General features: G+C 50.3%; 55 protein-coding genes and 1 pseudogene (2 of these 56 only partly in view). 42 read left to right on the forward strand and 14 right to left on the reverse strand.

The window, feature by feature from the left end; genetic code table 11:
* The 5 genes and pseudogenes from chvE to PGRAT_RS13075 all read left to right on the forward strand — a co-directional run.
* Window positions 1–921, forward strand: partial view of a multiple monosaccharide ABC transporter substrate-binding protein gene (gene chvE, locus PGRAT_RS13050; RefSeq protein ID WP_025706882.1) — the 3' portion only. It extends 174 nt beyond the left edge of the window; only the last 921 of its 1,095 coding nucleotides appear in the window; its start codon lies off the left edge, out of view; the stop codon is at window positions 919–921.
* Between the two features lie 105 nt (window positions 922–1,026).
* Entirely contained in the window at window positions 1,027–2,556 is a 1,530-nt protein-coding gene (gene mmsA, locus PGRAT_RS13055; RefSeq protein ID WP_025706883.1) for a multiple monosaccharide ABC transporter ATP-binding protein, read from the forward strand.
* Window positions 2,557–2,562: 6 nt separating this feature from the next.
* Window positions 2,563–3,726, forward strand: a complete 1,164-nt coding sequence (gene mmsB, locus PGRAT_RS13060) for a multiple monosaccharide ABC transporter permease (RefSeq protein ID WP_025706884.1) — start codon at window positions 2,563–2,565, stop codon at window positions 3,724–3,726.
* A gap of 117 nt (window positions 3,727–3,843) precedes the next feature.
* A pseudogene (locus tag PGRAT_RS31175) lies at window positions 3,844–3,999 on the forward strand (BlaI/MecI/CopY family transcriptional regulator); the annotation flags it as partial.
* A gap of 516 nt (window positions 4,000–4,515) precedes the next feature.
* On the forward strand, window positions 4,516–5,007 hold the full coding sequence (locus PGRAT_RS13075) for a pyridoxamine 5'-phosphate oxidase family protein (protein ID WP_025706886.1): 492 nt from the start codon (window positions 4,516–4,518) through the stop codon (window positions 5,005–5,007).
* A 126-nt stretch (window positions 5,008–5,133) separates the two neighbouring features.
* On the opposite strand, the gene PGRAT_RS13080 is transcribed toward PGRAT_RS13075, so the two are convergent.
* Window positions 5,134–6,360 carry an MFS transporter gene (locus PGRAT_RS13080; protein WP_025706887.1) on the reverse strand — a complete coding sequence of 409 codons (1,227 nt, stop codon included), beginning with the start codon at window positions 6,358–6,360 and terminating at the stop codon, window positions 5,134–5,136.
* Window positions 6,357–7,178, reverse strand: a complete 822-nt coding sequence (locus PGRAT_RS13085) for a TrmB family transcriptional regulator (protein WP_025706888.1) — start codon at window positions 7,176–7,178, stop codon at window positions 6,357–6,359. The genes PGRAT_RS13080 and PGRAT_RS13085 overlap by 4 nt, the downstream gene beginning before the upstream one ends.
* Window positions 7,179–7,583: 405 nt before the next feature.
* Here PGRAT_RS13085 and PGRAT_RS13090 point away from each other — a divergent pair, with 405 nt between their 5' ends.
* Both PGRAT_RS13090 and PGRAT_RS13095 read left to right on the forward strand, forming a co-directional pair.
* Window positions 7,584–8,252: a TraX family protein gene (locus PGRAT_RS13090; RefSeq protein ID WP_025706889.1), complete on the forward strand. Its 669-nt coding sequence runs from the start codon at window positions 7,584–7,586 to the stop codon at window positions 8,250–8,252.
* A 92-nt stretch (window positions 8,253–8,344) separates the two neighbouring features.
* Window positions 8,345–9,862: a copper amine oxidase N-terminal domain-containing protein gene (locus tag PGRAT_RS13095; RefSeq protein ID WP_025706890.1), complete on the forward strand. Its 1,518-nt coding sequence runs from the start codon at window positions 8,345–8,347 to the stop codon at window positions 9,860–9,862.
* Window positions 9,863–9,987: 125 nt separating this feature from the next.
* Here PGRAT_RS13095 and PGRAT_RS13100 read toward each other — a convergent pair whose 3' ends face one another.
* Window positions 9,988–11,421, reverse strand: a complete 1,434-nt coding sequence (locus PGRAT_RS13100; RefSeq protein ID WP_081758888.1) for a metallophosphoesterase — start codon at window positions 11,419–11,421, stop codon at window positions 9,988–9,990.
* 265 nt (window positions 11,422–11,686) lie between these two features.
* Here PGRAT_RS13100 and PGRAT_RS13105 point away from each other — a divergent pair, with 265 nt between their 5' ends.
* Together PGRAT_RS13105 and PGRAT_RS13110 are read left to right on the forward strand one after the other, a co-directional pair.
* A complete protein-coding gene (locus PGRAT_RS13105) occupies window positions 11,687–12,286 on the forward strand; it encodes a nitroreductase family protein (protein WP_025706892.1) in 600 nt (199 codons plus the stop codon).
* A 76-nt stretch (window positions 12,287–12,362) separates the two neighbouring features.
* Window positions 12,363–12,557: a DUF2188 domain-containing protein gene (locus tag PGRAT_RS13110; protein ID WP_020426913.1), complete on the forward strand. Its 195-nt coding sequence runs from the start codon at window positions 12,363–12,365 to the stop codon at window positions 12,555–12,557.
* Between the two features lie 111 nt (window positions 12,558–12,668).
* Here the strand turns inward: PGRAT_RS13110 and PGRAT_RS13115 are convergent, their stop codons facing one another.
* Together PGRAT_RS13115 and PGRAT_RS13120 are read right to left on the reverse strand one after the other, a co-directional pair.
* A complete protein-coding gene (locus tag PGRAT_RS13115; protein WP_025706893.1) occupies window positions 12,669–13,901 on the reverse strand; it encodes a peptidylprolyl isomerase in 1,233 nt (410 codons plus the stop codon).
* A 217-nt stretch (window positions 13,902–14,118) separates the two neighbouring features.
* Window positions 14,119–14,454, reverse strand: a complete 336-nt coding sequence (locus PGRAT_RS13120) for a hypothetical protein (protein WP_025706894.1) — start codon at window positions 14,452–14,454, stop codon at window positions 14,119–14,121.
* Window positions 14,455–14,672: 218 nt separating this feature from the next.
* On the opposite strand from PGRAT_RS13120, the gene PGRAT_RS13125 reads away from it, so the two are divergent.
* Complete coding sequence (locus PGRAT_RS13125) at window positions 14,673–15,782, forward strand: lactonase family protein (RefSeq protein WP_025706895.1); 1,110 nt, start codon at window positions 14,673–14,675, stop codon at window positions 15,780–15,782.
* A gap of 165 nt (window positions 15,783–15,947) precedes the next feature.
* Here the strand turns inward: PGRAT_RS13125 and hfq are convergent, their stop codons facing one another.
* On the reverse strand, window positions 15,948–16,169 hold the full coding sequence (gene hfq, locus PGRAT_RS13130; protein ID WP_025706896.1) for an RNA chaperone Hfq: 222 nt from the start codon (window positions 16,167–16,169) through the stop codon (window positions 15,948–15,950).
* A gap of 21 nt (window positions 16,170–16,190) precedes the next feature.
* Between hfq and PGRAT_RS13135 the strand changes: the two genes are divergently transcribed.
* Window positions 16,191–16,934 carry a phosphatase PAP2 family protein gene (locus PGRAT_RS13135; protein WP_238326847.1) on the forward strand — a complete coding sequence of 248 codons (744 nt, stop codon included), beginning with the start codon at window positions 16,191–16,193 and terminating at the stop codon, window positions 16,932–16,934.
* Between the two features lie 111 nt (window positions 16,935–17,045).
* Here PGRAT_RS13135 and PGRAT_RS31610 read toward each other — a convergent pair whose 3' ends face one another.
* Window positions 17,046–17,531: a hypothetical protein gene (locus tag PGRAT_RS31610; protein WP_025706899.1), complete on the reverse strand. Its 486-nt coding sequence runs from the start codon at window positions 17,529–17,531 to the stop codon at window positions 17,046–17,048.
* Between the two features lie 304 nt (window positions 17,532–17,835).
* On the opposite strand from PGRAT_RS31610, the gene PGRAT_RS13145 reads away from it, so the two are divergent.
* Both PGRAT_RS13145 and helD read left to right on the forward strand, forming a co-directional pair.
* A complete protein-coding gene (locus PGRAT_RS13145) occupies window positions 17,836–18,867 on the forward strand; it encodes an FUSC family protein (protein WP_025706900.1) in 1,032 nt (343 codons plus the stop codon).
* Window positions 18,868–19,143: 276 nt separating this feature from the next.
* On the forward strand, window positions 19,144–21,501 hold the full coding sequence (gene helD / locus PGRAT_RS13150; RefSeq protein ID WP_025706901.1) for an RNA polymerase recycling motor HelD: 2,358 nt from the start codon (window positions 19,144–19,146) through the stop codon (window positions 21,499–21,501).
* Between the two features lie 280 nt (window positions 21,502–21,781).
* Here the strand turns inward: helD and PGRAT_RS13155 are convergent, their stop codons facing one another.
* The 3 genes from PGRAT_RS13155 to fsa all read right to left on the reverse strand — a co-directional run bounded on the left by PGRAT_RS13155 (window position 21,782) and on the right by fsa (window position 24,283).
* A complete protein-coding gene (locus PGRAT_RS13155) occupies window positions 21,782–23,002 on the reverse strand; it encodes an MFS transporter (RefSeq protein ID WP_025706902.1) in 1,221 nt (406 codons plus the stop codon).
* A gap of 11 nt (window positions 23,003–23,013) precedes the next feature.
* Complete coding sequence (locus PGRAT_RS13160; RefSeq protein ID WP_025706903.1) at window positions 23,014–23,457, reverse strand: MarR family winged helix-turn-helix transcriptional regulator; 444 nt, start codon at window positions 23,455–23,457, stop codon at window positions 23,014–23,016.
* A gap of 178 nt (window positions 23,458–23,635) precedes the next feature.
* Window positions 23,636–24,283, reverse strand: a complete 648-nt coding sequence (fsa, locus tag PGRAT_RS13165; RefSeq protein ID WP_020431819.1) for a fructose-6-phosphate aldolase — start codon at window positions 24,281–24,283, stop codon at window positions 23,636–23,638.
* Between the two features lie 232 nt (window positions 24,284–24,515).
* On the opposite strand from fsa, the gene PGRAT_RS13170 reads away from it, so the two are divergent.
* Genes PGRAT_RS13170 through PGRAT_RS13180 form a run of 3 tightly spaced genes read left to right on the forward strand, consistent with a single transcriptional unit; the run spans window position 24,516 to window position 26,063 of the window.
* Complete coding sequence (locus PGRAT_RS13170) at window positions 24,516–24,983, forward strand: hypothetical protein (RefSeq protein ID WP_025706904.1); 468 nt, start codon at window positions 24,516–24,518, stop codon at window positions 24,981–24,983.
* Window positions 24,967–25,530 (forward strand): macro domain-containing protein, encoded by a 564-nt coding sequence (locus PGRAT_RS13175; RefSeq protein ID WP_025706905.1) that lies wholly within the window; start codon window positions 24,967–24,969, stop codon window positions 25,528–25,530. The genes PGRAT_RS13170 and PGRAT_RS13175 overlap by 17 nt, the downstream gene beginning before the upstream one ends.
* A gap of 56 nt (window positions 25,531–25,586) precedes the next feature.
* Window positions 25,587–26,063, forward strand: coding sequence for a GNAT family N-acetyltransferase (locus PGRAT_RS13180; RefSeq protein WP_036705838.1), 477 nt, complete (start codon window positions 25,587–25,589; stop codon window positions 26,061–26,063).
* An 8-nt stretch (window positions 26,064–26,071) separates the two neighbouring features.
* Here PGRAT_RS13180 and PGRAT_RS13185 read toward each other — a convergent pair whose 3' ends face one another.
* Window positions 26,072–26,269, reverse strand: coding sequence for a hypothetical protein (locus tag PGRAT_RS13185; RefSeq protein WP_025706907.1), 198 nt, complete (start codon window positions 26,267–26,269; stop codon window positions 26,072–26,074).
* A gap of 77 nt (window positions 26,270–26,346) precedes the next feature.
* Between PGRAT_RS13185 and rpiA the strand changes: the two genes are divergently transcribed.
* From rpiA to PGRAT_RS13220, 7 genes are all read left to right on the forward strand, one after another.
* Window positions 26,347–27,033 carry a ribose-5-phosphate isomerase RpiA gene (gene rpiA, locus PGRAT_RS13190; protein WP_036705839.1) on the forward strand — a complete coding sequence of 229 codons (687 nt, stop codon included), beginning with the start codon at window positions 26,347–26,349 and terminating at the stop codon, window positions 27,031–27,033.
* Window positions 27,002–27,529 (forward strand): VanZ family protein, encoded by a 528-nt coding sequence (locus PGRAT_RS13195; protein ID WP_162165090.1) that lies wholly within the window; start codon window positions 27,002–27,004, stop codon window positions 27,527–27,529. Before rpiA ends, PGRAT_RS13195 begins: the two co-directional genes overlap by 32 nt.
* Before the next feature lie 60 nt (window positions 27,530–27,589).
* Window positions 27,590–28,030: a GNAT family N-acetyltransferase gene (locus PGRAT_RS13200; RefSeq protein ID WP_025706910.1), complete on the forward strand. Its 441-nt coding sequence runs from the start codon at window positions 27,590–27,592 to the stop codon at window positions 28,028–28,030.
* A 537-nt stretch (window positions 28,031–28,567) separates the two neighbouring features.
* Complete coding sequence (locus tag PGRAT_RS13205) at window positions 28,568–29,029, forward strand: MarR family winged helix-turn-helix transcriptional regulator (RefSeq protein ID WP_238326848.1); 462 nt, start codon at window positions 28,568–28,570, stop codon at window positions 29,027–29,029.
* Window positions 29,026–32,190, forward strand: a complete 3,165-nt coding sequence (locus PGRAT_RS13210) for an MMPL family transporter (protein ID WP_025706912.1) — start codon at window positions 29,026–29,028, stop codon at window positions 32,188–32,190. The genes PGRAT_RS13205 and PGRAT_RS13210 overlap by 4 nt, the downstream gene beginning before the upstream one ends.
* Before the next feature lie 189 nt (window positions 32,191–32,379).
* Window positions 32,380–32,913 (forward strand): sigma-70 family RNA polymerase sigma factor, encoded by a 534-nt coding sequence (locus PGRAT_RS13215; protein WP_025706913.1) that lies wholly within the window; start codon window positions 32,380–32,382, stop codon window positions 32,911–32,913.
* Complete coding sequence (locus PGRAT_RS13220) at window positions 32,910–34,019, forward strand: DUF4179 domain-containing protein (protein ID WP_025706914.1); 1,110 nt, start codon at window positions 32,910–32,912, stop codon at window positions 34,017–34,019. The genes PGRAT_RS13215 and PGRAT_RS13220 overlap by 4 nt, the downstream gene beginning before the upstream one ends.
* Window positions 34,020–34,092: 73 nt before the next feature.
* On the opposite strand, the gene PGRAT_RS13225 is transcribed toward PGRAT_RS13220, so the two are convergent.
* Entirely contained in the window at window positions 34,093–34,764 is a 672-nt protein-coding gene (locus PGRAT_RS13225; protein ID WP_025706915.1) for a tetratricopeptide repeat protein, read from the reverse strand.
* A 434-nt stretch (window positions 34,765–35,198) separates the two neighbouring features.
* Between PGRAT_RS13225 and PGRAT_RS13230 the strand changes: the two genes are divergently transcribed.
* A complete protein-coding gene (locus tag PGRAT_RS13230; RefSeq protein WP_025706916.1) occupies window positions 35,199–36,200 on the forward strand; it encodes an aldo/keto reductase in 1,002 nt (333 codons plus the stop codon).
* A gap of 206 nt (window positions 36,201–36,406) precedes the next feature.
* Window positions 36,407–36,565: a hypothetical protein gene (locus tag PGRAT_RS33720; protein ID WP_167337225.1), complete on the forward strand. Its 159-nt coding sequence runs from the start codon at window positions 36,407–36,409 to the stop codon at window positions 36,563–36,565.
* A 189-nt stretch (window positions 36,566–36,754) separates the two neighbouring features.
* On the opposite strand, the gene PGRAT_RS13235 is transcribed toward PGRAT_RS33720, so the two are convergent.
* Together PGRAT_RS13235 and PGRAT_RS33725 are read right to left on the reverse strand one after the other, a co-directional pair.
* Complete coding sequence (locus PGRAT_RS13235) at window positions 36,755–36,967, reverse strand: hypothetical protein (RefSeq protein ID WP_025706917.1); 213 nt, start codon at window positions 36,965–36,967, stop codon at window positions 36,755–36,757.
* A 425-nt stretch (window positions 36,968–37,392) separates the two neighbouring features.
* Window positions 37,393–37,557, reverse strand: coding sequence for a hypothetical protein (locus PGRAT_RS33725; RefSeq protein WP_167337226.1), 165 nt, complete (start codon window positions 37,555–37,557; stop codon window positions 37,393–37,395).
* A gap of 613 nt (window positions 37,558–38,170) precedes the next feature.
* On the opposite strand from PGRAT_RS33725, the gene PGRAT_RS31615 reads away from it, so the two are divergent.
* From PGRAT_RS31615 to PGRAT_RS13315, 17 genes are all read left to right on the forward strand, one after another.
* Window positions 38,171–38,839 (forward strand): hypothetical protein, encoded by a 669-nt coding sequence (locus PGRAT_RS31615; protein WP_025706918.1) that lies wholly within the window; start codon window positions 38,171–38,173, stop codon window positions 38,837–38,839.
* 156 nt (window positions 38,840–38,995) lie between these two features.
* Window positions 38,996–39,469: an IS200/IS605 family transposase gene (tnpA, locus tag PGRAT_RS13245; protein WP_025706919.1), complete on the forward strand. Its 474-nt coding sequence runs from the start codon at window positions 38,996–38,998 to the stop codon at window positions 39,467–39,469.
* Window positions 39,470–39,776: 307 nt separating this feature from the next.
* Window positions 39,777–40,811, forward strand: coding sequence for a fibronectin type III domain-containing protein (locus PGRAT_RS13250; protein ID WP_025706920.1), 1,035 nt, complete (start codon window positions 39,777–39,779; stop codon window positions 40,809–40,811).
* A 316-nt stretch (window positions 40,812–41,127) separates the two neighbouring features.
* Complete coding sequence (locus PGRAT_RS13255; RefSeq protein ID WP_025706921.1) at window positions 41,128–42,489, forward strand: ABC transporter substrate-binding protein; 1,362 nt, start codon at window positions 41,128–41,130, stop codon at window positions 42,487–42,489.
* 97 nt (window positions 42,490–42,586) lie between these two features.
* Window positions 42,587–43,540: a carbohydrate ABC transporter permease gene (locus PGRAT_RS13260; protein WP_025706922.1), complete on the forward strand. Its 954-nt coding sequence runs from the start codon at window positions 42,587–42,589 to the stop codon at window positions 43,538–43,540.
* Between the two features lie 11 nt (window positions 43,541–43,551).
* A complete protein-coding gene (locus PGRAT_RS13265) occupies window positions 43,552–44,400 on the forward strand; it encodes a carbohydrate ABC transporter permease (protein WP_420329532.1) in 849 nt (282 codons plus the stop codon).
* A 65-nt stretch (window positions 44,401–44,465) separates the two neighbouring features.
* The gene (locus PGRAT_RS13270; protein WP_025706924.1) at window positions 44,466–46,190 is read left to right on the forward strand and encodes a cache domain-containing sensor histidine kinase; all 1,725 of its coding nucleotides are present in this window, start codon (window positions 44,466–44,468) and stop codon (window positions 46,188–46,190) included.
* A 14-nt stretch (window positions 46,191–46,204) separates the two neighbouring features.
* Window positions 46,205–47,572 carry an ABC transporter substrate-binding protein gene (locus tag PGRAT_RS13275; RefSeq protein WP_025706925.1) on the forward strand — a complete coding sequence of 456 codons (1,368 nt, stop codon included), beginning with the start codon at window positions 46,205–46,207 and terminating at the stop codon, window positions 47,570–47,572.
* Window positions 47,573–47,589: 17 nt separating this feature from the next.
* Window positions 47,590–49,188 (forward strand): response regulator, encoded by a 1,599-nt coding sequence (locus tag PGRAT_RS13280; protein ID WP_025706926.1) that lies wholly within the window; start codon window positions 47,590–47,592, stop codon window positions 49,186–49,188.
* 280 nt (window positions 49,189–49,468) lie between these two features.
* The gene (locus tag PGRAT_RS33210) at window positions 49,469–49,714 is read left to right on the forward strand and encodes a hypothetical protein (RefSeq protein WP_025706927.1); all 246 of its coding nucleotides are present in this window, start codon (window positions 49,469–49,471) and stop codon (window positions 49,712–49,714) included.
* A 9-nt stretch (window positions 49,715–49,723) separates the two neighbouring features.
* Complete coding sequence (locus PGRAT_RS33875; RefSeq protein ID WP_042266724.1) at window positions 49,724–50,221, forward strand: hypothetical protein; 498 nt, start codon at window positions 49,724–49,726, stop codon at window positions 50,219–50,221.
* A gap of 715 nt (window positions 50,222–50,936) precedes the next feature.
* Window positions 50,937–52,148 (forward strand): MFS transporter, encoded by a 1,212-nt coding sequence (locus PGRAT_RS13290; protein ID WP_025706929.1) that lies wholly within the window; start codon window positions 50,937–50,939, stop codon window positions 52,146–52,148.
* A 123-nt stretch (window positions 52,149–52,271) separates the two neighbouring features.
* Entirely contained in the window at window positions 52,272–53,336 is a 1,065-nt protein-coding gene (gene desA, locus PGRAT_RS13295; protein ID WP_025706930.1) for a Delta(5) desaturase DesA, read from the forward strand.
* Window positions 53,337–53,475: 139 nt separating this feature from the next.
* A complete protein-coding gene (locus PGRAT_RS13300; RefSeq protein ID WP_025706931.1) occupies window positions 53,476–54,624 on the forward strand; it encodes a sensor histidine kinase in 1,149 nt (382 codons plus the stop codon).
* Window positions 54,621–55,223, forward strand: coding sequence for a response regulator transcription factor (locus tag PGRAT_RS13305; RefSeq protein WP_025706932.1), 603 nt, complete (start codon window positions 54,621–54,623; stop codon window positions 55,221–55,223). Before PGRAT_RS13300 ends, PGRAT_RS13305 begins: the two co-directional genes overlap by 4 nt.
* Before the next feature lie 298 nt (window positions 55,224–55,521).
* Complete coding sequence (locus PGRAT_RS13310; protein WP_025706933.1) at window positions 55,522–56,961, forward strand: SWIM zinc finger family protein; 1,440 nt, start codon at window positions 55,522–55,524, stop codon at window positions 56,959–56,961.
* Between the two features lie 51 nt (window positions 56,962–57,012).
* Window positions 57,013–57,671 carry the 5' end (the start) of a HEAT repeat domain-containing protein gene (locus PGRAT_RS13315; protein WP_025706934.1) on the forward strand. Its footprint extends 1,195 nt past the window's final position, so only the first 659 of its 1,854 coding nucleotides appear in the window; its start codon is at window positions 57,013–57,015; the stop codon falls past the right edge of the window.

The raw sequence follows: 57,671 nt of genomic DNA on the forward strand, positions 1-57,671 counted from the left end.
GTTAAAGAGTTCGAGAAGCTGGGTTACGGTACGGATCTGCAATATGCGGAGGATGTCGTAGAGAACCAGGTGTCGCAAATTGAGAATATGATCACCAAGGGCGTGAATGCCATTGTCATCGCATCGATTGACGGTGAAGCCCTGACAGATGTCCTGCAAAAAGCGCATGATGCGGGTGTGAAAGTGATCGCGTATGACCGCCTGATCAAGAAGAGCGAATATGTCGACTACTACGCCACCTTTGATAATTTCAAAGTCGGAGTTCTGCAGGGCTCTTACATCGAAGAGAAGCTGGGACTCAAAGAGGGCAAAGGGCCGTTCAACATTGAGCTGTTCGGCGGGTCGCCGGATGACAACAACGCCTACTTCTTTTTTGACGGGGCCATGTCGATCCTGAAACCCTACATCGATTCCGGCAAGCTGGTTGTCCGCAGCAAGCAGACGACGATGGACCAGGTAGCTACCCTGCGCTGGGACGGCGCGGCTGCACAATCACGGATGGATAATCTGCTGAGTGCCAATTATGCCAGCGACAACCTGGATGCGGTGCTTTCCCCTTACGACGGCATCAGCATCGGGATTCTTTCTTCTTTGAAGGGTGTAGGTTACGGGTCAGGCGACAAGAAGCTCCCGGTTGTTACCGGACAGGACGCCGAGCTGGCCTCCGTGAAATCGATACTGGCAGGAGAGCAGACACAGACTGTATTCAAGGATACCCGCGAACTGGCCAAAAAAGCGGTGGAAATGACGGAAAGTGTATTGAAAGGCACGGAAGCGGAAGTCAACGATACTACCACCTACGATAATGGGGTCAAAATTGTACCGTCCTATCTGCTTGAGCCGGTCTCTGTAGATGCCGGCAATGTGGATAAGGTACTGGTAGACGGCGGCTATTATACCAAAGAACAGCTCGGCGAATAGCCGGCTGGAACGCTTTTGGCGGTGCTGCGGCGGCAGTTCATTATAGTGGGCTGCCAGCCGCAAAAACCGCAGCTACAGTCACAAAGAAAGCTGGGTGAGAAGCGGATGAGTGAGATTATTTTGGAAATGAAGGGCATTACCAAAACTTTTCCCGGAGTCAAGGCCTTAGCCAATGTGAATCTGCAGGTGAAGGCTGGCGAAATTCACGCGCTCTGCGGTGAAAACGGGGCCGGGAAGTCCACCCTGATGAAGGTGCTGAGCGGTGTCTATCCGCATGGAACGTATGAGGGGGATATTTTATTCCAAGGACAGGTCTGCCAGTTCAAGGACATTAAAGATAGTGAAAGCCTGGGGATTGTCATTATCCATCAGGAGCTGGCATTGATCCCCTATCTGTCGATTTCGGAGAATATTTTTCTCGGCAATGAACAAGCACGGCATGGGGTGATCAACTGGAACGAGACGACAGTGAAAACCAAGGCGCTTCTGCAAACCGTCGGCCTGAGTGAACCGCCGTTCACGCAGGTATCGACGATAGGAGTCGGCAAGCAGCAGCTTGTGGAGATCGCCAAGGCGTTGTCCAAAGAAGTGAAGCTGCTCATCCTAGATGAACCGACAGCTGCGCTGAATGAGGATGACAGTGAGAATCTGCTCACGCTGATTTTAGAGCTGAAGAAGCGCGGGATTGCCTCCATTATCATTTCCCACAAACTGAATGAAATCGGGAAGGTGGCGGACTCTGTGACCATTTTGCGGGATGGCCAGACGATTCGCACCCTGGATATGAAGCAGGATGAAGTTACCGAGGATGTCATTATCAAAGGCATGGTGGGCCGCGATTTGACCAACCGTTATCCGGAGCGGACGCCGGACCTGGGAGAGACCATTTTTGAAATCCGTGATTGGGAGGTATACCACCCCACACAAGTTGACCGCAAAATGCTCGACAAGATCAATCTGCATATCCGGCGCGGGGAAGTGGTTGGCATAGCAGGGCTGATGGGAGCAGGACGGACGGAGCTGGCGATGAGTGTGTTCGGCAAATCATACGGCAAACGGATCAGCGGCCAGTTATACATGCATGGCAAAGAGGTTCATCTGAACGACATCAACAAAGCGATCGACAGCGGGTTGGCCTATGTGACCGAGGACCGCAAGCATTACGGATTGATCTTAATCGATGATATCAAACGGAATATTTCACTCAGCAGCCTGAAGAAGCTGTCCCGCCGGGGAGTGATCAATGAGAACGAGGAAGTGCTGGTTGCCGAGGAATACCGCAAAAAGCTGAATATCAAGACGCCGAGCATTTTACAGAAAACCGTAAATCTGAGCGGCGGCAACCAGCAAAAGGTTGTCCTCAGCAAATGGATCTACGCCCAGCCGGATATCCTCATTCTCGATGAGCCTACGCGGGGAATCGATGTGGGGGCTAAATACGAAATTTATTCGATTATTAATGGGCTGGCGGCGGAAGGCAAAGGGGTGCTGGTCATCTCGTCCGAGCTGCCGGAGATTATCGGGATGTGCGACCGGATTTATACGATGTGTGAAGGCCGCATCAGCGGTGAGGTGGAGCGGCAGGACGCATCGCAGGAGCTGCTCATGAAATATATGACACGAAGCAGGGGGTAACAGAACATGGGAGCGATAAGCGAAATTTTCAAAAAGAATATCCGCCAATATGGCATGATCATTGCTCTGATCTTTATCTCGATTTTCTTTCAAATTCTTACGGACGGCATTCTGCTCAAGCCGCTTAATGTAACCAATCTGATCCTGCAGAACAGCTATATTCTGGTGCTGGCGATCGGGATGGTGCTGGTGATCATCACGGGGCATATCGATCTCTCAGTCGGTTCAGTAGCTGCTTTTATCGGGGCGCTGTCAGCGATTATGATGGTGGATATGCAGATGAATCCGGTGCTGGCAGTCATTCTTTCACTGCTGATGGGTGCGCTGGTTGGAGCCTGGCAGGGCTTCTGGGTGGCCTATATCAAAATTCCCGCCTTCATTGTGACCTTGGCCGGCATGCTGCTGTTCCGCGGGCTGACGATGATCGTGCTGAACGGGCAATCCATCGCGCCTTTCCCCAAATCCTTTCAAAAGATAAGCTCCGGCTTTATCCCGGATCTCTCCGGCGGCAGCTCGCTGAATGTGCTGACATTGATTGTGGGGATTGTGCTGTCCCTACTGGTCGTATACCAGGAATTCCGCAACCGTAAAATTTCCGTGAAATACGGTTTCGAGCCATCCTCCGTCTGGCTGTCCGTTGCCAAGGCTGCGGCGCTGGTGATCGTCATCAACTTGTTCACAATGGTACTTGCCCAATATAACGGGATTCCGAACATCCTGGTCATTCTGCTGGTACTGATCGTCATTTATTCCTTTGTCATGAATCATATGACGATGGGGCGGCATATCTACGCTCTGGGCGGCAATGAAAAAGCAGCCAGCCTCTCCGGCGTCAAAACCAAACGCGTCACCTTCTGGGTGTTCGTCAACATGGGCGTGCTTGCTGCTTTGTCAGGTCTGGTGTTCGCGGCACGTCTGAACTCGGCGACTCCCAAAGCGGGCACCAACTTCGAGCTGGATGCCATTGCCGCCTGCTTCATCGGAGGCGCTTCCGCGTCTGGAGGGATAGGCACGGTAGTTGGCGCCATCATCGGCGGTCTGGTCATGGGCGTCATGAACAACGGCATGTCCCTTGTCGGCCTCGGAGTCGATTGGCAGCAGGGCATCAAGGGTCTCGTGCTGCTGCTGGCAGTAGGCTTTGATATTTACAATAAGTCGAAGACGGCGTAAGCGGTAAGCTGGATTGTGAAGAGCTAAAATAGTTGTTACAGCAGGATACACGAATGAAACATCAAGATGGGAAGAACCGCTCCTGGCACATCAGCAGGGAGGGGTTCTTTTTATTGCATCTCGCCTGAAGAGTATAAGCTGATTGAAACTCAGCATGTCCTGAACGGGTTATATCAGGGTTCCGTTAAGAATCTGATATCCGCTATGTATGACGGTGACAAGCTTTCGGAGCAGGATATAGAAGAGATGAAACAATGGTTCTCAGAAAAGTAGGTGATGATGATGAACACCATTCTTGAAATTCTGTTCTCCCTGACCGTAGCCGGAAGTATAGTTACAGCCAGTACTCATGCAATGGGGCTGCTATCCACCGATCATTTTCCTGCAAAATGGCGATACCGGCTCACGAAGATGGCAGTGGCATTGTATCTGTTTCCTGTAGCTCTAATTATTCCATGGTTATCACAGTTCACCGCATCAAACATGGCAGGAGACATACAGGATTTCCAGCCGTCAAGGTTTGAGAGTTTCGTATCCGAACCGCTCCTGCTGGCTGTGACCATCTCAGCTAACGCTGCTTATGTTCTCCTGGGCATATGGGCAGCAGGTAATAAACTCCGTATTGGAATTTGCCAGAACACCATATTACACATTTGATTTTGATTTGAGGCAATGCCGGCCTGATCCATGCTTGAACCCTTAGAGATAGGTTTTCTCCGATTCGGGTTAATAATAGATACACGTTTGGATATCCTATTCCCATAACCCGGAAGAAACGAGGCGGTAAGCATGTCAACTTTGGACAAAAGTCATCAGGAAGCTGTCGAGACAGTTCGGGAACTCATCAAAGGTATTGATACTGCGATGTTCACAACGATCTCGGAAGAAGGTCTGGTATCCCGTCCCATGAAGACTCAAGAGGTTGAGTTTGACGGAGACCTGTGGTTCATGACGAAGAAGGACACCAGCAAGTTTGGGGAAATTATCCATGATCCGAGGGTTAATGTGGTGTACGCTGACAAATCCTATGTCTCCATCCGCGGAACAGCGAAGATCGTGGAGGATCTGGAGAAGAAGAAAGAATTTTGGAGTGCAGGGTATAACACGTTCCTGAAGACCACCTATGATGACCCGGATGTGATCCTGATTCAGGTTCATGCCGAAGCCGCAGAATATTGGAAGAGCGGGAACCTGGCTGAGATGGCGACTTACATGTTCAAACGAATCACCAATCAGGATACGGAGAAGTCGGATCTTAACAAGACGATTGAATTAGAGTAATAATATTGAGGAAAGATGCCCTCTGCCCTGGAATCCTCCAGCGGCATGAAGCACAAATAACCCAAACAAGCAGATTGAGGCACCTGTCCTTGATCTGCTTGTTTGGGTTTAATACGATATTGACTGTTACCCCTTCTCCGCTGTATACGTCTTCTGGGTCCGGAGGACGGGGAAGAGCCAATACATCCAGATCACAGAGATGACGAGGGTACCGAGTCCGCCAATAACTGTTGCAGGCACGGCACCGACCAGACCGGCCATCGTACCGGATTCAAATTCGCCCAGCTGGTTCGAAGTGCCGATGAACAGTGAGTTAACGGCGTTAACACGGCCTTGCATCTCCTGCGGCGTGTTGACCTGAACGAGCGTCGAACGGATTACGACACTTACGACGTCGGAAGCGCCAATGAGGAACAACGCGAAGAGCGAGAGCCAGAAGCTGCGGGACACACCGAACAGGATTGTCGCCAAGGCGAACACTACGAGAGAGGCGAATAGCGTTCTACCGATTGCCCGCTCCACCGAATACCGGGTTAAGATCAGCGAGACGACGATCGCCCCGACCGCTGGCGCAGAGCGCAGCAGACCAAGTCCGAGTGATCCGGTCTTCAGAATATCCTCGGCGAAGATCGGCAGTAGGGCAGTTGCGCCGCCAAGCAGCACCGCGAACAGGTCGAGCGAAATGGTGCCGAGAATGATTTTGCGGGCAAATACAAACTTCAGGCCGCTGAGGAATGTGTCCATGTTGACGGCATCCAGCTTCTTCACGAAATGGACAGTCTTGATGAAAAAGATTAGAACAGTCGATACCAGAAGCGCGGCCAGCGATGCAATGTAAGCAGCGGCGGTACCCCAGACCACGAGCACACCACCGAGTGACGGACCAACAATCATCGCAGTCTGCATCGCTGAGGCAGACCAGGCTGCCGCCTTCGGCAGCTGTTCGCGGTCCACGATGTCCGGCACAAGTGCTGCCGAGGCAGGGCCTTCGAAGGTGCGGCATGCACCCAGAATGGCGGCTGCGACCAGCAGATGAAGCGAGCCCAGCCAGCCTTGCATACTGCCGAAGACAAGCAGCAGGACCACAACGCTCTCCATAAGCTGACAGAGATAGACGATAGTGCGGCGGTCATAGCGGTCCGCGGTCTGGCCGGCCGGCAGCGTCAGCAGCAGCATGGGCAGGAATTGTGCCAAGCCGACAAGGCCGAGCTGGAAGGCACTGTCAGTCAGCGCGTACATCTGCCAGCCGATGGCGACAGACAGCATTTGAAAAGCGCTGGTCGAGAATATCCGCGCGATCCACAGGCGTAAGAACGAGCGGTTATGCAGTACGGACGAGCCGTTTGGATTCAAAGCAAGTCATCCTTTCTTGATATAAAGGTATTCAAGTTCTCCGAGTGCATCTCGGGATGCTCTCGCCGGATCAGGGCGTAATCCTTCCCGTATCGTTCCTCCAGCTCCCTGGCAAAATCATTTTCGATCCGCATCATCACCACATCGTGGAAGTACGAGGTCTGCAGCACGTTCAGCACCGCCGGGTGGTTACTCTCCAGCGCCGTTGCCGGTGCATGCCGGCTGAGGCTGCCGAGGATCGCTGTCTCCTTGTCCAGCAGCATGGAGAAGTTCCGTGATTTATGCGGACCACCGGGCGGCACACTATGTACAATAACGCGTGTAAGCTCCGTCTGCGCTTCACCGATGACCATCAGATGAACGGCGGTTCCCCGGCGCTGGGCTGCGAGCAGCGATTCCTCCACCCAGTGCAGGTCCTCTGCCCAAAGATCGACCAGAATCTCCTCCCTGGCATTGGCAGCGAGGCGGCGGAGCGCCAGATCCACTTGCTGATCTCCCTTCCAGTTACTGAAGAAGGGCGGGGAATCCGGCAGTGTGGTCAGCTCACTCTCCAGTAAGCGGGCAGTGCGTTCGAACTCGGATTGAAGCAGTTTCACAACTTGTCCGATCGGGATCGCCGCGAATCTAACCGGTTCCCCTTCTTCGGCACGGCAGACCCCTTTCTCCACCAGGCCGCGCAGTGCGGCATACACGTTGGACCGCGAAACGGATACCTGCTTAGAGACCTCATAGCCTGAAGAGGGCTGCTGGCCGTGCAGCGCGAGATAGCAGCGGGCTTCCAGATCGGACAAACCGAGTTTCCGTAGGGCTTCAATCATTTGGGGCCTCCTTCGTTTTTGAACATCATCAGATATTTTAGAAGTATTCCAAAATACTACTCTGCGTTTGGGTAGCTGTCAAGACTGGAATTTCAGAATAGAATGAGTTCGAAGCGTAAACTTGAAATAATCTAATAGGGACTAATGCAGAAAAACTTACATCTCTGCTATAATGTTAGCATCATGCTTATGGAGAAGTAACGGTGAGAGTGGGCACTATATATTGCCTTCCTTGGCTGGATGAAATTTGGGTGGAGGCTATCCGAACGAGGCTGGAAACTTGTTCAGCACTTTTGAATGAATAGGGCTGCATCACAATGATTCCTGTACAGAATCTGTCAAAGATTGATTACTTTATCGACGAGGCATCAGTTGTCCCTTAATTCATCCCAATGGAGGCCAGAGATGCAGATTATTGCAATGCTGACCATGCTGATCGATCATATCGGCTATATATTTTTTCCGGGCGAGCTGGCTTGGAGGATCGTGGGAAGAATTGCTTTTCCAATATACTGCTACGCGCTCGTGCAAGGGCATATACATACATCATCGAGGCCGCGTTATTTGCGGAGGCTGCTCTGGATTGCACTGTTAACTCAAATCCCCTATAATCTGGCGCTTGATCCGGGAGGCTGGAATGTCGTCTTTACCTTGCTTCTGTCGGCGCTGGTTCTGTTTGTTCTGGATAAGTTGCCCAATCCGTGGTACGGTATTCCTGTAGTGATTCCTGCTATTGTCCTGATGGACCAGTTGCCGCTGGATTACAATGCCTACGGTCTGCTGCTGGTGCTGATCTTCCGTTACGTCCGTTCCTACTGGCTTATTCTGGCCCATTTTCTGCTGAATAGCATCTATCTGTTCTATTATAGCTGGGTGGTACAAATGCTGAGTATCGTTCCTACCCTTCTGATTGCTGGAGCCCCGGGATTCTGGCGTCTGCTGGAGCAAAAACGGCTGCCGCGCTGGATCTGGTGGTCCTTCTATCCACTGCATTTGGCCGTGCTGGCTTTGGTGAAGATTCTGCTTTTTCAGGAATGGGTAACAATAGATTGGCGGAGTCTGTTTACAATATAATCCTGCAGCCAGCTGCAGGGCTTGAACCCCCGATCCTCCCTCTTTAGAGTTGATGGATATAGATTGCAAAATATAACAAGAGGAGACATGCTATGAAGAAAATGAAAGCAAGGACCAAGTGGTTGCTCCCGATTCTCGCATTGCTGCTGATTCTGGCAGGCTGCCAGTCGGTTGCAGGACTCGATGTCAACAAGGCGCTTTTGGGGGATCTGGATGTAAAATCTTCTGAATCCAGCACCACCTTGTCTGTGAATGCTGTACCTGCTGCAGGAATTAGCGCAGAAGATCAGAAAATGGTGGATCTGATTAATTCCTTCTCCCTGAACATCAGCCATGTGAAGCTTCAGGATAATGGCAACATTTCGGCATCAGGAGTTGTGGGCTATAAGCAATTATCCATTCCTTTTACATTCTTTATGGATACTACTGCCGTCGTTTTTACAGCAAAAGGTGCGAAACAACCTTTCTATTACCCGCTTGAGGGGTACGAGGAATCCCTTGGCCTTAAAGGGCTTGACCAGAACAAAGCCACGGAGCTCTCCAAGCTGCTTACTCAGTTTGTGGTCAAAAATCTGCCGAATCCCGGCGCGATCAGCGTATCTTCTGTAAATGAATCTGTATATGGCGAGCAGCTGAGTTTGACTAAGCTGCATACGGAGATTACAGGAGAAGAAATGCCGGCACTGGTGAAAAGCTTCCTGAAATCTATTTCCAAGGATACCGAAGGGTTCACGGCATTCATCGGCAGCCTTTATGATTATCTGTATCCGCTTCTGGAAGCCAATGGTATCGGCGCAAATGAGCTCAGCGATCTGGGACTGGGTGATATTCCCCTGGGAGATAAAGAAGGAGTAGTGACGGTAGCGCATGATGCGGCCAAATTGGCTGTAGATGCACTTCTGCTTGTCTACGACAAACAGCTGGATAATCTTTACTCTTCCACGCCTGAACTGAAAACTGTACTCAGCAAAGATACCAAGCTGAATGTGGATCTGTTCGTGGATAACGGGTTCCATATCCGCAAGCAGAATATCGATCTGAATGTCGCATTGCCGGCCAGCGAGGACCTGCCGCTTCAGAGTATTTCTCTCAAGCTGGGAACCCAGACCTGGAATGTGAACGGTCCGGTGACCGCTGATCGAATTTCTACTGACGGCGCGCTGAATATGTCTTCAACCGAGCTTACTCCGGGACAGACACTGAGAAGCTTCGAGCAAGGTTCTGATATTTACAGCCTGCTCAAGAATGATATGGGTATTACCTCCAAATCGTTGGTGATTGCCCCGGATGATGATTACTATTATCCGATTGTCGAAGGAGGCACAACCTATGTGCCGCTGCGGTATCTGGCTGAAGATCTGGATGCAGCAGTGGAATGGGATGGTGCTAACCGTGCTATCAAGGTTACCGATGATGTCTACGGCGACCAGCTGGTGTTCAAAATCGGATCTGACAAGGTTCAGATCAACGGTGCTGCAGTGAAGCTTCCGCAGCCGGTATTCGTAGATGAATACGGGGATGCTTATGTACCGCTTCGTCTGCTGGCAGAGGCGCTTCATGCCAAGGTTAAAACAGATGAGGATGGCTACATCTATATTGACCGTCCTTAAACCTGCAGTTATAAAAAGCCGGAACCTCTCCAACAAGAGGTTCCGGTTTTTTGCTTCCCAAGTGAGTGAGCCTAAATTCGCACTGAAATCAGTCTAGGGGAAACTCCCTGCGGCGATTACGAAGATCAGGGCTTTGTCAGATTCATTTTCAAGAAGACATTGCTGAGCAATTTATCTGCGGCCATGCTCTGGATATAGCCGGACATGAAGCCGCCATCCATACCCATCCATAACTTATAGCCCGGCATAGCCTTAATTTCATCCAAAGCATCCGAAGCAGTCCCGGCAAAATAATTCACGTTGAGCTTAGCCATAACTTCAGCCATGGACTGCTTTTCACGCTCGCTGAATGTGGATTCTTTGAGGCGGGCCATCGCCTTATTATACGATTGGTCTGCGAATACACTCTCTGCATAAGCTGTAAAGTTTAACAGATTGGGATCGGTAATGCCATTTGCCTTGGACCAGCCTTCCACATTTACTGAAGTAGAATGGTAGGTAATTGCCCGTGTAACGGGATCGAAGGTCAAAGCTCCATATTGATGCGGATTGACGGCGAAGGCACTGGTAGCAATATCATAGACCGGAGATTCCCCAGAGCCTGCCGTGCCATCATTTCCGCTTTTCGGATCGCGGGCAATATCCTGCATGTGAATGTGCCCGGACAATACCAGATTCAGATTATTCCTGCGCAGCGTCTTCATCGTTTCCTGACTGTTGTTGAGCTTGAAGCCGGCAACAGACATGGAAGTGTGGCTGAGCAGATTATGGTGCATGACCGTAATGATTGAGGCATGTTTCCCGGCAGCGAGCTTCGCGCAATCATCCATCCAGGAGAGGGTAGAAGGGAGAATGCGCCCGTCTGTCTGGGGGAAGCCATAACTTTCATTGTTCGCATATTGACTGCTGTCGATCATCAGGAGATAGAGTCCCGGGGCTGCGTTGACGAGGTAGCTGAGGCTGTCCTTATCCCGCGAGAGGGCTTCTGTATAACCGAAGTCGGCATACATTTCGGTGAAATCCTCTGGTGTAATATGCTCTGCCACGATCTGTTTATCTGCCTTGAACGACCTTGCCCAGGGATTATTCAAGTCGTGATTGCCTGGAATCACATAGACATCGGTCCCCGCTGCCTCCACGCGCTTTAGCTTCTCTGCCAGCTTCTTATGGCTGCTACTTTCCCCGTTATTGGTCAGATCTCCGCTGAGAATCAGGAATTCCGGCTTTTTTTGCTCAGCATCGTAGACGAGCGCTTCCATAAGTTCATCGCTGTAGGGAAGGATTTTGCCGTCCCCGCCGTTCACATAGGCTTGAAAAGCTGCACCGCCATCCTGAAGGTCCTTGTCAAGGTAGTGGGTATCTGTAGCCACCCAGAACGACACCGGCGCCGTTTCTGTTTCTGCCTGTACAACGGTTGACTCTGCTGTCCTGTCCGGTATTGACAAACCGGTGTCTCGGCAGCTTGCAAGGATAAAACCTGTGGCCAGCAGTACGGTAATCATATGTATGTTTGTTTTTTGCAAAGAAAAATAGCCTTTAACATGAGGCTTCTTCATCATCTCAACCTTCTTTCTGCACTTTTGCTGAATTATTGTAGCCTATTTGGTGCAGAATTGTATATCGAAAAGTGAGTAACTGTTTCTTAATCGCCTGATCGGCTTTAGAAATTAGTGGAAGGTGAATAAATATACTCTGAGACAGCGACAATAGAGTAGGTATGTAAACAAGCAATAGGAAAAAGTTGCGAATGGTTGTTGCGTTTCGAGAAGAAAAGTGTTAAGATTTAAAAAAGTAAGTTACTAAATAAATGGAGGTATTCATATTATGTCTAAAACCTTTCTTGAAGCGGTAAAAGGCAGACGTTCTATCTATGCGATCAGCAAAGAATCCCCGATTTCCGATGCAGAGATTCAAGAGATTGTAGAAGCGGCAGTCCTACATAGCCCAACTTCATTCAACTCCCAAAGCTCCAGAGCAGTAGTGTTATTGGGAGATAAGCACGATAAAGTATGGGATATTACAGCAGACACCCTGCGCAAAATTGTACCCACTGAGCAATTCGAAGGCACTGCACAGAAGCTGTCCTCGTTCAAAGCCGGCTATGGCACAGTATTGTTCTTTGAAGACCAGGCAGTGGTGAAACATCTGCAAGAGAACTTTGCCCTATACGCTGAAAACTTCCCGATTTGGTCGAACCAATCCTCCGGTATCCTGCAGTTTGTCGTATGGACTGCTTTTGCTGAAGCAGGTCTGGGTGCCTCGCTGCAGCACTATAACCCGCTCATTGATGATGAAGTGAAAGCAACCTTTAATATTCCGGCCGACTGGAAGCTGATCGCTCAAATGCCTTTCGGTAAAACGGTCACCGCACCAGGCGAAAAGGAATTTCAGCCGATTGAAGAACGCGTAAAAGTAATTAAATAAGCCAAATTCAGATAGTGTTTAAAACCTCCTTGATCCGGCTAATGATATCTATAGCCCGGTTAAGGAGGTTTTTGCGATGCCATGGAATAAAGATGATTATCCGGATTCTCTGAAGAACTTTATGGCCCCGGTGCGGAATAAGGCGATTGAGATCGCCAATGCCCTCTTGGACGAAGGATATGAAGAGGGCAGGGCAATCTCGATTGCCACGGCACAGGCCAAAGAGTGGGGCGAGAATCATGATAAGCAGATCCGCAAAAAAAACCATTAGCCCCATGGATTGCTTTTGGAGAATAAACAAAAAGAGGACAGGCGGGAATGACCGCTTGTCCTCTTTGTATGGGTTATGGTACTGGTTGAAGCCAGAGTAATGGAAAATGTCCTATTTCGCAGCTGGAGCTTCTGTAGCTGCCGGAGCTTCGCTGGCATCCGGTGCTTTGTTTGCATCTGGTGCTGCGCTGGCATCAGCAGAAGGGGATGCTTCTGGTTTATCCGTCAGCGTGTTGGTAATCTTCGCCCCGGCATTCAGCTCCTGCAGCCAAGTGGAGGACATTTCAGATACTTTTTTTGCTTTCAGTGTTTTGGTGATTTCTTCTTTTTTCTCGGCAAGCGTATAATTGTGGGCTTCTTTGCGGTCGGTTACTTTGATAACGTGGTAGCCATAGTCCGTTTTGACAGGGCCGCTGGTTTCGCCAACCTTGAGTTTGAAGGCAGCATTGGAGAATTCAGCTACCATATCGCCTTTTTTGAAGAAATTAAGATCTCCGCCTTTTTCCTTAGAGCCGGTATCTGCAGATTTCTCTTTCGCCAGTGCGGCAAAATCTGCTCCACCCGCCAATTGTTTTACAATCGCATCAGCTTCTGCTTTGGTTTTTACTAGAATATGGGAAGCGCGGACCTCTTCTTCCTGATTGAAGGAAGCCTTGTTCTCTTCGTAGTACTTGGAAATTTCATCTTCTGTTACTTTTACTTTTGGCTCAACCAATTTACGGATTTTAACCTGCATCGGCATTTGCTTCTTCAGGTCATCCAGCGTCATCGAACTTTGCTGCAACGCATTGTTCAGAGCTTCTTCACCGCCGAATTGGGTCTTCAGATCTTCAAGTTCTGCCTGGATGTCGGCATCGGTCACCGTAATATTGGCTTTTTTGGCTTCCTGGTCTACGAGAGTGGAGGTGATCAGGTTCTGGAGAGTGGCTTCACCGCCGGCTTCAACCAGTTTATCGTAAAGCTGTGCTTTGGTAATGTCGGTTCCGTTCACAGAAGCAACGGCTACTTTGCTGTCATCCTTCTGGAAAGGCTGTACGATGAGTACGACGATAAGCGCTGCAGCCAGGACAATCGAGGCGATCATCCAGCCCCGTCCGCCTTTGGAACCCGGGGAGGAGGGAGGGGTACCGTCGCCAACCTTATTCATTACCGGAACATTGGCAGCGCTGTCAGGTGCATCGTTCTGCTCGAACACTTCTGCAGCTTTCTGGGCAGTATCCGGTTCAAACCCAGGGCCGGATACGGTTTCCTCCGGTGCTCTTTCATTCATATCGGAAGTGCTGTTCTCTTCCGGTGCTCCATTGTTGTCCAGATGTTCATTCTCATTGAAATCTTTTTTGTCCATTATAATTAATGACTCCCTTCAATATAGGTGTTGCCTGTCTTTCTACAACTTTACCAGAAATCAGGATTCCAAACCTTAAGAAAGTATAAAAAAGCCAATTTACTTTTTAAGTTTCTCTTAAGATACAAGAAAAAGCCGGAGCCGCATGAATAGAACATGCGGCTCCGGCTTTGGGAAGGCTCCATATTTTTCTCTGCTGCAAACGGAAAAGATCCGTCTAAGAGCTGAGGCTTCTCAGCAGATGACGTATGCCTTCCTGCTTCCGTCTTGGCACACGGACAGTCTTGGCATACAATCCCATCTCTCCGAAATAGATACAGTCGTCTTCAATGGAGCTGATCTTGTTGAGATTGACGTAGCATCCCCCATACACATGATAATAACTTGGGTTAGATACTAAACGGTTAAGCTGCTCGGCAGTCATTCTCTTTTTAATGTTATAGTTTCTGCCGTGAAAAATGACCAAATCATGGTCCCCGACCTTAAAGAACAGAATGTCCGTTTCCACCTCGAAGTCCTCATACACATTTCTGGCTTCCAGCAGGCTGCTCATTCATGTTCCCCCTTTAAATATAGTGAAAAATCTAATGTTAGCGCTTTCATTATAACATAACGATCTGCCCTTGCAAAGCCTCATTTTTAAAATATTTTGTGAAATTTTACTACGCGATTTGTCATAGACGCTAAAAAAATGTAAATTATATAAATGGCCGGTCCGAATGCGGGCCTTTAGGCAATGAGACTGAAGACCATTCGAGGAGGATTACCGAGATGAAGAATACAAGACTGCTGCTGTTTACCGGTTCCTACGCAAGCGCTGACGAAAGCGGGGTTCAGGTCTTTGAATTCAATGGAGAAGCAGGGGGCACGCTCACCCTTTTAGATAAGGTGCAGGGCATTACTAACCCGACTTTTGTGAACGTAGATGCTGCAGAAGGACGGCTGTATGCCATAGGAGAAAAGGCTAATGGAGCAGGCGGTAAGGAAGGCGAGGTTGTCTCCTTTGCGATAGATCCGCAAGATGGCAGGCTCATGGAATTGAACCGCATTTCCACAATGCCTGCCGCAGACAGCGGCCAAACGACAACCTGCCATATCTCAAGAGATTCCCGCAATGAATTTATTATCGTATGCAGCTATCATGGAGGCCTCGTGGGGCTGGTGTCCTTGGATCAGGAAGGTTTGCCGCTGCGTCTGGAGGATACCGCAGTACATAGGGGACAGAGAAACCTGCCTGGGCAGGATAAGCCCCACCCGCATTCGGCCATCTTTAGCCCGGATGAGAAATATCTGTTCGTCTCCGATTTGGGGCTGGATCTGATCCGGGCCTATAAAATTAACCGTGACACGAAGACACTTGAAGCCCTGGGCGACACCATGCTGCATGAGGGGGCAGGACCGCGCCATTTCGTCTTTCATCCGGACGGAAAATCCGCTTATGTAATCAATGAGCTGGATTCCACGGTTACCTCATTCCTGTATGACAGTGCGGCAGGTACACTTCAGACGGCTGCAACGATTTCTACACTGCCTGAGGACTATCCTGCGGCGGGCAACAGCTGTGCGGAAATCGCTTTGTCTGCAGATGGGCTCTTTTTGTACGGTTCGAACCGCGGCCATGACAGCATTGTGGTTTACGCTGTTAACCCTGCAACTGCCAGACTTACACTGGTGGAGCATGTCTCCACACATGGCGGGCATCCGCGCCACTTTGCCCTTACTCCAGACGGCGCATATCTGATAGCCGCTAACCGGGATGGCAATAATCTGGTGGTGTTCAGCGTTGACCGCTCAAGCGGTCGGCTCAGCTTTACCGGAAATACCGCCGAGGTATCCAAACCGGTGTGTGTAAAACCTGCATATTTTCCATCGGCCGAATAGTCCGGGAAGAACCCTGCTCTGTGGTAAATACAAGGATGATGTTTATTCGTTAGATATGGAGATTCCTTATATTTCAAGCAAAAGGAACACCGGAGCACAAAGCTCCGGTGTTCCTTTTGAAAAGGGGCTGTAATTTTTAATTAACGGAAAGGTTGGACTGAATGCTTATTTGAGCGAGACAGGCTTCAGCGGTACAACTGTGGAGACGGCTGATTTGAACAGCACATTCTGTCTCCCGTCACCTTGTCCTTGCAAAGTAATGGTATAAGCGTCATAAGAGGTTACAAGTCCCTGCATTTTAACCCCATTGGTTGTAAAAATCGTCACGGGAACCTTGGTCGAGATGCATTGGTTCAACACACGCTCCTGTAATTTCAGAGTTTCCACTTTGGCAGCACTCCATCTTTTTTGAATTGTCTTCCAGAACATTATACCACGGGTAAGACCTTCTCTGGAAATGAGGTCATCCGGCTTAAATTAGACAAGGGGGTAGTTACGCTGCAATACCAATACTGGTCAAGAGGTTTTTGGGGGTTTATCGGGTTTTTTCCGGTTTTTGTTGTAATTGCTATGTTTGTGAAGATGGACCGGATCTCCGGGTTTGACAATTTCATTATTCAAGCCGTGCAGTCAGCGGAATCCCCGGCACTCACTTCCCTGGCCAAGGGATTGTCCCTGGTGGGCTCGTCCAGTCTTGCAATCGGCATTTCATTACTGACTTTGGTGCTGCTGTACTTTGTGCTGAAGCATCGTATCGAGCTGATCCTGTTTCTTGCCGTAGGGGCAGGCTCACAGCTGCTGAACACCTGGATGAAGCTGTGGTTTCACCGGGAACGCCCAAATATCCACCGCCTGATCGAACAGGCTGGATACAGCTTTCCGAGCGGGCATTCCATGGCGGCGTTCTCGCTGTACGGCATCATTGCGTACCTGCTGTGGCGGCATATGAGAAGGCGCAGTGAGCGGGTACTGCTAATTCTGTTCACGGTGCTTATGACAGGGGGAATTGGCTGGAGCCGTGTCTATTTGGGGGTACACTACCCAAGTGATGTCATTGGTGGCTATGCGGCCAGCGGTGCCTGGATGATGTTATGTATTGCCTGCTTTGAGGCTTACCGGAACTCCCGGAAGAGCAAGAAGAGCCTGTTATGAAAAAGCGGATTCCCGCTCGCATGGGAATCCGCATATCCGCCATATGAATACACCCGTTCAGCCTCTTTTAACGCTGCAGTGGTGCCTGAATTCAAGGGGTTTGGCAGCTTTTTAACGGCTTGTGGACTTCTGGAAATGATCCATGCGGCTAATGCCCAGCTTCAGAAGTGCCGGCAGGCCGGCTTTTAGCTTATCTGCCTCACTCTGTGTCAGACGGCCGTCTTTGATGCAGGCCTCCAGTTTCATGACTGCTGCGTCGCTCAGCTTTTGGATGTATTGCTCTTCGGTCCAGCCCTTCTTCTCTTTGGCCAGCGCATACAAGGTTGTACCTGATCTCAGGCTGCGGACCAGCTCATGCCGGTCGATCTCCAGGAGCTTGGACGTTTCATTGATAATGAAATGCCCGCCTCCGGCGCGGAAGTCTTTATCCATACCCGGGGGATGGGGATGGCGGTGTTCCTGTTCAGCCCGGACTGCTGAACCGGGAGCAGCCGTAGGTGTACTTCCGGCAGCATTTTCCGCAAAGGCGGCAGCCGGTGCAAGGCAGAGCAGAAGCGCTGCAGCGAAGGCTGTAATTCTTTTGACATTGTTGCTCATGATTCACCTCATACTTGAAATTTGTGGGGACTGCTGTATCCAGTATTCCCCGAAAGCTGAAAGAATCCTGAAAGCCTGCTTAAGCCATACTAAAATTCGCCAGCCTGCTTCCTGGGTAATAATGTCTGTACCTTCTTAGAAATGAACCAAACCGGATCAGGATATACATATTTTTACGCGAGTTTTGAACGAAGTAAAACCGGAGAAGTCATGCTCACAAAACTTAAGCATATGCTTCCGAAGCGAGTTTTGTACGAAGTAAAACTGGAGAAGTCATGCTCACAAAACTTTAGGAGGGATGGATTTGGCTTTTGGCGCCCGCATACTCAAAACCGGATTGGCCGTAACACTTGCACTTTATCTATCCGCTCTGTTGCAATTCTCTTCTCCTGTAGGCGCAGCGATTGCAGCAATATTTGCGATGCAGCCCTCGATCTACAGATCCTGGCGGTATTTTCTGGATCAGATTCAGACGAGTACCATAGGTGCGGTACTGGCGCTGCTGGGCGGAATGCTGCTGTCCAATGAGCCGATTGCCGTCGGGCTGGTATGTATTCTGGTGATTATGATCAGTATGAAAATGAAGCGGGCCGATACGATCGGATTGACCCTCGTCACCGTAATTTCGGTTATGGAAGCCTCAGGACAATGGGAGTTTGCCTTAACCCGCTTCTTGCTGACTTTGACCGGTATTGTCGCTGCTTTTATTATCAATATTGCTGTATTTCCCCCGAAGCCGCGGAAGCAGTATATTGAGCAGATTGAAAATGTATTCGGCAGCCTGTCGCTGCTGCTGCGGACGGCTGTGTCGCATGAGATGAAGGAGAGCGTCTTCCGCGACGAAAAAAATGCGCTGGAGGGCTCTATCCGGTCGCTTGCCGATAAGTACGCCTTGTTCGAGGAAGAGCAGAAACAGCTCCGCCGGGCCAAATACAGCCAGACCCGGCAGATGGTAGTCTATAAAAACCTTCTGGCTTCGCTGCAGAAAGGGTTTGAAGTGCTGGAGGCGGTGGACCGCCATTACTTCCAGGCAGAACGCACCGGAAAGACCGATGAGCTGTTTGACCGGCATCTGGAGCAATTAATCAAATATCATGAGACTATTCTGCTCAAGTTCGAAGATAAGCTGAAGCCGGGAGCAAACGATATGGACCCGCTGGCTGAAGATAACGACCGTTTTCTCCAAGCGGCAATCAACGGCTATGATGCTGAGAAATCCGGCCAGCTGCGTCTCTCCGTAGTGGCGGCTGCGATTTATGACTACGGATATCAGCTGGAGCGGCTGGATAAGGTTGCGGATCAGATTAACCGGCTTTCTGCCGATGAGAAGGAATAATCATGATCCTGCATTTGAACAGTACAACGTTGACTGTCAAGCATGTATTGGCGCATACTTTATAGCATGGAAGGGTAATGTCTGGTCATAGCAAAAGATCCGGCCCCTGAAGGGACCGGATCATTATGTATCAACAGATAGAAAGACTTGAAAAGGAACGGTGCACTTGTTAAGATAAAAGGATATCAGAAAAAATAGTCAAAAAAGCAAAATTACTCAATCTAATTATAACATAGGCAAGGATAAATATCAACCTTCCGAAGGGGATGAATTGCAATGGAGAAACATGATAGCGAGTGGGAAGAAGAGCAGAAACGGGTAAACGGAATTACGAAGCTGCTGTCGGCCCATATCAGGCGGCTATCCGAGGAGCTCGGTCTTCATCGCAGTGATGTCGTGGATATGCGTAAAGATTTCTGGGAAGAGGTGACGGTAAACTTCAGCAGCCCGGATGACCTGGGGGAAACTTCGACAAGTCTGCGGCAGCAGGCGCAAATTCTGAATGAACGCGAACGCCATCATCTGCAGTCAAGCAAAGCGCTCAAAAAATATAGAAAGCTTGTTGTGTCGCCTTATTTTGGACGGATTGATTTTAAGGAGACACCGGATGCAGAGACAGAACGGATTTATCTGGGCATTGGCTCGCTAATGGAGGATAACGGCTCGTTCCTGATTTACGACTGGCGCGCCCCCATTTCAAGTCTGTATTATGACGGGGCTCCGGGTCCGGCAGCCTATGAAACACCAGGCGGGCTTGTCTCCGGCACGATGGAGCTGAAACGCCAATTCGTAATCGATAACGGCACGATTGAGGTCATGTTCGATACAGGCGTTACCATTGGCGACGAACTGCTTCAGCAGGTGCTCAGCCACAGCGCGGATGACCGGATGAAAAGTATTGTAGCGACGATCCAGAAAGAGCAGAATGCCATTATCCGCAATGACCGGAGCCGGATGCTGGTCGTGCAGGGTGCTGCAGGCAGCGGCAAAACCTCAGCCGCGCTGCAGCGCGTGGCTTATCTGCTCTATAAATACCGCGAGGTGCTGCAGGCGGATCAAATGCTGCTGTTCTCGCCGAATCCGCTTTTTAACAGCTATGTATCCACAGTACTGCCGGAGCTGGGTGAAGAAAATATGCAGCAGACTACGTTCCAGATGTATCTTGAGCACCGTCTGGGCCAGGAATTTGAGCTGGAGGATGTCTTCAGCCAGACAGAAAGCCTGCTGAATGCCCCGGAAGGGCCTGAGGCGGCCACACGGAGAGCGGGAATTGCCTACAAGTCGTCTGTGGCTTTTTTGGATGTGATCCGGCGTTACGTCAATCTTTTGGAGCATGAGGGGATGCTGTTTAAACCGCTTGTGTTTCAAGGCCGGACAGTCGTCAGTAAAGAAGAAATGGAGCAAAAATTCTACAGCTTTGATAATAGCATTAAACTGGCGAACCGGATTGATCTGATGACAAGCTGGCTGCTCAAAAAAACCGCTGCATTCAGTGTGGAAGAACGGGAATCGAAGTGGGTGGAGGATCAGATTGAGCTGCTGGATTCCAGTGACTATCAGCGGGCCTACAATATGCTCCGCCGCAAGGGGGGCGGCCGGAATGACAGCTTTGATGACTTTGATATGGAAAAAACCGTGCTGGCCCGGTATATTGTCAGCCAGCGTCTGAAGCCGCTGCGCGGCTGGACCAAACGGGGAAGGTTCGTGGATGTGAAGGGGCTGTACAGTCTGCTTTTTGCTGACCGTAACTTAATGGAACGCCTGGGCAACGGCCGGGCCCTGCCGGAAGAATGGGGCTCTATCTGCCGCCAGACGGTGGCGTCATTGAGCCGGAACGAGCTTGCCTATGAGGATGCCACACCTTTTCTGTATCTGAAGGAGCTGAGCCAGGGCTTCCGGACCAATACACAAATCCGTCATGTAATCGTCGATGAGGTGCAGGATTATTCCCCGTTCCAGCTTGAATTCATGCGCCGCCTGTTCCCCCGGGCCAAAATGACAGTGCTTGGCGATCTCAATCAGGCGATTTATGCCCAGGGTGAGGTGCTTGGTGATCTGGGCGGGCTGGTCAGCATCTACGGCAAGGAGAATACGGAAGTGATCTCGCTGACCCGCAGCTACCGCTCGACCTATGAGATTGTTGAATTTACGCGTTCGATGATCCCCGGCGGGGAAAAGATTGTTCCCTTCAACCGGAGGGGGGAATCACCGCTGCTGACGGTTGTGGACAATGAGGAGGGTCTGCTTGGTTCTATTGAGCAGGATGTTCTGAATCTGCACTCTATGGGCTATCATTACGTAGCGGTAATCTGCAAAACGGCAGAGGAGAGTGCGCGCGTCCATGCCGAGCTGCAGAACAGGCTTCCGGTCAGGCTGGTTACGAAGGATACGCCCAATTTCCAAAAAGGGACCCTGGTGCTTCCCGCATATTTGGCCAAAGGTGTGGAATTTGATGCCGTCATCATATATGACGGCTCTGAAGCTAAATATGGCCGGGAAAGTGAACGCAAGCTGTTCTATACCGCGTGCACCCGGGCTATGCATCTGCTGCATATTTACAGCCTGGGGCAGCCGAATCATTTCCTGCCTGCCGTAGTCCGCGAGTCGGTGACCGCGGGAGTTGTGCAGCGCTGAGAGCCTGAATTGGATATTCCGATGCACGAAGACCGCCCCCTGTTACGGGAGGCGGTCTTTTTCTTGTAGATAAGCCGTGCATTAAGTTGGAGATAAGCGGAGGGCCAAATTCAGCGGCTTTGCACAAACTTTTTGCAAATAGCTCCTTTCGAAGAAGCGGCTGAGCAGGAATAACTGGAATGAGGGCACTTAGTTCTCCCCAAAATCAACAATTGCGGGTAATGGATGTAAACGCCATATGCGGTGTTGCACGCTGCAGCATAAGGAATAGCTAAATTGCTTATTTGGCCGCCGATTGGCTGCTGAAATTCTTTGGTGCTGATTTAGGACGGTTATACCGTTTAGCGAGCAATAGGGATGTATATATTAACAGCAGCAGAACAGGAGCCAGCGCCGAGTACCGGTACATGACGCCATAGCTGGTGTATAATGCAATGGAGCCGAGGATCATGGTGCCAATAGCTACACCGAGGTCCAGCGAGTTGAAGAACATCCCGTTAGCCATCCCGCGCTGGCGGGGCTCCACGGATTGAATCATCCAGGTCTGTAATGCGGGCTGCATCGAACCGAAGCCGATTCCGTAACAAATGGCTGCCGGAAACAGTGCAGCCGTTGAGGAAGCGAAAGAGAGCAGCAGCAGTCCTCCAACAATGAAAAGGCTCCCCGGAATGAGCAGTGCGGGAGGGCCGAAACGGTCGTAAATTTTACCGGAGAGTGGCCGTACAACTACTATAGCCGCAGCATTGAACAGAAAGAAGTAAGCGATATGCTCCAGATGTGCCTCAGCACCGTACAGAGCCAGAAAACCCAGCAGCCCGCCATAGGATACAGACAGCAGAAAGTTAAGCAGGCAGGGGATAAACAGTCTCCGGAAGGCGCCGCCCTTGAGTTCTGATACCGGCGGGGCGGACGGCTCCTTATGATGTGCAGGCAGCTTCGTGGCCAGGCGGTAGCTGAGCGGCAAAATGAGCACCATAGCAGCAGCAGTGCAGATCAGCAGCGATCCAAAGCCTGGACCTTGCAGCAGACTGAGCCCGATCAGCGGACCGGCGGACATGGCAAGACTCGTGGACAGGCCGAAGTAGCCCATGCCTTCGCCCATCCGCCGGACCGGGATAATGTCAGAGGCCATCGTCGGAAAGGCGGTGCTGGCCATGCCGAAGCCAATCCCGAACAGCATCCGCAGGAGCAGAAGCGCAAGAATGCTTCCTGCCCAGTAATAGCCGGCTACCGCAGTTATGGAGACGGACAGACCCAGGAAGATCAGCAGATTGCGGCCGCCTTTCTCCATAGCTTTGCCGGAGAACAGCCGGGAGGCGATAGCGCTCAGTGCAAACAGGCTGGTCACAAGACTGACTTGCACAGATGAAGCCTGCAGCGTTCCTTCGGCATAAGCGGGGAGGGTGGAGAGAGTCATCTGCAGGCCCATAAACAGCAGCAGATTGCATAGGGTAAGCGTTATAAATGACGGTGTCCATAATCGTTCAGATGAATGATTCAAAGGGGTGTCTCCTATTCTTGATTTGTATTTCCGGTGTTGTGGTAGATCAGTTCCAGCATGGAGCGGAGGTCTTCGATCTGCTCGGGGCGGAGCCCGTTGACCGCCGCAGCGATCGTCTGTTGCTCCAGGGACACGGTACGCTCTATTAATGACTTGCCTGTTTCTGTCGCATAGAGTTGAAAGGCACGCCGGTCGGCAGGGCTCGTGGTTTTGTGTATGAAGCCTTTCTTCTGCAGCAGTTCTACGATTCTGGCCGTAGTCGGCTGGTCTTTGGCAGCAGCGGCGGCAACATCCTTCTGGTTAATGCCCTCACGGTCACAGATCATCAGCAGAATTGACCACTGTTCCGGGGTGATGTCATAGGGTTTCAGGACCCGGGCAAATGCATTGGAAATCCTCCGGTGAGTAGAGCCCAGCAGAAATCCGAGGAATTCCTGGGGAGAAGTATGCGGCATGGCAGTTCGTCCTCTCAAAATAATTGTCATGACAATTATAATTAAGACAATTAATCCTGTCAACGTTCGACTAACAGAAACGTCCGCCCATCCTCACATAAACGCTGTATGGAAATTCAAAAAAGCCTTTTCCCGCAGTTGCGGGAAAAGGCTTGTAACTGAATATTTTAATCTATACTTAGGCTTGCGGAACCTTCTCCCAGTCTTTCAGGAAACGTTCGATACCGTTGTCTGTCAGCGGATGTTTCCACAGGGAAGGCAGGAGTGAGCCCGGAATGGTTGCGATATGCGCTCCGGCAATGGCTGCCTGCTCTACATGGGCAATATTGCGGATGCTGGCGGCGATAATTTCCGATTGAAGTCCGTAATTGGTCAGAATGGTCTTCAAATCCGAGATCAGCTTCATGCCGTCTACACCGATATCATCCAGACGGCCAACGAACGGGCTAATATAGGTAGCCCCGGCTTTGGCGGCCATCAGACCCTGAGCTGCGGAGAAGATGAGGGTAACGTTGGTTTTGATGCCTTTTTTGGTTAATTCATAACAAGCTTCCAGACCATCTTCAGTCATTGGCAGCTTGATGACAACATTCGGTGCCCACTCAGCTATTTCGTAAGCTTCCTTCAGCATTTCTTCGGCCTTCAGACCGATGACCTCGGCGCTGACCGGACCTGGCACAATAGCGACGATTTCTTTGATTACATCTTTGAAAAGTCTGCCTTCTTTGGCGATAAGCGACGGATTTGTCGTAACGCCATCCACTAATCCGAGGCGGGTAATACGTTTGATTTCCTCAATATTTCCGGTATCCAAGAAAAATTTCATTTCGTGGTATCCTCCCTTGGTTTGATATGGATTGACAAACGTTTTGCACCACTTCATTATGGATCATGCTGTTGGAAGTTTCAACTGTTAATATGAATATTTCAAAATAACTTTATAGAGTGGCGGGCAAAATTGTTTAATTCAGCGCATAGCCCCATTCCCTGACACGTTCTTCACGTGATAATATAGAAGCGGTGTTGCCCATTTCCAGCTGAAACGGCAGGTGTCAGATATGTTTATGGTATTCGCGGGAGTTATTGTCTTTCTATTATTTGCAGCCGGAGTCATGGCTTACCAGAACTGCAGGCTGATTGCCCAGCAGGAGGCCGGTGACTCTGCGGGGCGTATCAGCAGTTTAATGTATTCCGTCTATTATCAATCCTTTTCCTATAATGAAGAGCGGCCGGAAGCGGTCCCTTTGTTCCAGTTCACAGTACGCCCCCCCGCCGAAGGGCAGCGAGCGAGCGGCGAGATCGACAAGACCATAGCCCTCTGCCGTGTTCCGGCCGGAAGCGGAGAAATGGCGCTCTCCGACGCGCAGAACTGGATGCTCGGCAGTATCCGGCAGTCTGCCCTGCGGGGCGAGCGGATTATCCCGGCTTCATTTAAGGACAAGGCGGCCGGCAAAGGGGAACAGGAACTCATCTTCCGTCTGGAAACGGCCGTGAAGGAGGAAACGGGACATGCCGATCATCATTAACCATGTGGCTGTTTCCGCCTGCCAAGGGGATATAACCTCCTGGCAGGGGGATATGATTGTGAATGCGTCGAATTCAGGCCTTTTTGGCGGCGGTGGGGTGGACGGTGCGATTCACCGTGCAGGCGGACCGCAAATTGCCGGGGAGTGTGCAGCGATCCGCCGCAAGCAAGGCGGAATTCTGCCTGGTGAAGCAGCCGTTACAAGTGCCGGGAAGCTCCCGCTGCTGGGGATCATACATACTGTAGGACCGATTTGGAAAGGCGGAGACGCTGGTGAAATTTCAACTTTAGCCAGATGTTACTTGAGCAGCCTGGATGCAGCATGCACCCAAGGGGCGCAGAGCATTGCTTTTCCGAACATCAGCACGGGAGTATATAATTTCCCCAAAGCCCTGGCTTGCCAAACTGCGCTAAGGACTGTGGTAGAATATGTTAAGAGACGCGATTCAGGAGGACTGCCGCTAAAACGGATCGAATTTATCTGCTTTGAGAAGGATAACGCTGATTTATATGAGGAAATGCTTAAACGTTATGGTGATATATATTGAATTAGGAAAAGCGGCGGAAGCTGCGGAAACAACCGGATGGGAGTGAGGCGCGCGGGATGATATCGAATATCGAAGTGAGTTTTACAGTGGTGGAGCCTGAGAACAGGGATTTGAGGGCATTAATTGCCCGTCTCGATGACGAACTGAAAGCAAGGTATCCGCATGAAACCATCTATGTTGTTGATTTTTCTGATCCCAAGGTGCGGGAAATGACTTTCGTGGTAGCTTATGCGGGAGACAAGCCGGTAGGCTGCGGGGGCCTGCGGCCGCTTGACCCGGATTCATCGGTGATGGAGCTGAAGCGTTTCTATGTAGACCCGGATACCCGCAAGCAGGGGATTGCTAACCGCATGCTGCTGGATTTGGAGCAGAAAGCAAGAGCAGCGGGCTGCATTGAAATCAGGCTGGAGACAGGCATCAAGCAGCCGGAAGCAATTGCACTATATGAGAAGCACGGCTACCGGCCGATTGACTTGTTTGGCCCTTATATAGGCGATCCTGACAGCCTCTGTTACGGCAAAAGCTTGTCCTGACCCGCGCCTTACGCGTGGTATTTCCCGGCCGGTGCATCCAGCACCCATTCCAGCATCAGGAGCATATCCTCAAGCCGGGTCAGCTGGGCATTCAGCGGTTCGCGCTGGGGACTGCCATCGGGCAGCGGGGCCAGGCGGGATTCGAGGGATCGCTTTTGCAGGGTCAATTCGTTGATTTTGGACTGGATCTGTTGTTCAGTTCTCATACGGGAAACCTCCTGGCGGTAATGTAATGATTAATAGTACTACGAGACATTATAACGGATAGATGGGGGTAATAAAAATGAGTATCAATGTGAAGCAGCTCGCAGCAGAGAAGGCAGTGGAATATGTGGTGGACGGAATGAAGGTGGGGCTGGGTACCGGTTCTACGGCATACTGGGCCATCCGCAAGCTGGGAGAACGTGTACAGGAAGGGCTGAAGATCACCGCGGTTGCCACTTCTGTAGCCTCGGAAGAGCAGGCCCGCGAGCTGGGTATTCCTCTGGTTGGCTTCGGTGATATCGATGGACTTGACCTGACGATTGACGGGGCCGATGAGCTGAATCACGACCTGGAGCTGATTAAAGGCGGCGGCGGGGCGCTGCTGCGTGAGAAAATCGTCGCCCGGGGCAGCAAGCAGATGATCGTGGTGGCGGACGAGAGCAAGGCTGTAGATACGCTCGGGCAATTTCCGCTCCCGGTGGAGATTGTTCCCTTTGCCTGGGAATGGACCGTCGCTGAACTGGCCAAACTGGGCTGCACCGTGGAGCTGCGGAGCAGCGGGGACGGGCTGTATAAGACTGACAACGGCAATTACATTGCGGATTGCCGGTTCGGGGCAATTGCTTCGGCATCTGAACTCGCAGGGTCCTTGCAGAACATCACCGGAGTAGTTGAACACGGGCTGTTCATCGGCATCGCTGCTATGGCGATTATCGGCAAACAGGATGGCAGCATTGAAATTATTGAGCGTGAATACGGCGAGTAGCAGCCGGAAGCAGAGTAAACCCCGCCAGAGGGGCGGAAAAAGGCGTACACCGGTGCAGCCGCGGGGAATAGGCAGGGCAATGCTGCTGATCCTGCTTATCGCATACAGTTCCGCTCTGGTGTACTGGATGTTTATCGGGTTTGGGCGGTCTGTACACACAGAAGGGCCTTTCCGCTATAACCTGGAGCCGCTGCGCACCATAAAACTTTACTTTGATCTGGATAACGGGGTTTCTTTCCTTGGAAGGCTAATTAATCTGCTGGGCAATGTTATTGTTTTTGTGCCATTTGGCTTTCTGCTGCCTTTGCTGAGGAGAAGTCTGCGTTCTGTGCTTTTGCTGCTCTTCGTCTCGGCCTTGGGGATACTGTTCCTGGAGACGGTGCAGATGCTGCTTCGTGTCGGCAGCTTTGACATTGACGATGTGCTGCTTAACCTGGCGGGAGTATTGACCGGGTACATTGTGCTTTGGATCGTGTTTTTAATGGGGAAAAGATAAGCCGGAGTTAGGAGTTTATAAGTAGGATATAGCGGAACAATGGGGAGGAGAAAATAAACAATGCTGGTAGATTTGAAACAGCGTACGGATACGGATGAAGTGAAAGAACTGCTGGCTTATGCCGTCATTGATGAGCCGGATGCGCTGTGGCGTACCTCGGTGGAATATGTCAGAAAGGCAGCGCTGCAGCTCTATGGATGGGAAGAGGAAGGTTTGCTCGTAGGACTCGTAGGTTTTGAGGAAACCGAAGATGGCTCGCTGGAGATCCGCCATATCGCTGTGCTCCCGGAGAACAGGGGGAAGGGCTATGCGCGGGGCATCATTCTCGAGCTGCTGGCCGCTCGCAATCCGCGGTATCTGCTGGCTGAGACGGAAGACGAGATTGCCGCCGATTTTTACCGCAACCTGGGCTTTATGGTGTACAGCCTTGGGGAGAATCCAGCCGGCATTGAAATGTTCCGCTGTGTCTACGAGGTTGAAGAAGACGAGGATGATGAATAAGGAGCACTGTCTGAATTTGCTTAGCTTAGAACGCAGCGGCAGCATCCAACACAAGCCATTTCGCATTGATTTTATGCGGGGTGGCTTTTTTTGTATGATTCGTCGTCGAAAGGACGAATGTGGACCGGTAACAACAGCAGAAATGCTGTTGTTGAAGAGCCGGAGGCAGGTTTGCCCTGAAAGAACGGCAGAAATGCCGTTGTTGAAGAGGCGTAGGCGGGTTTAGCTGGTAACAACAGCAGAAATGCCGTTGTTACAGCGCCGGAGGCAGGTTTGCCATGAAAGAACGGCAGAAATGCCGTTGTTGAAGAGCCGGAGGCGGGTTTGGATGGGTTTGGGTGGGTTTGCCCGGAGACAATGAGTAACCTATGAGCCGTAGGGTGTTTTTGCTCTTGTAAATCTTTTGCGGGTGTTGTTTTCGTGGTATTGACTTGTCCTTCAGAAACTATTCTGAAAACGGATTGACTTTTTGGGCAGCAGCTCATATAGTTTTACTGTGAAACTATTCAAGAGGCGAACTATTAACATTGCAGGGAGGTGAGAGACTTGAAAGGAGAGCCACAGCATTGGATTGACCGCTACGTAGATGCTTATATGGGGGTGACCCGGCAAATCAACGCGCAGATCAGGGACAATATGGCAGAAGGCCTGACCAATGACCAATTTCTGATCATGCGGCTGATCAACAGCCAGGAGCTATGTACTTCCACTTTTTTGGCGGAGGCAGTTGCAGTGGGAAAGAGTTCCATTACCGCGATTATCAATAGGCTGGCCGAAGCCGAATTTATTGACCGGACCCGGGATGAGAACGACCGCCGCCAGGTTTATTTATCGCTGACTGAGAAGGGCAGAAGCACCTATCATGCGGCTGAAAAGCAGGTCCAGGAGGTTATTTCTCCTTATTTCTCCCACTTTGAGGAGCAGGATATCGAGAAATTCATCACGATGTTTGAGAAGCTGGCATTATTAATGCAGGAGACAGGGGGGAGAAACAATTGAAGACTATACTTAAAGCAAGATGGGCCATTATAGCCGTGTGGCTTACCGTGGCAGTAGTATTATTTTTGATCGCTCCGGGCATGTCTGATCTGGTGCGCGAGAAGGGGCAGATATCCGTTCCGGACGGCTATACTTCCACCAGGGCTTCTGAAATCATGAAGGAGGTTGCCGACGCTAAGGGCGGGGAGACGCTGCATCAGGTGGCGCTTGTTTTTAACAAGCCGGATGGACTTGGCGCTGAAGATACAGAGAGCATAAAACAAGGAGTCGAGAAGCTTGTGGCAGAGAAGGATGAGCTCAAAATTGACTCCATTACAGATCCTTTTTCCCAGGCGGAATTAAAAGATACTCTGATCGCCAAGGACGGCAAGACCATTATGGTCGCACTGATGGTGAGTGGCGGGGAGGAAGCCGTCAAACAATTGCCGGACCAGGTGGATAAGCTGCTTAGCGGTGTCAGCGCAGATCATTATCTGACCAGTGAGGGGCTTATTACCGAAGATACCATTGTCAGTTCGGAAGCCGGGCTGAAGAAATCGGAATACATTACTGTTATCTTCATTTTGCTGATTTTATTCGTTGTGTTCCGGTCCTTCGTCGCGCCGTTTGTGCCGCTGTTGACAGTGGGACTGAGCTATATTGTATCACAGTCTATAGTAGCATTCCTGGTGGACCGGTTTGATTTTCCTTTATCGACCTTTACCCAGATCTTCATGGTTGCCGTAATGTTCGGAATCGGGACAGATTACTGCATTCTGCTAATCAGCCGGTTCAAGGAAGAGCTGGCCTCTGCGGAGGATACCCGAAGTGCCATTATTTCTACTTACCGTAAGGCGGGAGGCACAGTCTTTTATTCAGGGCTTGCCGTATTTGTCGGCTTCCTGGCCATCGGGTTGTCCAAGTTCATGCTCTACCGTTCTGCGGTTGCGGTGGCGGTAGGGATTGCCGTAATGCTGCTGGCGCTTGTGACCGTTGTTCCTTTCTTCATGGCGGTGCTGGGCAAAAAGCTGTTCTGGCCGTCAAGCAGCAAGCTGGAGCACAGTGAGAGCCGGATTTGGGGCGCAGCGGGTTCTTTTTCTCTAAAAAGACCATGGGCGGCGCTGCTCATTGTGGCGGTGGTGGTGGTTCCTTTCCTGCTGACCTACAGCGGCAAGCTGAGCTTTAACAGCATGGATGAAATCGGACCTGGCTATGCCTCGGTCAAGGGCTTCAACATTATCTCGGACAGCTTCGGTCCGGGTGAGTCCATGCCCGGCAAGATTGTGGTCAAAAATGATGACCGCATGGATACCTCCGAGTACATGGGGTTAGCGGAGAAAATCAGCCGTGAGCTGGAAAAGGTGGATGGCGTCAAAGCGGTCCGCAGCATGTCCCGTCCAACCGGGGAGCAAATCAATGACTTCCTGATCCCGACTCAAGTGGCAACGCTCACCGACGGCCTCAGCCAGAGCAATGAAGGGCTGACTAAGATTCAGTCAGGTCTTGAGGAAGCCAGCAAGCAGCTTAAAGGGAACGAGCCTAAGCTGAATGAAGCCGTATCGGGCAGTGCGAAGCTGACAGAAGGCACGGCTGAGCTGAAAAAAGGCATCGATGCGCTGGGCGACGGCCTGTCGCGCATCGAGAGCGGCATCAAAAGCGGCTCCGCGGGAGCCGGGGAGATCAAAGCGGGGCTGGCCCAGGCGGCGGCCAGTGCCCAACAACTGGCCGATGCCAACGCATCGCTGCTGGCAGGCTACAAAAAAATCGGTGCAGGCCTGACTGCGCTGGATGGCGGGCTTGGACAGCTTCAAACCCAGCTTCAAGGGGTGGCCTCGGCGCTGAACGGTCTGGATGCATCTTTTACCGGCTTGGAGGCTGCACATCCTGATCTTCTGCAGGATGTGAACTACCAGACGATTAAGGGCACCGTAGCACAGAGCGGATCAGGGGCGGCGAAGCTGGCTGGCGGACTGGGGCAGATTTCCGGGCAGCTGAAAGGTGCCGCAGCGGGCCTTAACGAAGCCAATGCAGGCTATACCAAAGCGGCAGCGGGCCAGACGGCATTGGCGCAGGGCCTCGACAAGCTGGTAGCGGGCATTGGCCAGCTGCAGTCGGGACTGAATCAGGCGGCTGCCGGACAAGGACAAATCGTAGATAAGATTCCTGGAATTACCAGCGGTCTGGATCAGCTGCAGGGTGGACAGCAGCAGCTCGCAGACGGGTTTGGACAGCTTACCGGACAAATCGGCCAGCTGACGGATGGTCTTAGCGACAGTGCCGACGGCTTGAAGCAGATCACAGGCGGGCTGAATTCCGCACAGGATTACCTCAAGCAGATTCAGGATGCCAAGGATAATGAGCTGAGCGGGTTTCTGGTGCCGGAAGAGGCTCTGAAAGAGGACGGAATCCAGAAGGTATTCGATAATTATCTGTCTTCTGACCGCAAGGTGATGACTCTGGATGTGGTCTTCGCTGCCAATCCTTACAGCGCAAAGGCAATCGACAGTATGGGGGATATCCAGGCAGCGGTGGACCGTGCCGTGAAAGGCACGAAGCTGGAAAATGCGGAAACGGCCATTAGCGGGGTGACCAGCACCTACAGCGACCTGCAGAAAATATCCAATGAGGATTATACGCGCACAGTAGTACTGATGCTCGGCGGTATTTTCATCATTCTGGTCGTGCTGCTGCGCTCCATTATTATGCCTTTGTATTTGATTGTTTCCCTGCTGATCACTTATTTCACAGCACTGGGAGTGACCGAGGCTATCTTCGTGCATTTGCTGAATTATTCAGGAATCACCTGGACGACGCCATTCTTCAGCTTTGTGATGCTGATTGCCCTCGGGGTTGACTACAGCATTTTCCTCATGGACCGATTCAATGAGAACAAAACCTGGGATGTGCGTGAAGCGATCCTGCACGCTATGCGGAACATGGGGACGGTAATTCTGTCAGCAGTAGTCATTCTGGGCGGGACATTCGCTTCGATGTATCCGTCCGGGGTACTGTCGATGATGCAGATCGCTACGGTAGTGCTGTCAGGTCTGGCGCTGTATGCGCTGGTGTTCCTGCCGTTCTTCGTGCCGGTGATGGTGCGCATGTTCGGCCGGGCGAACTGGTGGCCGTTCAGCGGTTCTGCCTCTGACGACACAGCGAAAGCGAAAACACTGGATATGTAATTTACACCGAACAGGCATACCGACAAGCAAGCTCCGCGCCGGGAGCTTGCTTGTTGTGTTTCCCCGGGGAGTCCTTGAGGGGCTAACTGTGTTAACCTGAATGTAACCTTATTAAGGGTCTGTGCATCTAATTAGCAGTCATGACGGAAGAGGAACACTGCAGAATTCTGCTGGACAGGAGGCTGGCCTTTGAATAACAGGCTTGAGAAGCAGGTAAGACGCGCGCAGAGAGGGGACAATGAAGCGTTTATTGAGCTTATACAGGAGATGGAACTACAGATGTATCAGATGGCGAAATCCATTGTCAGGAAAGATGAGGACTGCGCGGATGCGATGCAGGAATCCACATTAAAGGCTTTTAAGGCGATTTCCACCTTGAAGCAGCCAGAGTTTTTCAGAACATGGCTCTTTCGCATTCTGATTAATGAGTGCAATATGATTTTGCGCAGACGGGTTCAGACCGTGACGATCAACGAAATGCCTGTCACGCCGAAGGAACGGCCCTCTATGGCGGAACGGCTGGATCTTCGCACAGCTGTACATCAGCTGGAGGAAATTCCGCGCACCCTTGTGATTTTGCATTATTATCAGGGCTTTCCGCTGCAGCACATCGCCGATCTGCTGGAAATGTCCGAAGGCGCTGTGAAAACAAGGCTGCACCGGGCAAGAAAAACATTGTATGAATGGCTGGTGGACCCCGTAGAAAGGGAGATGAACGGATGAATCCGAAGCATTTGGATCAAGAGCTGGATGACTTAAGGGGGGATAAGGCTGAAGAGGTGCCGGAACTTGTCAGATCACGTATGAATAGCGTCTACCAGGAGTTAAAGGGAAGCGGGGAAAAGGTTACACCGGGCAGAAGACGGAGAAGCTGGTGGCAGCGGCTGATAATTACAGCGGCTTGTGCGGCGGTTGCAGTAATGCTAATGATCGGCCTGGGCTTTATCTCTCCAGCTATGGCCGAAACGCTGAAACAACTGCCATTTATGAAAAGCGTGTTCCAACTGGCCGGAGATTCAGGCTTGAAGCAAGCGAGTATTACAGGTGTAACTTCGGATGTACAGCAAAGCGTGACACATGGAGATTTGACGCTCAGCATCTCTGAGCTGATGTATGACGGCAGCCGCTTGTCTCTGGTATTGACCAAAAAAGAACCGGACGGCGGGAACCCATCGTTTTACGAGTGGTGGAACGCCAGGGATATGCAATTAGGGCCGGCGAACAATATTGATTTTTATATCAACGGAGAATTGGCAAATACTGCTTGGGGAATGGCCCCCGGAGGTGAAGCCGCACCGGAATCCTTAATCGTTACGGCATTGGAATCACCCGATCTCCATGTACCCGAAGCGTTCAACTTCAAAATGGTAGTGTTTATTCCCGATGTTGGGCAATCGTTCACATTCGAACTCCCGGTGAAAAAGAAAACGCTCGAAAGTGTTGTGCTCACACCGGAGGCAGCCAAAACCTTTGATCATATCAATCTGCACATTAAGCGGATCGAGATCAGCCAGACGACGATCCGGCTGATTACCGAGATTAAGGGGGCGCCTGGCCAAGATATCAAAGCACTTCAGGAGGCGATTCCGGATAAATATAAGACGCACGGAATCCTGACTCTACTCTTTGACTTGCTGAATGATCAGGGGCAGACGGCAACCATGATTGGCGGTAACGGCAACGGGCAAGGGAATACCTTATCCGGCAGCAGCAGCTATGAGCCTTTTGCTGCTATGCCAAAATCGGTGGTAATTAAACCTTATATTTCGACGCAGGACGGCGAAAAGTTGTATATTTCTGAGCTCGAAATGACTGTACCTGTGCAGTAACCATAAGAACCTCCGGTGCACTTACCCGTGCTGGCCGGAGGTTCTTTAGTTTATAGAGTATATAGGAGCAGGACTAGCGTAACTTCGCGAAGTAGCTGCGCAGCGCCCAGCCGCGTTCCTGGCGTTTCTTATATTTGGGCAGCGAACGGTAAATGGCGGTCGACTCGTTAAAAGCACGTTTGGCATCCTCATTTCTTCCCAGTGCTTTGTACATGGAACCTGCCAGATAATATGCCTCACTGGAGGAGGATTGAATCTCCTGAAACTGGGTTACATAATGCAAGGCTTTGTCGTGGTCAATATTGCGGAAGGTTTCTGCGAGACGGAGGTAGGGTTGTCCGTATTGGGCCTTGCGGTTGATCTCCAGCCCCTGCAGCATCTGTGCCTCGCCTTCAGGCAGATGGCCCAGCTTCAAATTTACATAGCCCAGCTCCACCCAATATTCGGCAGATTGCTCATAGCGGTCGGCAATTTGTACAAGCAGTTCCTTGGATTCACTGTAGCGCTTGCGCTCAATCAGCAGTCTGGCAAGATCGAATTTGGCCGATACATCATTTGGATTTAGCGAAATCGTAGTCCGCAGTTTGGAGATCTGCCGGCTCCGGCGGAATGGCTTAGTGAAGCTGGGAAGTATGCCAACATACCGGCGGTCCAGAAAATATAGGATCACCAGCAAAATAAACAGGGCCAGAAAAGGATTGCCCACCAGGCGGTACAGCAGCAAGAAACCGAAAAATTTTAACATGAATTCCCTCCGTTATATTGGTGTTCCCGAACTCAAATCCTATATTGGAGTGCAGAGCAGGGTAATTATACCATAACAGCCTATATTTCCGGTTGTTATTTTTTGGGCAGAGGGAGCACAACTTTTGAGAATGGGCAGACATTTATCCGGATCAAGCTTTTTGACGAAAACGTTATTCCTGTGTATCCCTCCCGGCAGCTATACAGAGCTCGTGCCTGCTGCAGCACTTATTCAGGCATCCGGACTATCGGCTTGAAACCTTGCTGAATTCGTTTGGTTAAAGTCTGTACAAGGGATCGAATTCGGCTATCCACGCTAAATTGACAGTCTGGCGGCCAGGATTTAAGCTGGGGGTACAACTGCAGCGCTGACAAGAATCTGGTATCCGGCCTGCATTTCTGAATTGTACTCTATTTGTGAGAGAAGGTTGGTTCATGGAATCAGCAATGGCTGCTGCCGGCTTACGTCCCTTGGGGCAATCAACGTTATCCGTGTCTCCGCTGGGACTTGGCTGCTGGCAATTCAGCCGGGGTAAAGGCATTGTCGGGAAGTATTGGAGCAATCTCGAAGATGCGGATATTCTGGAAATCGTACGCGTAAGTCTGGAAGGGGGGATGAACTGGGTCGATACAGCGGAAGTTTACGGTGGCGGGAAGTCGGAGGAAGCACTTGCTCATGTGCTGGATCAGCTGAAGAGGGAGGGCAGCCCTTACGCCACTCCCCTGATAGCCACCAAGTGGTGGCCGTTATTCCGCACCGCTACTTCCATTACATCCACGATTGAAGAGCGGCTCCGTTGCCTTGGCGGCCGGGATATCGATTTGTATCAGATCCATCAGCCTTTTTCATTGTCTTCGATTGCCAGTGAGATGAAGGCGATGGCTGGGCTTGTGCAAGCGGGCAAGATCCGGAATATAGGGGTCAGCAACTACTCGGCAAAGCAAATGATAGAAGCACACCGCCTGCTCCGGCAATATGGCCTGAACCTCGTTTCCAATCAGGTGAAATACAATCTGCTGGACCGGAAAATCGACCGGAATGGAACTATGGAAGCTGCGAAAGCGCTTGGCATTTCGATTATTGCCTATTCCCCGCTGCAGCAGGGGATTTTGACCGGACGCTTTCACAAGGACCCGGTGCAGATCCGTGCTGTTTCCCGGGTGCGGCGGATACAATCCGGTCTGGATGATAAAAGTCTGGCCCGCAGCAAGCCAGTAATAGACAGCTTAACCGTGCTTGCGGATAAGTATGGGGCTACACCCGGCCAGATTGCCCTGAACTGGCTGATTCATTATAACGGGGAAACGGTAGTCGCCATCCCGGGAGCTTCCAAAGTCCGTCACGCCCAGGAGAATATCGGTGCCATGGATTTCCGGCTTGGGAAGAATGAGCTGGAGCATCTGAATGAAGCCTCATGGTCAGCATTGAAATCCTGAAAGATTCAAGAAGAATGAGTGGCTGCTATTATAGTTTATTGCAGTTTATTAGCCTCCGGACCGCTTTGCAGGCCGGGGGTTATTTGTTTTTTTCTTTAATCTCAAAAAAACTGTTTAGGATTGGAAAAGACGGGGTAAATAAGGGATAAGATGATGCGCAGATACGCAAATATGGTCGAACCTATTTCTAAGGAGGTTGAACTTAAATGAGTATGACAGTACATAATCTTATGGCTTTCAACCATCAATATTTCAGACCTCAGCCTGTGGCCGATCCGAAACCGCAAAGGTCCGATGACAAAACGCTGAGCTTTCAGGAAATTCTGAATGAGAAACTGAAGGCCCATAACGGGATGAAGAAATAACAGCAGCATTTGAGCGCAGCCTATAACGATGCAAAAAATAGAAGCCGGATATCCGTCCACGAGGCGGATTGTCCGGCTTCTTTGTGCAGTCTTTCTGACAGGCAAGCTTTACATTTGCTGGTTTACAACCTTGCTGCATTTACATTGATCTCTTGATTGTAAGCAAAAGATGGCTCGTCCCTTCGTCAGTTAAGGTCTGACCTCGTAGAACTGGCAGCTGCTCCGGGAATAATAAGCTAAGTCGCTGACCCGGGATTGGATCACTACATCCGAATCGGTGAACCGGATGACGGTTGCCCCGGAATTCACCAGATGATCATCCTCGAAGACCCGAACCGGCAGTTTGCGGTCAACGGCTTCCTGGAAATCGCTGTCGGTCAGCAAAGGGCGGTTGATAGGCATAAAATACTCTCCTTTAATAAATTAGAAGGACTTATGTGTTCCTCGCCTGCTATTCTCCTTGGCTAAACGAAGGCTGGAATTAAAATCAGTATACCTGTGTGCAGCGGATTAATCCAGAGCCGTAGTATGCCTCGTCAGCCCCAAGCTGACCGGGATGTCATAACCCCCTAATCAGAGTAAGCAGTTGCATTAAAACTCTCAATACCTATCCGAGTCGCATCTGTAGTGCAAAAAAGATATAAGGTATACACCAGCTCGTTCGATGGTGGCAAAGGAACCTTGTAATCGGAAGCTTCGATTGTAACGAACTGTACAGCATTTGGGTTAGCTTCGGTGATCAAATGGTGGAGTCTCTGGAAATGATAGGCTAGAAATATATGAAAATAGTACTCGCAGGTTTCCACCTGCCTGGAGGGGGGTTAGATTCATTTATCTTTAGGAGTCTTAGGTTTTCCTGTCTGAGAAAAGGCAACTCCAAAAACAATTCCTAATGCGATACCCAGGGCAAAGTTGTGTAAAGCAAATCCAAAAGCAACAGCAAAGCAGATCACAATGACAGCACTAGAAATCAATCTTTTGTTTTTGTTCATATGTAACACCCCGATTTCAATTATTTAACAATTGTACGCAGCTTATCCCATATAGTTTCGAATGGGGCGGGTCCCTAAGGTAGAGTCTGGGTTTTATGGATTCTAAAGAAGAAGTCTAAAAATGGAGCTTTTGAGGATTAGAGGATGAAGAACCATATTGGAACAAAACAAACTGATGGGGGCATACCGATGATGTCGCCTGTCAATCGCTACATACATATCAACTCACCCAAGGAGAACACTAAATACAGCGCTTGGGTTCTTTCGCAAATTCATGCCTCAAAATCCTGAGTACCTTAAGATCATTGATGCAGTAGAGAACATGGACCCTGTAGACATATCTGGTATACACCACAACTCAGTTCAGAGCTTTCGGGTGGGCGCAGTCGATTTTAATTGTGAGAAGTGAGAAATGATCAAGAAACTAAAATAGTAGAAATTCGAGATCCATAATAACGGCACGAAGAAAGAGCCGGCTGGATCTTGTACAAATGGTGACTAAAGAAGAACACGAATTTCTGGGCTTGGATCGTTACGCTACCAATTTAAAGGCTCAGTCTGCGGCTATGTCATAACTCCTCAGTACCTTTTTGTTAATGAGGGGTACCGAGGTGTGGCAGGAGATATGTTCGGGGCCGTTAATGCATTATTCTCCGGTTTCGCATTTGCAGGTCTTATTTATACTATTGCCATTCAAAGACAAGAGTTACAAGAGCAGCAAAGGGCAATAAGCATGCAGACTGAGGAATTGACCCTGCAAAGAAAAGCTATAGGAATGCAAAATGAAGAATTGAGAATGCAAAGAGAAGAAACAACTCGCTCAACTGATCAACTCGAAAGTCAAAGAAAGTTGTTGAATATGCAGATATCAATGACTACAGTGAACGAATTGATAAAAATGAAAAATAAAAGAATTGAGTATATTGGGTTAGAGATTAATGGGAATGTGGAAAAGGGAATCCGAGCATTGACGGCATTGGTTAAAAGGCACATCAGTATTAATCGGCCAATAACTGAAGATGCCCCAATTCTCCAAAGCTACTATAACTCATTTTTCTATATTTTGCAGTTTATAAAGGATTCTGATATATCTGCAGAACAAAAAAAAGTTCTAGGCAATTTATTAAGCATGGATACTGGTGATTCAGAAATATATATCATTTATTCAGCATTTGCTAATGATCAACATAAATTAGGTATATTGAAAGAATTTGATTTTCTCGAGAGATACAGGAACATACAGCTAAACTTAAAAGTTAATACTTTTAAACCATCTAATTAGAGATGTTTTTATTATTCAGGCTTTAGCCAGTAGAGTGCGTGAAACGCGCGAAACAAAAAACCACCCGCTATGCGGGTGGAGGGATCAAGGGTTCGACCACCAAGACCATTCCGATAAAAATGAGATGTTCAGGCTCAAAGAAAGGAAGGGTCTTAGATGGCAAACAAGAGCTATAGTCTAGCTCACACAAAGTGGATGTGCAAATACCACATTGTATTCACCCCGAAGTATAGACGGAAAGAGATTTATAATCAAGTGAGAAAAGACTTGATCAAGATTGTGAAACGTTTATGTAAGTATAAGGGAGTTGAAATTGTAGAAGGTCACATGATGCCAGATCACGTACATATGCTGGTCGCCATCCCCCAAAAAATTTCAGTATCCACCTTTATAGGATATTTGAAGGGGAAAAGTGCGCTAATGATCTTTGAGAAACATGCGCTACTAAAGTATAAACATGGGAACCGAAAATTTTGGGCAGAAGGATATTATGTGAGCACGGTGGGCTTAAATGAAGCAACCGTAGCAAAATACATTCGTGAACAAGAAACACATGACCAAGCCATAGATAAACTGAGTATAAAAGAAAATAAAGATCCTTTCAGCGACAAAAGGAGCAAAAAGAAATAAGCCAGTTTAACGGGTAAGTGGAAGTGACAAATTACACTGAGCCTGAACAGATTTGTGGTCAGGCTAGCGGTTTAGGAGCAGTTTAGCAACAGGGGGTATACCCCAAGTGCACCCCACCCGTTGTACAAGTAGTTTTATATGGTGAAATTTTCCTTACCTGTGATATAGACTCGAACCCCCCGATATTAAACCACATTTTTCCTCAATAACTCTTAAGTGTATTGTAAATTTCTGTCGAAAAACAGACTGTTTGTTCGCCTTTATCTAGTGTGGACTTGATGCATACATATTAAAGGAGATGGTTTTTGTGAAACAATGGAAGAGTATAGCATCAAAATTAATAATGGTTATTTTCGTCGGGGTATTGTTTTTTTCAGTACAAACTAATACATATGCTTCAGCTGTAGGTGATCAACTTACTGCCCCAGAAGCTGGTTGGAAAAGGTTTGATGATACACATGCAGGGGTTAAGTATACGGGGAATTGGTATACTAAAACAGATACAAGTTATTATAACGGAAGTGTAAAAGTAACTACCAAAGCCGCTGATAACAACTATGTCTCATTTTCGTTTTATGGAACTAAACTTAGGCTGATCGCTGACCTTTATTCAGACAGGCATTCTAACAACACCATTACCATAGATGGTGTAACCGAGTCTTTCAGTGAATATCGTGCAGGCTCCACTAGCCTAACGAACGCTTTAGTTTATGAAAAGACTGGATTACCCCTCGCATTTCATACTGTTTCTGTTACAGTAGGTCACAATCGTACCAATTTTATCATGGATGCTATTGACATTGACGATACAGGTTATTTAATCAATACTAACTTATCTGCCCCAGTAGACCTTTCGGCAGCGGCAGCAATCGAGGAAATTAATCTCAGTTGGACTAAAGTCACAGCTGCAACGAGTTATAATGTTAAAAGATCAACAACAGAGGGTGGGCCATATGAAACAATCGCTTCTAGCGTAACAAATGCTACTTATATCGATATTAACGTTACCAGTGATGTTAAATATTATTATGTAGTAACTGCAGTTAATACAGCAGGTGAAAGCATCAGTTCAAATGAAGCATCGGCTATACTGTTGGGACAGCCCGGAAATGCAATTCTCACGGTTTACCTGACAAACGGAAGTGAAAAAGAATATGACCTTTCCATGTCTGAAGTGAATGCCTTCATTGCCTGGTATGAGAATAAACAAGCAGGTACAGGGAAGGCATCGTATGCCATTGATAAGCATGACAATAACAAAGGCCCATTTACCAGCCGAAAAGATTACGTAATCTTTGATAAAATTCTCACGTTCAGCGTAGACGAATATTCTGCAAAATAGCAGTCAAGTTGAAAAAAACATAACAGAAGTACCGTACCCCGCCAGAAATGGCGGGGTATTACGTTTTAAAGAAGTGGTGAACTGAAAATAGCCCTTGGAGTGAATGGTATTTTTTGCAGCGGTGACGGTTGTTATAGGAATCTATATTTGTAAAATAAAAATGTTGTCTTGAAGAAGGTTGTTGGAGAAATTATTTTGACAAAGAATAAATCATAATTATTTCCACCATAAATCAGAAGTTTGCCTCCTCAAAAAAACAAATTCCCTGCTGTACACTAAATCTTGTAAAAGAAACCTTTGAAAGGGGTACAGAGGAATGAGAAAAGCAAAGCACCTGGCATTGTCACTGGCTGCCGTTCTGCTTGTAGGTTCACTGGCAGGATGCGGAGGAAACAATAACGCCGGGAAGGACAACACTACCAAAGAAAATTCAGGTAACAAGGCAGCAAGCACAAATGCTCCGGCTGCAGAAAAGGCAGCAGATCCTGCTGAAAAGGTCGAGCTCTCTTTCTGGACGCTTGGCAATGTCAACTATGAAGAGCTGGCAAACCAATATACCAAAGAGCATCCGAACGTTACGGTTAAAATTCAGAACACCGGGGACCAGACCGCTCACCACAACAACCTGACGACAGCGTTGTCCGCAGGTTCGGGTGCACCTGATATTTTTCAGCTTGAAATCGGTTTCATGGAACGTTTTCTGAGTGCCCAGGATAAATTCTACAACCTGAATGATTATGGTGCGAAGGATATTCAAGCCAATTATCTGGATTGGAAGTGGAAACAAGCCTCGTCCGTGGACGGCAGCTTCCAGCTGGGACTCCCCACAGATATAGGTCCAACTGTTGTGTACTACCGTACAGATTTGGCTAAAGAGGCCGGACTGCCAGATGACCCTGACGGCTTCGGTGCCGCCATCGATACCTGGGACAAATTCGCCACAGTAGCCAAAGCGTATAAGGACAAAATCGGCAAGCCCTTTGTCGATCTGACCGATCTGACCTACAATGCGCTGCGCGATCAATCCGAAAATGAAATTTATTTCAGCAAAGCAGACGGCAAATTCATTGGCGACACCAATCCGCAGGTGAAGAAGGCTTATGATTTCACAGTCAAAGGCATTCAGGAAGGCTGGATCAGCAATTACATGCTGTGGTCCCCTGAGTGGGGCCAAGGCATGAACGACGGTTCTTTTGCCGTTATCATGGGACCTGCATGGATGGCGGGAAACATCAAGAGCAATGCTCCTGATTCTTCCGGCAAGTGGAAAATTGCCCAGCTTCCAGAAGGTGCAGGCAACTGGGGCGGCTCCTTCATCACCCTGCCGAAGGAAGGCAAACATCCTAAGGAAGCTTATGACTTCATCCAGTGGCTTGTGAACAAAGACAATCAGCTCGAATCGTTCAAAACCAAGGGTCTGATGCCTTCTATTCCAGCGCTGTATGAAGATCCTGCATTCAAGGACTTCAAGGATGATTTCTTCGGCGGTCAGCAGACTGCGGTTGAATTCGGTAAATCGGCAAACCGCGTAAAACCTGTATACTACGGTCCGCTGCATGACCAGACCGATACTTTCTTCAAAAATGCACTGAAAAACGTGCTGGAGAAGAAAGCCGATCCGGCCAAAGAGTGGGATGAAGCTGTGAAGCAGGCGAAAACTCTGGCAGAACGCGGCTAAGTCTTTTAATTGAATTTTCCATGCTCGTCCGGACTCAGGAGGGAAGCACCTTCTCTGAGCCCGGATTTAAAAACGTTATATTCCCTGGAGGTGTGACATGGCTGAGCCCGTACTCGCGAGTCCGCATGCCGAGAGCAAACGCCCTTTTTTGACTGAACAAAGACGGAGCCGCATTACTGCGTATACCTTTATTTCTCCTTTCTTTATTCTGTTCTCGATATTTGGACTGTACCCGATTTTTTTCACCATTTATTTGTCCTTTTTCAAATGGGATGCACTGGGTCCCATGAAGTTCGTCGGCATGAAAAACTATGACCTGGTGACGAGCGACCCCACCTTCTGGATCTCGTTCTCCAACACGCTCATTATGGGCCTTATGGGAACCGTGCCGCAGATTATTCTGGCGCTGCTGCTGGCAGTGCTGCTGCATTCCGGCATGACCAAATTCAAAAAAACATTCCGTATTCTCTATTTTATGCCGAACATCACTTCAATCGTTGCCGTTACGCTGGTATTCAGCACCCTGTTCGGCAATAACGGGATGATCAACTGGATGCTGAATGGCCTGGGCCTGGACAGCATGGCCTTCAACTCCGGCTGGTGGGGTGTCAAAATCGCCATTTCCACCATGGTGATGTGGCGCTGGACCGGATATAACGCGATTATATTCCTCTCCGGTCTCCAAAGTATTCCGATGGATCTGTATGAAGCCGCCCGCATCGACGGAGCGAACAGAAGACAGCAGCTTACGTTCATCACATTGCCGCTTCTCCGGCCATTTATTGTTTTTGTTACGTTGCTGTCAACGATTGGCGCCCTGCAGCTCTTCACCGAGCCTTATGTATTCCTGGGCCAATCCGGCACCGGCTCGACACGGCAGGAAGGGATTACGATGGTTACCTATCTGTACAGCGAAGCCTTCCGCAATGGTTTCTTTGGTACAGCGGCTGCTACGGCTGTTCTGCTGTTCCTCGTCACGATTATTTTCTCCTTGCTTAATATGCTGGCTTCAAGCCGCATGGGCGGAGATACAGGAGGGAAAAAAGCGTGAGCACACTGCGTATGTTGAAAAAAAATCCGGACGATCTTGGCCTCTTCGGCAAGTTCTGGTACTATGTTCTGCTGATACTTGGCGCATTGGTGTCCATCTTCCCGTTTTACTGGATGTTTGTGGTGGGTACCAATGACAAAGGGGCTGTTTTTCATGTGCCGCCGCTGCTGACCATCGGGGACCAGTTCATCGACAACTTCAAGCGTGTGCTGGATAAAGCAGATTTCTTCCAGGCGCTGGGCAACTCCCTGTTTGTATCAGCTATGGTGACCATTTCGGTCGTGTTCTTCTGCACACTGGCCGGTTATGCGTTCGCCAAATACGAGTTTCCATTCAAAAACGTGCTGTTCTATTTCGTCATTGCCACATTGTTCGTGCCGCAGCAGCTAGGTGTGCTGCCAACGTATGTTATTATGGCGAAGCTGCACTGGATCGACAGCTTCAAGGCACTGATCGTGCCGGCGATGGTCAACGCGTTCGGGATCTTCTGGATGCGCCAGTATATTTCCACAGCCGTACATACGGAGCTGATTGAAGCGGGACGCATCGACGGCGGGGGGCACTTCCGCATCTTCTGGAACATTGCGATTCCGGTCATTACGCCTGCGATGGCTACGCTCGGTATTCTGAATTTTATGACGGTGTGGAATGATTTCTTCTGGCCGCTCGTCGTTCTGAAGAATAAAGAGCATTTCACCATTCAGATTGCCTTGCAGCAGCTGTTCACTACACGTGACGGTCTGGATTACGGAATGATCATGTCCGCAACCTTTACAGCAACCCTGCCGCTGCTGGTTGTATTCCTGCTGTTCAGCCGCTGGGTCATTGCCGGACTGACCTCGGGTGCAGTCAAGAGTTAACAGGAAATAAGGATTGCCGTGAAGAATAATAAGGACATTGGGCAGCAGGAGGAAGGGAAAGAATTATGAAGCTTCGCCGCAAAATATTGTTCGCTATTATTCTTCTCGTGTTCATCCCCGTCATTGTGATGGGCAGTGTTACTTATATTAATTTCTCCAACGCCATGGAGAAGAAATCCAGCAATTTCTACTGGATTTCGCTTCTGGAAACGGACCGTAAGCTGAAGTTCGCCCTCAGTGAAATTTCATCCATTACGAATTCGGCCATCACGCAGCCGGCGATTCAGCAGTCGCTGAAACAGCCGGATTTTGTGCTGACCTACGACCGCAAGCAGGAGATCAACAACCTGCTGATCAACCATCCGATGATCACCTCGTTCAGCCTATATGGCAAGGACCGTCTGCTGTACCAATACAATGCACCCATGTCTTTTGCGGATATGCGGAAGCAGACCTGGTATGGGGCGATGGAGAGCGCTGAAGGACGTCCTGTCTGGTCCGGTCCCGGAGAGAACGGCTCAGAATCCTCAGGCGAGCCGGTGCTGGTGCAGGCCAGAACCATTAAGGATTACTACTCGCTGGAAGATATCGGTTATCTGGTGGTGTATGTGAAGCCGGATTTGCTGGATCAGATTTTCTGGGAAGCCGCAACACTGAAAAAAGGGGATATTCTGCTGGTAAACAAGCAGGGGAATATCGTTTTTAACAAATCCGGTGAGCACATCGGACAGCGGACGGATTTTCCTTTTTTACAGGAGAACTATACCCAGGAACAGGACTATTACATTGACAATTATCAGGGAGAGAAATCACTGATTACTTTCCTGCCTTCACATAATGCAGACTGGTATTTGGCAGCGATTACACCGATGAATCTGATTTCTTCAGAGTCAGTGTCGATCCGCAATATTGCGCTAATACTGGGTGCGGTTTCGCTCATCTCCGCCTTTTTGTTCGACCATTATTTTATACGCAGGCTGGTGCGCAGCATCAATAGTGCGGTGAACGGAATGAAGCGGGTGAAACAGGGCATCTTCACACCCATTAACGTACCGTCCCGTGCCGAGGATGAAAGCGATTCGCTGATTGACGGCTTTAACCGGATGAGCTCCCAGATCAGCGAACTGATCGAACAGGTCCAGACCGAGCAGGGGCGTAAAAAGGAAGCGGAAATGCAGGCGCTGATGGCGCAGATCAACCCCCATTTTATCTATAATTCCCTGGAATCGATTAACTCCATGGCTGTGCTGGCAGGCAACCGCGATATCAGTAAAATGGTCATCTCGCTCGGCAGGCTGCTGCGGATCAGCATCAGCCAGAATCAGGAGCTGATTCCGCTGCAGATGGAATTTGAGCATGTGCGCCACTATCTGGATATACAGAAATTCCGTTTTGAAGACAAGTTCTCTTATGCATTGGAGCTTCCGGCTTCGCTGAAACATCTGATGACCCAAAAGCTTATTGTCCAGCCGATTGTTGAGAACGCTTTGTACCATGCCATTGAACAAATGGAGGAGCATGGGGTGATTACAATCTCTGCGGAGGGGACGGGGAAGGATCTGATCATCATCGTGAAGGATAACGGACCAGGCTTTGAGCTTGCCACCTTGATGAGCCTATGGAACAAAGAAAGCACCAATCCGAAAAAATACAGCGACAGCGGGGTTGGGCTCAAAAATGTGCATGAGCGTCTGAATATCCGGTTCGGCAATCCTTACGGGATTGTGGTCTGTTCCTCCCCCGGCTTCGGGTCAACGATTTGTATCCGTATTCCGAGAATTCTGCCATGAAGGGAGCGGACGGGATGACCAAAAAGGAGATTTCCCAAAGATGGCTGACCAAATGGGGCTGGATTCTGTTGTACATTGTTCTCATGTCCGGGGCGGTCCTGTACATTATGCAAGGCGGCAGAGAACCGATTGAGGATAATTCACAGGAAAAAATCACTCTGACCTTTCGGCATTTCTGGATCAAGGAGCATGACCGGCCGCTGCTGGCCATTTTTGAGGAGGTTGTGAAGGAGTATCAGGAGACACACCCTAATGTAAAAGTGAATTTTGAGGGGCTGGACCAGACGATACACCGCGAGCAGAAGCTGAAAAGCGAGATGGTCACCGGCACGCCCCCGGATATGTTCGTCCTGTTCGGAGGCGCAGAGATTGAACCTTATGTGCGCTCCAACCGCTTAATGGATTTGACGGATTTCGCAGAAGAGAACCGCCTGAAGGATCAGTTCAAGGATCTGCACCTGTGGACGTTCAATAATCATATCTACGGACTGCCGATTGAAGGCAACGCGGAGCCGCTGTATTATAACCGGACGATCTTCAATAAGCTGGACATTACAGTGCCAGAGACGCTGGCAGAACTGGACTCTGCGATCGTTCAACTGAAGCTGCGGGGGTACATTCCATTTGCGCTCGGCAACGAAGACCGCTGGCCCGCAGGGATATTTGCCCATTATTTAATGGACCGGTATGCCGGGCCGGACCTGATCCAGAAGCTGGTTACCGGCAAAGATGGAGCCAGCTTCGGGAACAGCTATTATAAGCAGGCTTTCCGGCATTTCGATCAATGGATCAGCGAGAATGCGTTCAGCCCGGACTCCAATGATACCTCAACAGAAAATGCAGTCCGCTTGTTCACAAGCGGCAAAGCCGCTATGTATTTGAACGGCAACTGGGATATTAATCTGTTCTCCGGGGAGAACGCGCCGGCGGATTTTCAGAACGAGGTGGGGGTCATTCCGTTTCCCGCACAGGACCGCGGTGAGAAAGCCTCCATTGCAGGCGGATATACGATAGGGGTCGGGCTGTCCTCCAGTCTGGCAGGTGCGAAACGGGAGGCGGCGCTGGAGCTGATGAAGGCACTGTATACCCAGGAGATTCAGACGCGGATTGTATATGAAGGGTTGAGGATTCCGTCCATGCGCATTACCTTTGACCCGAACAAAACAGGGCCGGTATTTGCCCAGGTGATGGAGCTGATGGAAGACAATCCGCAGAGCTTCGTGCCCTATGACAATCTTCTGTCGCCGGAGGTTAAGAAAACGTTTCTGAGTGTCATTGAAGAAATGATGGATGGCGGCTTGCAGGGGGATGAGGCGCTGAAAGAGCTGCAGGCTGCATCGAGGCAGTATTGGAAATTAATTCGGAGCTCGGCCATTCAATAAGCCTGGGGGGTCTTAAAATGGGTGCAACACAGGAGAAATACAAAGTGCTGCTGGTGGATGATGAGCCGATTATTCTGCGAAGCTTGAAGGTGGCCATCCCTTGGGAGGAGCTGGGCCTTGCCATTGTGGGGGAAGCGCGGAATGGAGAAGCGGCACTGCAGTTAATCGAAGAGACGGCGCCGCAGATTATCATCAGCGATATCCGCATGCCGGTCATCGACGGCATCGCACTGATGAAAGAGGTGCTGCCGCGCAGCAGCAAGCTGATTTTTATCTTCATCAGCGGCTACGGGGAGTTTGAGTATGCGCGGGAAGCGCTGCGGCAGGGGGCATTTGACTATTTGCTGAAGCCGATCGACCATGACGAATTGACGGAAATGCTGACCCGGGCCATAGCTAGGCTCAAACGCCAGAAGGAGAATGAGCAGCTAATGCTCTCGGTGCAGACTTTGTCCATGCTGGCCCGCGAGCGGATGTATGCCGAGTTCACACTCGGCAATCCGCGTCCGCTTCAGCATCTGAAGTGGCTGGAGAACAGCGAGCTGGAGGGCGAGTATTTCATGGCCGTGGTCCGGCTGGATCAGTATGCTTCCCTGACGGCACAGTGGAGCGTGGAGGAGAAGCGGCTCTGGCTGTTCGCAGTAAGGAACATTCTGGAGGAATGGTCGCTGGAGAACGGGGTGCTGTCGGTGTTCCCGTTCTATAACGGGGAGTGGATTCTGCTCTTTCCCGGAAGCCTCAGCAGCGTCCGCACAGAACTGGGCGAGCAGTTGACTGCCGGGATCAAAAGATATTCCAAACTGGAGTGCTCGGTAGGCATCAGCCGCATCACTCAGGGCATTGATCAGTTAAGCACGGTGTACCCGCTCGCCTGCAAAGCGCTGTACCAGCGGTTTTATTCAGGTCAGGCGGGAGTGTTTCTCGATGAGGAGACGGCGGCTGGCGGCAGCCGGGAAGTAAAGTATCCGAAGGAGCTGGAGCTTGCCCTGATCGAGAGTATACGGACGGTGGATCTGGAACGGATGCTGTCCTTATTCGATGAAATGTCCGCCTTCATTGAAGCCCAGGGGCTCCCGCAGGAGCTGGCCGAACGGCTCATCATTGAGATGATTGTCGTGCTGTACAGACAATTTGAGCACCTCAATATGCACACAGACTGGTCGCTGGAGGGTCTGCTCAGCAGGCTGCATGGTCTGGGGACACTTTCTGCGATGATCGCGGCACTGAAGATGGAATTCCGCGAGTGGATGCTGGAGAGCAATAAGTCAGCCACCCGTGAGGATGGCCGGAGCGTGGTCGAAAAATCAATGAGGTATATAGAGGCCAACTACCACAAGGATCTCAGCATTGAAGAGGTAGCGGAGGTAGCGGATCTGAGCATCAGCCATTTCTGTACGCTGTTCAAGCAAATTTCCGGCTATACCTTCCTGGAGTTCGCTACACACTGCCGAATGGAAAAGGCCAAATATATTTTGCAGAACAGCAATGTCAAGGTCTATCAGGTTGCGCCGCTAGTCGGCTACCAGGACCCGCGTTATTTTACACAGGTGTTCAAAAAAGCGACCGGCAAAACACCGACAGAATACCGTGAGGAAAACTCCCGGCAGGCGAATTGAATTTCTACAAAAAGACTGCTTTAACACTTGGGCTTGCTGTCTGGTCTACGGGGGATGGAAGTGCATGGAAAGTGCAAGGAAAGTGCGAGGGAAGAGCGAGGGAAGTGTGAGGAAAGTGCGAGGGAAGAGCGAGGGAAGTGTGAGTAAAGTGCGAGGGAAGAGCGAGGAAAGTGTGAGGAAAGTGCAATGGAAGTGCGAGGAAAGTGCAAGGGAAGAGCGAGGGAAGTGTGAGTAAAGTGCGAGGGAAGAGCGAGGAAAGTGTGAGGGAACAACAAGGGAGTTGAAAGGGAGCTACAAGGGGGACAGAGCAAGCGGGAACGGCAAGCTCCTATGGCAACCCCAGCCTCTAACGGCTACGTTGTCGGGTGAAGGACGGCGCAGCCGTTTTGTTCAAACAACGACAGAAATGCCGTTGTTGAGCCAGCAAGAGGCGATGTGGCGTGAAACAACGGCAGAAATGCCGTTGTTGAGCCAGCATGAACCGATGAGGCTGGAAACAACGGCAGAAATGCCGTTGTTGAGCTAGCAAGAGGCGATGAGGCTGGAAACAACGGCAGAAATGCCGTTGTTGAGCCAGCAAGAGGCGATGTGGCGTGAAACAACGGCAGAAATACCGTTGTTGAGCCAGCAAGAGGCGATGTGGCTGGAAACAACGGCAGAAATACCGTTGTTGAGCCAGCAAGAGGCGATGAGGCTGGAAACAACAGCAGAAATACCGTTGTTGAGTCAGCATGAACCGATGAGGCTGGAAACAACAGCAGAAATGCCGTTGTTGAGCCAGCATGAACCGATGAGGCTGGAAACAACGTCAGAAATGCCGTTGTTGAGCCAGCAAGAGGCGATGTGGCTGGAAACAACGACAGAAATGCCGTTGTTGAGCCAGCAAGAGGCGATGAGGCTGGAAACAACAGCAGAAATGCCGTTGTTGAATTCTGGCGGGGCAGTTTGCCCCAAGCTTATCTGTGTGCCCGATTTTGCTGCAAGGTATCAGAAATCACCGGGTAACGCAGGTAAAGAACTGTACTCCGGGTAATCCAAGTGAGAGCAAGTCCTGTCCAGATCAGCCATTCCTGGGACATGGAGCCAGGGAGTCCGTCGTGGAATACACACCGGATCAGGAAACGGCCAAACACCGGAATCACCCAAGCCAGCAAATACTGCACGGCGTGGGGGCTAACCTGGGAATAGACTGTACGGCCTTCGGTAAATCCTTCGGTCTAGGATGCCTGCCATAATCCGATTCCGGCCGGTAACACCGCGGTTGCCGGTAATTCGGTTTGTCTGCCGGAGTCAAGGAATCAGGGCCTTTTTGAATAGCCTGTTTAGCCAATATGAGGGGCAGAATTAAAAATCCAGCCCGCGTGATCTGATTTTTGCTGATCTGGCGGGCAATAAAAAGATTACAAAAGCAATGGTAATCATTATAGTCATAACGTTTCAGCAGGAACTGTCAAAACCCGTGTGCACAGCATTTTGCAAAAGTTTGATGCGGAGGGACCGGACACAAGCAGTGGTTCTCGGCATCTGCATGAAGCTGGTGAATTGAATTTGCCAACAAGAGTTGATCACAATAATCCTTTATTCTGGGCGCTGGGCCTCTGGGCCGGGTGAACTTGGGATAGAGGATTTTTTGGCGTTCAAAAAACAAACAATTTCGACATTCATCTAATTATATATAGACATAATTATAAAAAGTCTATATATTAATAAACGTAATGACAAATTGTTTATTTTTTGGAGGGATTAAAGTGTTTAGGAACAAGTATGTACGGACGGTTGTTATGTCCAGGGTTTTGCTGCAGCTGGGAGTGTGGGTACGCAACTTTGCCATTCTGCTGTATGTAACGGAAATAACAAATAACGACCCTTTTTATGTATCGCTGATTTCGGTCGTGGAATTTGCGCCAATATTTCTGTTCGCCATTGTCGGGGGAACCTTCGCTGACCGCTGGCGTCCGAAAAAAACGATGATTCTAAGTGACGCGCTCTCAGCGTTGTCTGTACTGATTGTGCTGCTGGTCGTTATGGGCGGTTCTTGGAAAGCACTGCTGCTGGCCACCTTCGTATCTGCGGTGCTGTCGCAATTTTCCCAGCCTTCGGCCATGAAGCTGTTCAAGCAGCATGTGCCGGAAGCACAGCTGCAAAGTGTGATGGCGATGTTCCAGTCACTTACAGCATTTTTTATGGTTATTGGGCCGGTGCTGGGTGCGTTCATCTATCAGCATTACGGAATTGAGGTTTCACTGATCATTATGGCTGGAATGTTTGCCGGTTCGGCGCTTATTCTCAGCCTGCTGCCTAAGGACAATGTAAGGACAGCCGGGCATAGCCGGACAGGGATCTATGCAGATGTGAAAGCTGGTTTGAGTTATGTGCGCACAAGCAAAGTTCTGAAGAATCTCGGCGCTGCATTTGCATTCGCGGGCCTGGCGGCCGGATTGATTCAGCCGCTTGGAATTTTCGTCATTATTGAGAATTTGGGGAAAGACAGAAGTTTTCTGCAATGGGTGATGATGGCGAACGGAGCGGCGATGCTGCTTGGCGGTGCTTTGATCATGGGGATAGGCCGGAAGGTGAAGCCGCAAGTGCTGCTGGCCGCAGGGCTGCTTGCCAGTACTGCCGGGACCATCGGGGTCGGATGGTCACATGATACGGCGCTGACGCTCACACTTCAGACGCTGTCGGGATTCTTTTACCCCTGTATCCATATTGGTATCAATACGCTGATCCTGCAAAATACCGAGACATCCTATATGGGCCGGGTAGGCGGGATTATGGGGCCGATGTTTATGGGGTTTATGGTCATTGGCATGACCCTCGCCGGATATCTGAAAGAAGCCTTCTCGCTGTTCGGCGTATTTGCCGGAAGTGGTGTGCTGTTTCTGATTGCCACGCTGGTTCTGCTGCCGCTTCTCAGGAACAGGAATAAGCAGGCCGTTCAGCCCTCACCCCTGTCGTAAGTATGACATATGTCATACTGCATCATTGATGTTTGTGCCTTACTAAGGTGACACTTCCTTCTCTATACTAAAGATAGATGAATGTATCCGTAACGGGGCACATCCGAGGAGGAAACGAAGAAGATGACTACCAACCAGACATCCCAGCTCTCCAGCCTGAAAAAAAGCATGGCTCCCTTTGAAAAAACAAACCAGCGTGCAAGCATCAGACAATTATTCAATACTCTCGTTCCGCTTGTGCTTCTGTGGACGGCTGCTTATTTCAGCCTGCCGGTATCCTACGGGCTTACGCTTCTGTTTGCGGTCCCCGCTGCGGGGTTTGTGATCCGCACCTTTATTATTTTCCATGACTGCTGCCATGGCTCATTCTTCAAAAACCGCAAAGCCAATGATATCATCGGCACCATTACGGGAGTCTTGACGCTTGTCCCATACCGCCAGTGGAAGCACAGCCATTCCATCCATCATGCCGGGAGCAGCAATCTCGACAAGCGGGGGACCGGCGACATCTGGATTATGACCGTAGAGGAATATATAGCCGCAAAGCCGTTGAAACGCCTGTACTACCGCATCTACCGCAACCCGCTGATTATGTTCGGAGTCGGCCCCGTCGCCGTTTTCCTGATTCAATACCGGTTCAATGCCAAAGGGGCAAGACGTAAGGAACGGATGAATACTTACTTGACGAATGTGTCCATTGCAGTACTCTACAGTACGCTGATCTGGGCCATGGGCTGGCAGGCTTTTCTGCTGGTGCAGCTGCCGATCGTATTCGTGTCCGGCTTTCTCGGCATCTGGCTGTTCTATGTGCAGCATCAGTTCGAGGATTCCTACTTCGAGCATGAAGAGGAATGGAGCTATGTTTCAGCCGCAGTGGAAGGAAGCTCATATTACAAGCTCCCTAAGCTGCTGCAATGGATTACCGGCAACATTGGCTTCCACCATGTCCATCATTTGAGCCCGAAGGTGCCGAATTATAATCTGGAGCTGGCGCACAATGCATCTGAACCGCTGCAGCATGCAACGACTATTACTATCGGAACCAGTCTGAAGGCGCTGCATTTCCGCTTGTGGGATGAAGAGAACAAGGGGTTCGTCGGCTTCAAGGAAATCAAGGCCAGAATGAAGCAGCCGAAGCCGGCAGCGGAAGGCCTGAAGGTGATCAAACCCGGATTCCAGAGCAAGTAATCTATTGTTGGAGAAAGAAGCAGCCGGAGAACGCCAATGCCGACGCTGCTCTTTCTCTTTTTTTGAGGTATGTTGCGGGAACTTGAAGGGTTTATGCTAAAATGGGGGTACAATCTTGCTGGCAAAAAGGATGGCTGACATGCAAAAGTGGCATCATATTTTTCACAAAAGTACGGGTCTCAGCCCTTATGTATGGGTTGTTTTTTACATATTGCCGTTTTATTTCATCTTCCGTTCCGCCTCGGTGAACCAAAACCAGTGGGTATATGGAATCGTGATGGTTGCTGTGTTTTTTACCTGTTATGTCCTCTCGTTCAAATCCAAAGGCTGGGTGGTTTACTTCTGGACCAGTGTACAGATTCTTGTCTCGATAACCATGACGCTGCTGTTCGGGTACATGTATTTTGCGTTATTTATTGCTTTTTTTATCGGGAATATTCAGAAAAGAGCAGGTTTTTTTACACTGTATTCAATTCACCTGCTGACGACCATTGCTGCGATCAATTATGAGATGATTACAGGTAACCGGGTCTTCATTTCGCAGCTTCCGTTCGTGCTGGTGAGCATGATCGCTGTAGTGCTGCTGCCCGCGACAACCTACAACCGCAATAACCAGGACAAGCTGCAGGGGCAGCTGGAGGATGCCAACAAACGGATCTCCGAGCTGGTCATTATGGAGGAGCGGCAGCGGATTGCCCGGGATCTGCATGATACGCTGGGACAGAAGCTGTCGCTCATTGGCCTCAAAAGCGATCTGGCCGGCAAATTGATCCACAAAAATCCGGCGCAGGCTGTGATTGAAATTAACGATGTCCGGCAGACCGCCAGAAGTGCGCTCAAAGAAGTCAGGGAAATGGTTACGCAGATGCGCGGAATCCGTCTGGAGGATGAGCTGATCCGGATCCGGCAATTACTGCAGGCGGCAGAGATTGAGTTCCGGCTGGAGGGCAGCGCGAGGCTTGCCAATACCTCGTTAATCACAGAGAACGTGCTGAGCATGTGCCTGAAGGAGGCCGTTACCAATGTAGTGAAGCACAGCGGAGCGACACTCTGCCAGGTGCTGATTGAACCTTCGCGGACGGATCTGCTGATCAAGGTCAAAGATAACGGAACCGGGATGGAGGGAATCAACCTGTATGACAAGGGGCACGGGCTGCAGGGAATGCGGGAACGGCTTGAATTCGTAAACGGCAGTATGGAAGTGTTGCAGGATCAGGGTACAATGCTCATCATTAAAGTGCCAAATGTTTTTAAGCAGCCGGAACTGGAGGAGGTAAAGGGGCTATGATTAAAATTGTAATCGCTGAGGATCAGCGCATGCTGCTGGGGGCGCTCGCCTCCCTGCTCGATTTGGAGGATGACATGAAGGTTGTGGGCCGGGCGGGGAACGGGGAGGAGGCCGTCAAGCTGGTGCAGCTGCACCAGCCGGATATTTGCATCATGGATATTGAAATGCCGGCCATGAGCGGCCTCGAAGCTGCTGAAGCCCTGAAGGATTCAGACTGTAAAATCATGATTCTGACCACCTTTGCCCGGGCGGGGTATTTTGAACGTGCGGTTAAGGCGGGAGTCGATGCTTATCTGCTGAAAGACAGTCCGAGCGAGGAGCTTGCGCTCTCGATCCGCAGTGTGATGGCCGGCAAACGGCTCTATGCGCCCGAGCTGATGGATGAGGCTTACAGCAGTGAAGCCAATCCCCTGACACAGCGGGAGAAGGAAGTGCTGGGGCTGATCGCCGACGGCAAAAATACGAAGGAGATCGCCAGCCAGCTGTATATCACAACCGGAACCGTGCGCAACTATATTTCGGTCATTCTTGACAAGCTGGATGTCGGCAACCGGATAGAGGCGATCACCCGCTTTAAGGAAAAGGGCTGGTTTAAATAGAAATGTGTATGTCAAGGACAAGAAGAGGCTCTGCGGGAGCCTCTTTTTGTCGTTGATTTGAGAGCACGGGCTACAAAGTAGGGCTAAAGCAAGAGTGTCAATCCTATCCCCTTTACAAGACTTTATTCCTGTTTTTCCCACCCGGGCATCCGCCGGATTGGAACCAGCGAGCATTTTTGCTAAGATAAATGCAAACATGTGATCTTATCCCTGGATTCGGGCAATGAGAGGCATGTGCGCTTTCTATACTTTTATTTTAGCTGTGCTGCCACCTAATATAGTCGGGAGGAAACCTAATTTGCCTGAACTTACAACATCCTATGTAGATTCGCTCGCACCCAATGCGGCTGCCATCAAGAATGGCCAGGGCCTGGTGCGCAAGAAGAGCTTCGTACAGCTGCACACCTCTGAGAATGGAGAACTGCTCTTTGGCCAATGCGCCGGGAGCGGGAAGACCCCTTACGAGTGCTCCGTAGATTTTATTTCACCGGATAATCCAGTGTTCCGCTGCACCTGCCCCAGCCGGCAATTTCCCTGCAAGCACGCATTAGGCCTGCTCTATGCCTACGTGGAAGGGCAGGCTTTCACGCCTGCGCCTGTGCCGGAGGATATTTCCTCCAAACGCGAAAAGGCGGAGAAACGGGAAGAAAACAAAGCCAAGCAAGCTGCCGAAGGCACGGAGAGCAAACCTAAGAAGGTCAACAAATCTGCCCTGAAGAAAAAAATAAACGCACAGCTCGAAGGTCTTGACCTTCTGGAAAAGCTGGTGCTGTCTCTGATCCGCGGCGGATTGTCTACCATCGACAGCAAAACGCTCAAAACCGTTCAAGAGCATGTAAAACAGCTGGGCAACTACTATTTATCGGGAGCGCAGACACAGCTGCGCCGGTTCGCCTTGCTTCTGGGCAAAGGAGAGGACCGGGAAGAGAGCTATACATATGCCATGGAGCAGCTGACACGGCTTCATGCTTTTATCAAGAAAGCCCGGGTCTATTTGACCACAAGAGCCGGGGATCCCGAGCTTGCCCTCGATCATGAGTCCACCATCGACGAATGGCTGGGGCATGCCTGGCAGCTGTCTGAGCTGAAAGAGCATGGGCTGGTCAAAGAATCTGTTGAACTTCTGCAGCTGGCATTCTACAGCTACGATGATCCGGCCCGTCAGGAGTTCGTGGATCTTGGCTACTGGCTGGAGACGGCAAGCGGCGAAATCCACCGGACTCTCAACTATCGTCCATACAAGGCAGCGAAGCTGATGCGGGAGGAGGACAGCTTCTTTGAGCTGGTACAGATCCCGCTGCTGTACACCTACCCCGGTGATATGAATGTCCGGGTGCGGTATGAAGCGATGACATCCAGGGCTGTAGAAGATAAAGACCTGGATCGGGTTACGGCAAACGCAAGCCGTTCATATACAGAAGCGCTCAAGAAGGTCAAAAATCAGTTGAAAAATCCGCTAAGCGATAAGACGCCTGTCATGCTGCTGCATGCGGCCCATCTGGGAGTGACAGCCAGCGGCCAGTATGTGATCACTGATGATGCCGGAGTCCAAATGGTGCTGGACGACATTCCTTCACTGCCCCAGGGTACGCTTGAGCTGCTGCCGTTCCTGCCTGCCTCTGCGATGAAGGATTGCTGTGTGCTGGTAATGTTCGAGCATCTTCTGGATCAGGGACGGCTGACTGCCCAGCCTTTGACAATCATCCAGGGCGGGACCATCACCCGGCTTCTGTACTAGCATACCTGCCCATACGTATACGTTCTTATATTTCCTATAGGGGGACAGCCCATGAGTACAGCATTATTGCAAGAGCTTCATCAAGAAGTCCGAAGAATATATATTGCCGGCAGTGAACTGGCTGCCGGGGATTTCCGCCTGAAACGGCTGCTTCCGCAGTTTCAGCAGCTCGGAGAGCGGGCGGCAGTCTTCAAACGGCTCGGAGAAGGCATTACCTCTCTAGTGGAACCGGGTGCAGGTGACGAAGTACCTGCCGCAGTGCGGCTGCAGGAGCTGACGCTGCTATTGGAATCGGTGCTGTATACCCAAGGGGTCAGCACACCTGACGAAGCTCCCGGTGAGCTTCGCAGCCGGAATTTCACTCTGGATACCCAGCTCCCGTACCGGAAGCTGGCCGCAGTGCGGCAGGCCTTGACTACAACAGGCAGCGGCAGGTATGAGATTGTGATTGAAGCTTTTAAGGATGGCATGTTCCGGGATCTGCGCCTGCTTCCGCTGGCCATTGCAGCTTTGAATGATCCTTACTCGGAGATCGCCGAGTATGCCATGACCACCATTCTTCCGTCCTATGGTCCACCCATCACCGGTTACTTGATCGAAACACTCAATCTGGCGGGCGGCAAAAGCGAAGTCCGCAAGCTGAAGGCAATCGCCAAGGCAGGCGGAACGGAAGTGGCCGAAGAGATCTATAAGGCTGCCGAAGACGGCAG

This window comes from Paenibacillus graminis, assembly GCF_000758705.1.
In the GTDB taxonomy this organism is placed as follows: Bacteria; Bacillota; Bacilli; order Paenibacillales; family Paenibacillaceae; genus Paenibacillus_AQ; species Paenibacillus_AQ graminis.

Coding starts and splice junctions, on each gene's coding strand:
- PGRAT_RS13175 (WP_025706905.1), top strand. CDS start 24,967: ATGCCGATCATCATTAACCATGTGGCTGTTTCCGCCTGCCAAGGGGAT.
- PGRAT_RS13075 (WP_025706886.1), top strand. CDS start 4,516: ATGTCAACTTTGGACAAAAGTCATCAGGAAGCTGTCGAGACAGTTCGG.
- PGRAT_RS13275 (WP_025706925.1), top strand. CDS start 46,205: ATGACCAAAAAGGAGATTTCCCAAAGATGGCTGACCAAATGGGGCTGG.
- PGRAT_RS13090 (WP_025706889.1), top strand. CDS start 7,584: ATGCAGATTATTGCAATGCTGACCATGCTGATCGATCATATCGGCTAT.
- PGRAT_RS13230 (WP_025706916.1), top strand. CDS start 35,199: ATGGAATCAGCAATGGCTGCTGCCGGCTTACGTCCCTTGGGGCAATCA.
- PGRAT_RS13105 (WP_025706892.1), top strand. CDS start 11,687: ATGTCTAAAACCTTTCTTGAAGCGGTAAAAGGCAGACGTTCTATCTAT.
- mmsB (WP_025706884.1), top strand. CDS start 2,563: ATGGGAGCGATAAGCGAAATTTTCAAAAAGAATATCCGCCAATATGGC.
- PGRAT_RS33725 (WP_167337226.1), bottom strand. CDS start 37,557: ATGAACAAAAACAAAAGATTGATTTCTAGTGCTGTCATTGTGATCTGC.
- helD (WP_025706901.1), top strand. CDS start 19,144: ATGGAGAAACATGATAGCGAGTGGGAAGAAGAGCAGAAACGGGTAAAC.
- PGRAT_RS13125 (WP_025706895.1), top strand. CDS start 14,673: ATGAAGAATACAAGACTGCTGCTGTTTACCGGTTCCTACGCAAGCGCT.
- tnpA (WP_025706919.1), top strand. CDS start 38,996: ATGGCAAACAAGAGCTATAGTCTAGCTCACACAAAGTGGATGTGCAAA.
- rpiA (WP_036705839.1), top strand. CDS start 26,347: ATGAGTATCAATGTGAAGCAGCTCGCAGCAGAGAAGGCAGTGGAATAT.
- PGRAT_RS13270 (WP_025706924.1), top strand. CDS start 44,466: ATGAAGCTTCGCCGCAAAATATTGTTCGCTATTATTCTTCTCGTGTTC.
- PGRAT_RS13255 (WP_025706921.1), top strand. CDS start 41,128: ATGAGAAAAGCAAAGCACCTGGCATTGTCACTGGCTGCCGTTCTGCTT.
- PGRAT_RS13265 (WP_420329532.1), top strand. CDS start 43,552: ATGTTGAAAAAAAATCCGGACGATCTTGGCCTCTTCGGCAAGTTCTGG.
- PGRAT_RS33875 (WP_042266724.1), top strand. CDS start 49,724: ATGAGGCTGGAAACAACGGCAGAAATGCCGTTGTTGAGCCAGCAAGAG.
- PGRAT_RS33720 (WP_167337225.1), top strand. CDS start 36,407: ATGAGTATGACAGTACATAATCTTATGGCTTTCAACCATCAATATTTC.
- PGRAT_RS13280 (WP_025706926.1), top strand. CDS start 47,590: ATGGGTGCAACACAGGAGAAATACAAAGTGCTGCTGGTGGATGATGAG.
- PGRAT_RS13225 (WP_025706915.1), bottom strand. CDS start 34,764: ATGTTAAAATTTTTCGGTTTCTTGCTGCTGTACCGCCTGGTGGGCAAT.
- PGRAT_RS13115 (WP_025706893.1), bottom strand. CDS start 13,901: ATGGACAAAAAAGATTTCAATGAGAATGAACATCTGGACAACAATGGA.
- mmsA (WP_025706883.1), top strand. CDS start 1,027: ATGAGTGAGATTATTTTGGAAATGAAGGGCATTACCAAAACTTTTCCC.
- desA (WP_025706930.1), top strand. CDS start 52,272: ATGACTACCAACCAGACATCCCAGCTCTCCAGCCTGAAAAAAAGCATG.
- PGRAT_RS13100 (WP_081758888.1), bottom strand. CDS start 11,421: ATGATGAAGAAGCCTCATGTTAAAGGCTATTTTTCTTTGCAAAAAACA.
- PGRAT_RS13095 (WP_025706890.1), top strand. CDS start 8,345: ATGAAGAAAATGAAAGCAAGGACCAAGTGGTTGCTCCCGATTCTCGCA.
- PGRAT_RS13170 (WP_025706904.1), top strand. CDS start 24,516: ATGTTTATGGTATTCGCGGGAGTTATTGTCTTTCTATTATTTGCAGCC.
- PGRAT_RS13185 (WP_025706907.1), bottom strand. CDS start 26,269: ATGAGAACTGAACAACAGATCCAGTCCAAAATCAACGAATTGACCCTG.
- PGRAT_RS31610 (WP_025706899.1), bottom strand. CDS start 17,531: ATGAGCAACAATGTCAAAAGAATTACAGCCTTCGCTGCAGCGCTTCTG.
- PGRAT_RS13260 (WP_025706922.1), top strand. CDS start 42,587: ATGGCTGAGCCCGTACTCGCGAGTCCGCATGCCGAGAGCAAACGCCCT.
- PGRAT_RS13305 (WP_025706932.1), top strand. CDS start 54,621: ATGATTAAAATTGTAATCGCTGAGGATCAGCGCATGCTGCTGGGGGCG.
- PGRAT_RS13160 (WP_025706903.1), bottom strand. CDS start 23,457: ATGCCGCATACTTCTCCCCAGGAATTCCTCGGATTTCTGCTGGGCTCT.
- PGRAT_RS13120 (WP_025706894.1), bottom strand. CDS start 14,454: ATGAGCAGCCTGCTGGAAGCCAGAAATGTGTATGAGGACTTCGAGGTG.
- PGRAT_RS13110 (WP_020426913.1), top strand. CDS start 12,363: ATGCCATGGAATAAAGATGATTATCCGGATTCTCTGAAGAACTTTATG.
- PGRAT_RS13200 (WP_025706910.1), top strand. CDS start 27,590: ATGCTGGTAGATTTGAAACAGCGTACGGATACGGATGAAGTGAAAGAA.
- PGRAT_RS13085 (WP_025706888.1), bottom strand. CDS start 7,178: ATGATTGAAGCCCTACGGAAACTCGGTTTGTCCGATCTGGAAGCCCGC.
- PGRAT_RS13220 (WP_025706914.1), top strand. CDS start 32,910: ATGAATCCGAAGCATTTGGATCAAGAGCTGGATGACTTAAGGGGGGAT.
- PGRAT_RS13300 (WP_025706931.1), top strand. CDS start 53,476: ATGCAAAAGTGGCATCATATTTTTCACAAAAGTACGGGTCTCAGCCCT.
- fsa (WP_020431819.1), bottom strand. CDS start 24,283: ATGAAATTTTTCTTGGATACCGGAAATATTGAGGAAATCAAACGTATT.
- PGRAT_RS13180 (WP_036705838.1), top strand. CDS start 25,587: ATGATATCGAATATCGAAGTGAGTTTTACAGTGGTGGAGCCTGAGAAC.
- PGRAT_RS13235 (WP_025706917.1), bottom strand. CDS start 36,967: ATGCCTATCAACCGCCCTTTGCTGACCGACAGCGATTTCCAGGAAGCC.